This window comes from Roseibium sp. QJM3NY_11 (assembly GCF_056173175.1).
Genome location: NZ_CM149660.1, coordinates 4,026,866 through 4,084,536, shown reverse-complemented (window position 1 = coordinate 4,084,536; position 57,671 = coordinate 4,026,866). Strand labels below are relative to the sequence as shown.

The following is a 57,671-nucleotide window of genomic DNA, read 5'->3' as shown; positions in this document are numbered from 1 at the left end:
TACGGCGATCAGGAAACACCTTGCCTTTACAAGGATGTGCGGCCGGCCTGGTCCGATCCGAACCTGTTGCAGATTGCCCGGCACATCCGCTCGGGACACTTCCTGGCCCATGTCAGGGCGTGGACCGGGACCGCGACCACGCGCGACAACTGCCACCCGTTCACCCATCAGCGCTGGAGCTTCATGCACAACGGCCAGGTCGGCGGATACGACAAGCTGCGCAAACGTCTGGACAACATGATCCCCGACGACCTCTTTCACAACCGGACCGGCGGCACGGACAGCGAATGCCTGTTTCTTGTGGCGCTGGCCTATGGTCTGGATCGCCATCCGCGCGCGGCCATGGTTCGCGCGATCCTGGAGGCGGAGGCGTTGTCGCGCACCGCAGGGTCCGCGCCGCATATGCGCTTTGCGGCCGGGTGGTCGGACGGCAAGACACTTTACGCGGCCCGCTATGCCTCCGACAGGTTTGCGCCGACGCTCTACTATCGTGTCTATGACACCGGCGTGATGGTGGTCTCCGAACCTCTGGACGAGGCCCGCGACTGCTGGCGGGAAGTGCCGCAGGGCCACATGATCGAGGTGCGGGACGGCAAGGTCCGCCAGATGACGTTTCTCAGCGACGAAGAACCGGCGATCACGTGACGTCCCTTGGGGCAGCTCCCGATCCAGTGTCAGGCTGTCTCGATCCCGGCCTTGGCGACAAGTGCCGGTTCCTGGTCGAAATCCTGTCGGCATCGGCGACTGCAATTCCTTGGTGACAGCAGGTCCGGCTTCGCCAGGGCAGCACTCATGATTCGGCAAGGCTCCGGATCATTTCAAGGGTTTCTGCGTCCACCCGGTCGCGGATCTGACGCGTCAGGGGATGATAATCCGTGTGGTCCCGGCCGTAGGTCAGGTTGAACCTGTAAAAATCCGCGGACGGCGGCGGCATCAGGAGATGCTGGAAGATGGTTTCCAGCTTGTCGAAGGCCTTGGCGAATCGCGCTTCGACCGTCTCTGCCCTGGCATATTCGTCCCATATGGCAAGCAGGTCTTGCGAAAGGTCCGGGGGAAGCGGTGCGCAAAGGGTACAAAAATCGCGCCGTTCGCGCGCCTGCCGGTCGTCACCCGGCTTCTGCTCCGGGGCGGGGACGTCACCTGAGATCGCCTCGCCCAGATCGTGGACCAGGCACAGCTTCAAAAGCTTCGGAAAATCGATGCCCTTGAGCTCCTTTTCCAGAAGCAGGACCAGCAACGCGAGGCGCCAGCTGTGCTCGGCGGTGCTTTCCGGCCGGCCTTTGCGGGTGGTACCGGAGCGGATCGTGTCCTTCAACTGCTCTGCAGCCTGGAGAAAAGCCAGGATCCCGGACAGTCTGTCGGCGGCCATCGGAGTATCTGTATCGGGGACAGGGGATGAGGTAGGCGATGTCATATGTGTCATGTCCGCAAGCCTAGCGGCAGTGCGTCAGCCGGACGATGCCATGAATATTTTATGCGGCGGGTGAAGGCTCCTCGCGCACCAGCCGGGCAAAACTGCCGTCGGCAAGCGGCAGCCGGGATATCCTGATACGGCTTTCCGGGATGGTCATTTCGGGAAAATCGGCCCGTTCGGTCTGAAACAGGATGTCGGGACTGTCCGGCTCGTACCAGCCACGCTCTGCAAGACTTGCCTCCGCCGATCGAATGCCTTCGGACGCAAAACGCCACAACGGCCGGTTGAGAAATTCGCTGACCGGGGCACGCCACTCCCGTGTGCGGGCAGGGGATATCGCCAGCAGCCGGTGGGTAAGATCGCAGACCAGATGCACCGGGGTACCGGATCCGGCCACCAGATCGACGAGCGCTCTGTCGGCCGCCGTTTCGGGCCGCGCGCGGAGCATCCGGGTTATTTCCAGAAGGTGTTGCCCTGCGGGTGTTGCCTGTCCGCTTTCCCACCTGGAGACACGGGTCTGTGAAACCCCGAGTTCGTGCGCCAGCACGTCCTGCTTGACGCGGTTGAGCATCCGCCACCGGCGCAGTGACGGGCCAAGACTGTTCTGAAGGACGGCTGGTTCTGCGGACATGAGGTCAGTTTATCCGGTCCCGCTGAGAAAAGCAGCGCAAATCGACGCGAGACAGTGCGCCCGAAATAGACGTGTAATTGCAGGCTGAAGCCCAAGTCGGGTGGGTGGAAGTACTTCCCTGGAATCGGCGAACGTAATTTAATGTATAAATAATCGTATAGCTTAATATAAATTAAATTTATACTAAACTTCAAATATTTAATACTTGTTGTCAGTGTTGGCGGATTGGTGTCTTCTATTTTTGATTGAAAGCATAGCCGGGTATTCGTGAAGGGGTCACGGAGCTCAAGTAGGGAACATTTTTCGCAATCGAGGTGGCATACTTATGAGCATCAAGCGTCAGGCGGCAGACACCGCATTTCACAACAGGATATACGACAACGCAATGATGCAGCGGGTCCGGCAGACCCGCGCGGCCGGGCAGTATTGCTATCACATCGCCCAGTGCCCGGTGGGAACGGACGAGACCGAAATCGACGGCCGCAGGCTCATTCTTCTTGGCTCCACCAATTACCTGGGCCTCGCGCAGGACCCGCGGGTGGTCGAGGCGAGTGTCAGGGCGAGTGAAAAATACGGGACTTCCTGCACGTCGAGCCGCCTTCTCACGGGGACACGGCCCGTCCATGAGGAGCTTGAGGCCCGATTGGCGCGCTTCCTGGGCAAGGAAGCCGCTCTTGTCTTCACGACGGGCTACCTCGCCAACATTGGCGCCATTCCGGCATTGATCGGCCGTCACGACGGCGCCTATTTCGATGCCGAGGTTCATGCCTGCATCGTCGACGGGGTCATGCTCTCCGGCGCGGAGCGCTATCGCTTCCGCCACAACAATGTCGAGGACTTGCGCAGCCGGTTGGCGCATTCGGAACATGAGCGCAAACTGGTCCTGATCGACAGCATCTATTCCCTGGCCGGCGACCTCGCGCCGCTCGAGCAGATCGTCGATGTGGCCGACGAGCACGGCGCCTGGGTCATGCTGGACGACGCGCATGGCTGCGGTGTCATCGGTCCGGGAGGACGGGGTCTGGCCCATGCAACGGGCATGGCCGACCGGATTCCGGTCATCATGGGGGTTTTCAGCAAGTGTTTCGCCTCGACGGGCGGTTTCGTGGCGGGCTCGGCAGATCTCATCGATCACCTGCGGTTCAACGCCAGGTCGTTTCTGTTCAGCAATGCCCTGGCCCCGGGGCAGACGGCAGCGGCTCTTGCAGCCCTCGACATTCTGATCGCGGAGCCGGAAATCGCGGAACGGGCCTGCGCGCTCGGCGACAGGGCGCGACAGGCCCTGCGTGCCATGGGATGGCGCTGCGGCGGTGACGGAACCCAGATGGTTCCGGTTCTGCTCGGCAACGATGTTCTGGCCTTCAGGGTGACCAAGGCGCTTGCCGATGCCGGGGTTCTCGTGAGCCCGGCCGTTCAGCCGGGCGTGCCGAAGGGCAAGGATCTCCTGCGGATCACCTTCCCGCCGACGCTGAGCGAGGCCAGCTTCAGCCGGGTCCTTGACGCGTTCCAGGCCGTTGCCGGCCAGTTTCCCGAAGCGCTTTGCGGCGTCGAGGAACGCGCGATGAGCGACGCATGACGGTGTCAAAGCCGCAGCATGTGGCCATCTCCGGCGCCGGAGGGCAGCTCGGCCGCGCGTTGGTCAACGTCCTGTCGCCCGTGGCCACGCTCCTGTCGGTCTCCGATCGCGACATAAACGCCCTTGAGGGTCTTGCCCGGACAGGTCCGGAGGCCGAGCCGGAAGAGGCGCCGAAGGATGGACCGAAGGAGAGGGGAGCCAGCATCCACACGGCCCCGGTCGATGTCGGCGATGGTGACGCCTTGAGGCTCTGGCTCGCGGCCTGCCGCGAGCGCGGGCGGCTCGACTGGATGATCGTCAATGCGGGGCTGGGTGGACCGGCCCCAGAAGGGTCCCTCGGTGAGGACCCCTTGCGCACCGCCGCGCTGATCGATGTCAATTTGCGGGCGGCCATCGAACAGTGCCGCCTCGCCTCTGAGATGATGATTGCCGACGGCGGGGGACGAATCATCCTGATAAGTTCGCTGTCCGCGAAGATCGGCTATCCGCAGGCACCCGTTTATGCGGCGACGAAAGCGGGTCTGAGGGCGTATGGTCTGTCCATGGCAGCCCGCCTGGCCGGAACCGGCGTCGGTATCACCATCGCCCTGCCGGGCTTCCTGAGCCGGGGCATGGCGGAAAACAGCTCCTGGCGGCCGTTCAGCATGGCGCCGCGGCAGGCCGCGCGCAACATCGTCAGGGCGGCATCTTCGGGACGCACGGAAACAGCCTTCCCTGGATCCATGTCGGCAGCCGTCGGCGCGCTCGGCCTCCTGCCGGCCTCCCTGCGCGGCACGATCTATCGCCGTTGGTCCGGGCAGAGGCAGAGTGTTCACGGACGCCAGGGCATGTTGCGTTAGTTTGAATTCAGGATCTGGCCCGAACGCAATTGCATTGCAAACGCTGCCTTGGGTCTCGTCCTTTCCCCAGACAAACGAAACAGGCCATTGAGTGGTTTTTGAGCATATTGAGCCCTTTTTCCGGCCCATACGGATATCTTTTCAATTGCGTCCGCTTGCTTCGAGTGGCTTGAAAGCCCTGTCGGAAGCGTTGTGTCGCATGCTCGGCGCACCTTGCCGGGCAAGCCGTTCAAGGCCATCAGACAGGCCAGGAAAATCGGAAAGCGCTTAGCTGATACCCGGATCCCGAAAGGCCCGGCTGGACACTTGCAGGGAATTGCCGTCCGGGTCCTTGGCATTGGCGAATTGATATTCGTCCGCCTGATGAGGAGATCCAAAGACAAGTCCGTTGTTCTTGGCCGTTTCGCAGAAACCCGGAATATCCTCGATGTCAAAGACCAGCCTGACCAGAACTTGCCCCAGTTTCTGTGCTTTACCCGCCTTGTGCAAAAGAAGACGTGCTCCGCCGTCAGCGGGTATGAGTTCCGTGATCCTGTCCGAAGGCGATTGGAGAACGGAAAAACCAAAATGCAGCGCGTAGAACGCTGCGCTGCGGTCCATATCCTTGACGTAAAGAATTATGCGCGTAATCGACGCCATGAAGCCGACCTGGCCAGTTTGCGAAAGGGAGGGCGGACTTTGCCCGTGTGAACGAGGATAATTGTCCCGGGCAGATGGTCAAGCTGTCTCTCGCCGTCGACAGGTTACTCGGCCTCACTGTATTTTTCGATAAACGCATCTATGGACAGCAGTCGGAAATCCGGCAGCCGGGCCTTGAGCTGGAGGTGGTTCCAGTCCCACCAGGAAATGCCGAGCAGCGCCTCTTCCTGGGCTTCGGTGAACCGCCGCTTGATCGGTTTGGCGGCGACGCCACCGACAACCGTATAGGGCGCCACATCCTTGGACACCACGGCGCCCGCTGCGATAATCGCGCCCGTGCCGATGGTGACACCGGCAAGAACGGTCACATTGTGTCCGATCCAGACGTCGTGGCCGATGGTCACCCAGTCATCCTTGCGCCACTGAAAGAAGTCGGCATCGTCCTCGCCCAGGCCGTAGGCGGCGGCACGATAGGTGAAATGGTGCTGGGAGGCGCGCCATGTTGCGTGATTGCCCGGATTGAGGCGGACCCGGCGTGCGATGGAGCAGAACTTCCCGATCGTCGACCAGACCACGTCCCCGTCCTGGACGATATAGGAATAGTCTCCCATCCGGCTCTCCCGCATGTCCGTGCGCGCGCCCACCTCCGTCCATATGCCCAGGTCGCAGTCCAGCACACTGGCCTCGGGGTGAACATTCGGTGCTTCGGTCAGGGACGGTTTTCGGGAGGGCGCGGACATGGGAGCTCCATCTGCTGTCTTGGCTGTTGCAACGCCGTGTTCTAGCGGTGGCGGAAACGAAAATGGTGACAACCTGATGACAGATCAGTGACCGGCCGCGCTTTTTTCACAATTGGGAAACCGCGGGGAAAGTGGCCCGGCCGCGCAGAAGTGCTCCAGGCGCTGCGGGAATATTGGGCAAATCACCGCAATGGCGATCTTCAGGAAGATATTGCCCGAATTGCCGGATTTCGCCGCCCGCAGCCGGTTTGCATGGTTTCAGGGCAGGGGCGTCACTGAACTGTCATCAATTTTTGACGGTTTGGTCAAGTGACTGTCATTTTACTGCAATGGTCCGGTGGCTCTTGTCGCGCAGCAAGACGAACAAACACGGACAGGGCTGACGCGTGATTCACTTTCAGGAAGTCACCAAGAACTTCGGGTCTCGGACCGCGGTCGATAATGTGAGCTTTGAAATCGGCCAGCCGCAGATGGTCGGTATCATCGGCCGCTCCGGCGCCGGCAAATCGACGCTGCTTCGCATGATCAACAGGCTGACCCCGGCCAGCTCCGGAAAGATCCTGTTCGAGGGCCGGGACATTCTCAGCCTCAAGGGCGGCATGAAGCGCCGCTGGCAGCGCGACTGCGCCATGGTGTTCCAGCAATTCAACCTGGTCCCGCGCCTTGACGTGGTCACCAACGTGATGCTCGGCCGGCTCAATGGCCACGGCACCTTGAAAAGTCTCTGCAATATTTTCAGCGCCGAGGACGTCAACACCGCGCTCGCCGCCCTGGACCGGCTGGGGATTGTCCAGGAGGCGACCAAACGCGCCGAGGAACTGTCCGGCGGCCAGCAGCAGCGCGTGGCGATCGCGCGGGCGCTGATGCAGGATCCGCACATGATCCTGGCCGACGAGCCGATTGCCTCGCTCGACCCGATGAATGCCAAGATCGTCATGGACGCGCTGCGCGAGATCCACGAGCGCGACAACAAGGTCGTCATCTGCAATTTGCACACGCTCGACACGGCACGCAGCTATTGCGACCGCGTCATCGGTATGCGCGACGGCCTGATCGTATTCGACGGCAAACCGGACGAACTGACGACCGGTGCCGCCCGCGAGATCTACGGAGCCGACGAAAGCTTCAACGAGGCTGCGACCTCCACGTCCATCGATGCCGGCACTGCCGGCTCCAAAGAATCCGCCGGCGTGATGGCCCCGGCGGCAGCAGCGGTCTGATCCGGCTGCACACCCTTCAATGTCATCGCGATTGAGAACTCTCGGAGAGTGTCCCAAATGAAAATCCTTGTTAAAGCCGCCACACTTGCTGCGGTGAGCATGATCGCCCTGAATGCCTCTGTTGCAGGCGCGGAAGAAATCACCGAATTCCGCATCGGCATCCTGGGCGGCGAAAACGCCTCTGACCGTCTGCGCGCCTATGAGTGCCTCGAGCAGAAATCAGCCGACCTTCTCGGCGTTCCGGTCAAGCTGTTCGCTCCGGCCGACTACAACGGCGTCATCGAAGGCCTGCTCGGCGGCAATCTCGACCTGGCATGGCTGGGCGCTTCCGGCTACGCGAAGGTCTTCCTGACGGACCCGGAAGCCGTTGACCCGGTTCTGGTCAAGGTCAACGTTGACGGTGGCTACGGCTACTATTCCGTCGGTTTTGCCCGCGTCGACAACGAGATCAACTCGCTGGACGACATGAAGGGCAAGGTATTCGGCTTCGGTGATCCGAACTCCACATCCGGTTACCTGATCCCGTCCATCGCCATCCCGCAGGAAGGCTACTCCATGAAGCCGGGCGAATACTTCGGCGACGTGGTCTTCACCGGCGGTCACGAGCAGACCATCATTGCCGTTGCCAACGGTGACATCGACGCCGGCGTGACCTGGGCCGACGGCCTTGGCGAATGGGAAGACGGCTACAATTCCGGCGCCCTGCGCAAGGCATCCGATGCCGGCCTGGTCGACATGACCGAAATGCGTCAGATCTGGCAGTCTCCGGTGATCCCGGAAGGCCCGATCGTTCTGGCCAAGAACCTGCCGGAAGACGTCAAGCTGAAGATGACCGGCCTGATCGCTTCCATGAACTCGATCGACCCGGACTGCGCTTACAACATCGCGGCCGGTGAGACCAAGGGCTTCATGCCGATCACCCATGAAGCTTACGAGAACATCATCGCAGCCCGTAAGGCGAAAAACGCAAACTGATCGGTTCTCAGGAACCCGGACGCGGGCCGATCTCGGCCCGCGTTTTGCATCCTAACCTCTTCCAAATCCTGATTGTCCACAGACCCCAGAGATCACCGCCAAAGGAATCCGGTAATGGCCGTTGCCGCTCTCGAACAGGAAATCCTGACACTGCGCAAGCGCCGGCAGCTTTACTCCCTGATGGGCGTGTTGCTGGTTGTGGCCGTGGTCGTCTCCGGATATTCGAAATCCAATGAGATGAACTCCGGCGGTTTTCTGCAGGGACTGTCCAAGTTTTTCGACTATCCCGGCGAGATCGTCGTCGAGGCCTGGCAAGCCGGTCCGGCGTTCTTCGGGCTGATCATCCAATACATTCCGGCCATGCTGGAGACCCTGAACATTGCTGCTGTTGCCACACTGCTGGGCGGAGCGATCGCGGTGGTTTTCGCAATGGCGTCGACGCGCAACGTGGACAGTTGGGGACCGCTGATTCCGGTGGTCAGGCGCATGATGGACATCATGCGCGCGTTCCCGGAGCTGATCGTCGCGCTCTTCCTGATTTTTGTGCTCGGGTCCAGCCCGATCCCCGCCATGATCGCGGTGGCGTTTCACACAGCCGGCGCGCTGGGCAAGCTGTTCTCCGAGGTCAACGAGAACATCGACCGCAAGCCGATCGAGGGCCTGTCCGCCTGCGGCGCCAACTGGTTGCAACGGGTCCGGTACGCGGTCATGCCGCAGGTGGCGCCGAATTACCTGAGCTATTTTCTGCTCCGCCTGGAGATCAACGTGCGCGCATCCGCCATTCTCGGCTTCGTCGGTGCCGGCGGGATCGGCCAGGAGCTGCGCCGCACCATCGGCTGGGGGCAGGGCGCCGGGGATGAGACAGCGGCGATCTTCGTGCTTCTCTTCCTGACCATCATGCTCATCGACCAGACATCGTCCTACCTGCGCGGCAAGCTTGTCGGCGCCGGCCGGGCCCATTGAGGAGTTTCGAAATGGCTGTCGACACGCTCAATGAACCGGTCTTTGACCGCAGCGCCGTGTTCCAGATCGTGCGCCGCCGCGCCTGGGTCACCGTTGGCTTTCCCGTCGCGATCCTCATGTATCTTGCATACACCTGGTTTGCGTTCGGCGTGCCGGATCTGCTCGCCAAGGCCCGGCCGGAGCGGGCGGCGATCCTGGCAACGGACTCCGTCGCCTACAAGGTGCACGTCACCAAGTTGCTCCGCCGCGACCTCATGGAAGTGTCGGTCGAGGGCGAACGCAGGGCGACCTACGAAACAGATGACTTGCCGGACTGGGTCCAGGTGGATGGGACCGACGCACAGGTCGATCTCGGCCAGGGCTATACCGTCTCGATCACCGGCAAGGTGATGGAATTCAATGTTCCGGATTACGGCCTGATCAAGGTGACCGCGACCGATACCGGGGTGCGCACCCAACTGCCGCCGGGACCGGTGCCGGACTGGCTCACGGACAATCCGAAGAAGTTCGATGCCCGTCCGACGCTGGACCGGCGCGTCCAGGTCACCAGGACCAAGATCGAGGTGCACAACTTTTTCGGTGGCTGGGAGAATTTCTGGTTCCCGTTCCAGTCCGAACTGCACGGCATGCCGTTCAGCCAGCTCTGGGCGCTGGCCTTGTCCGGCGAGCGTATCGATCCCCTGCAATCCAACATGTCGCTGATCCTGCATGAATTTCTCGACAACCCGGACTGGCAGCATGGTGAAGTGTTCATGGCTCTGTTCGAGACCATCATGATGGCCGTTCTGGGCACGTTGACCGCCGCGTTCTTCGGTTTGCCTCTGGCATTTCTGGCAGCGCGCAATTTCACGCCGTCCAGGTTCCTGCGGTTCGGGACCCGCCGTCTGTTCGACTTCCTGCGCGGCATCGACATGCTGATCTGGTCCCTGATCTTCATCCGCGCCTTCGGCCTCGGGCCGCTGACCGGCGCCCTGGCGATCGCGTTCACCGACACCGGCTCGCTCGGCAAGCTGTTCTCCGAAGCGCTGGAGAACATCGACAACAGGCAGGTCGAGGGCGTTCGGGCGACCGGCGCCAACCAGATCCAGCGCTACCGGTTCGGGGTCATTCCGCAAATTCTGCCGGTCTTCGTGTCCCAGGTGCTCTATTATCTGGAATCGAATACCCGGTCTGCCACGGTCATCGGTGCGCTCGGTGCCGGCGGCATCGGGCTCATGCTGGTTGAAACCATGAAGACCTCGCGGGACTGGGAAAACACCAGCTACATCATCATCTTGACCATCGTGGTCGTGATCCTGATGGATCAGGCGTCCGGCTGGTTGCGCCGCAGGCTGATCGAGGGCAAATAGCCCGCTGCGCCCGTAGATGCGCCCGTACAAGGTGAAGACCCGGCCCGGAAACGGTGCCGGGTTTACCGCTTAGCGCTTGATAACCGCGCGATCCTTCTTCCTGCCCCATTTCCGTCGCGCTAGCGTGGCAGCGTTCAGGAATTGATTCAAAGCGGGAGGAGGGGCGCGTGCGTCAGCGGATCGGGAACAGACTTGCGGGATTGGTCCTTGGGGCCGGGGCCGTCCTTTTGGCGGCAACAGGTGCCGCGCAGGCGATAGAGAGCTGTGTCGCCGCGCTGAAGAAGCAGGCCATTGCCGCGGGGGTGCGCCCGGACGTCGCCGAGCGCATGCTTGCGGGGGCGGTCTTTGACGAGAAGGTCATCCGCTTTTCGACCTCCCAGCCTGAACACAAGACCGAGATCTGGGACTACATGGCCTTCCTGGTCGACGTGCAACGGATCGAGGACGGCAAGAAGTACCTCAAGCAGAACCGCCGGACCCTGACAGCGATCGAGAAACGCTATGGCGTTGACCGCCACGTGGTCCTCGCGGTCTGGGGCATCGAGAGCGATTTCGGAAACTACCGCGGCGACTTCTACACGCCGCATGCGCTGGCGAACCTGGCCTGCGCAGGAAAACGTCGCCAGAAATACTTCCGCGGCGAGCTCATGAAGACCCTGCAGATCGCCTCGCGCGGCGACGTTCCGGCCAAGGACTTTGTCGGTTCCTGGGCGGGCGCCTTCGGCCAGACCCAGTTCATGCCGAGCACTTACAACAGCCTCGCGGTCGACTACGACGGCGACGGGCGCAAGGACCTGGTCAATTCGGTGCCGGATGCGCTGGCCTCGACAGCCAATTTCCTGAAAAACGCCGGCTGGCGCGACAGCCGGCCCTGGGGCTTCGAGGTCAAGGTTCCCAAGGGATATTCCGGTCCGTCCGGCCGGAAGAAATACACTTCCCTGTCGACCTGGAACAAGCGCGGCCTCACCAGGATCGGCGGCGGCGCCCTGTCGGGCAAGCTGGAGGCGGCGCTGATCCGGCCTGCTGGAGCCAACGGGCCGGCCTTTCTGGTGACCCGGAACTTCCGGGCACTGCGGTCCTACAATGCCTCTACCTCCTATGGCCTCGCCATCGCGCTGTTGTCCGAACTCGTCGCCGGGCGCGAGCCCTTCAAGACACCCTGGCCGACCGACAATCCGGGCTTGTCCCGCGCGCAGCGCCTCGACCTGCAGAAGCTGCTGAACAGGAACGGCTTCGATGTCGGCAAGCCGGACGGCAAGGTTGGTCCGGCCACGCGCGCGGGCATTCGCAAGGCAGAGGCAAAACACGGCATGCCGGTGACCGGACGCCCGTCCTGGAATGTCTATTACGCCCTCGGCGGCCGGTGAGGCGATCCGGGTGGTAATTGCCCGGAGACTGCAATGTCCGCCTGGCCTCTGCGGGGAGCTGAAAAACCGTCGTCCGTATCCGGGCTCGTCTGACGATCGGATGCGGAATTTCCACCTGACAAGGAGATGGACTTGTTGCGCGGCGCAGTTTTGCGGCGCAATATGCCGCTGATGAGCTGGAGGATCGGATTTGTCCGGACGGATTTTAACTGTTGCACAGCAGAAGGGCGGATCAGGCAAGACAACCCTGGCGGTCCATCTTGCGGTTGCGCTTGCCCGTCACTCCGGAGAGCCGGTCGCCATACTCAACGTCGATCCGCAAGGGTCGCTCGGCACCTGGTACGAGGCGCGTGAGGACAGGCTGGGCGAAGACATGACAGGCCTGGAATTCCGGACCGCGTCGGGATGGGGCGCGCGCCGGGAGGCCAGGGCGCTCGCCAGATCACACGGATATGTTATCGTCGACACACCGCCCAAGACCAACGTCGATGCCAAGCCGGCCATTGACGCCGCCGATTTTGTCATCGTGCCGGTGCAGCCGACCCCCGTCGACCTGTGGGCGACATCGCAGACGATCGAACTGGCGGCCCGGGAGGACACGCCCGCGCTGCTCGTCCTCAACCGTGTGCCGCCACGGGCGTCCCTGACGGCGGAAATGGCCGGGGCCATCGACACTTCGGGGTACGACACGCTCACTGCCCGGCTCGGCAACCGGACTGTTTTCGCGGCAGCCATGGGGCGGGGCTCCACCGTCACGGAAGTCGCGCCGACGAGCAAGGCGGCACTGGAAGTCAACGCCCTTATCGACGAACTGGTCGGACGCGTCGGCTGACCACGCAAGGTGCGGCGCCGGCACGAGACCGCGCCAGTCGAGATTTGCCTTGTCCTTGTCATGATCCAGTGCCTTGATAGAACAAGGTATCGGCCCGGGAGGACTGGCCATGGTTGTTTTTTCGCCTGTTTTCAAACGTGTTCAATTGAATTTCGGATCAAAGATCATGCCCATATCGAAGAAACTGCGACGTGCATCGCTGGCAGCTTGTGCCGCGGTCCTTTTGACGCTGCCGGCAGCCGCCCAGGACAAGCGCATCGTGACCATCGACCAGGCCGACTTTTTCGGCGGTGACTACCGAACCGTGAAGGATGTCGATCTGGAGGCCTGCAAGTCCGCCTGCCTTGAGGACAACCAGTGCCGGGCCTTTACCTTCAACACCTCTGCGGGCTGGTGTTTCCTGAAATCCGACTTTGGAGAACTGCAAAGCTTCGCCGGCGCGATCGCCGGCCGTGTTGTCGAGGTCAAGGCGCCCAGGGCCGATCAGAGCGCGGACCGGAAAGCCGAGCTTGCCTTCGTTCCCGCAGCGCAGCTTGAAAGCGCTCAAACCTACAAGCTCGGCATCGGAAATTCCGTGCGGCCGGGCGGACAGAGCACCGATCAATTGCGCCGCAGCGGCCTTGCGGCGCTCGGCAATGGCAACGCAGCCCTGGCGGAAGCGGACTTTCTGCAACTGCTCCGGCTGGAACCCGGCGACTTCGATGCCTGGATGCGGCTCTCCACTGCCTTGCTCCAGCAGAACCCGGACGACTGGCAGCAGCGGGAAACCAAACGGAAAAACGGCGTCTTTGCCTCGATCAACGCATATCTGCAAGCGGTGAGCAGCCCGGAGCGTGCACAGGCCCTTGACCTGCTGGGCCGCTCTCTGGCGCTTCGAAATGAATTCAGGACCGCGATCAAGGTTCTGCGTGCCTCCCTTGCTCTTGAGGACAATCCGGGCGTCCGCCGGCGCTACGAGGATTTCGTCGCCAAGCACGGTTTTCGCATCGTCTCGCACGAGGTCGATTCCGACAGCGCATCGCCACGGGTGTGCCTGGTGTTCTCGCAGAAACTGCCGGTCGGCGAAGACATGAGCCCTTATGTCACTGTCAGTGGCGAGGGCACCTTCGCAATCGGAGCGGAGGAGAGCCAGATCTGTGCCGACGGCCTGAAGCACGGGGCCCGCTACCGGGTCACGGCCCGTAGCGGTCTTCCCGCCGCAGATGGCGAAAAGCTGGAAAAGTCCGCCGAATTGTCCATCTACGTGAAGGACCGGTCGCCGTCCGTGAATTTCCTGAGCCGGTCCTATGTGCTGCCTTCGGGAGGCAATCCGACCATTCCGATCGTGTCGGTGAACACCTCCGAAGTCGAAACCGCGATTTACCGGGTGGGCGACCGGACCGTTGCCGAAATTCTTCGGGACAACAGGTTCCTGCGCCAGCTAGACCCCTATCAGGCAGATCAGGTCGAGGACGAACTCGGTGAAAAGGTCTGGTCGGGGATCGTTGAGACCGGCAATGATCTCAATGTGGACATGACCACAGCCATTCCGGTGGCCGAAACGGGCATCGACCTGAAGCCCGGCGTCTATGCCATGACGGCCCGGTCCAGCCTGGACCAGAAGAACCGGTGGAGCGCGCTGGCGACCCAGTGGTTCCTCGTCTCCGATCTGGGGATCACGACCCTGTCCGGCGATGCCGGGATCGCGGCGAACATCCGCTCCCTGTCGACGGCGGCGGCGCTGGAGGGCGTGACCGTCCGGCTGCTTGCGGTCAACAACGAGATCCTCGGTGAAACGGCGACCAACGCGGACGGCTTTGCCGAATTCGCCGCGGGCCTGTCCCGTGGCCGCGGCGGTCTGGCTCCCGGCGTGTTGGTCGCCGAAACGGCTGACGGTGACTATTCGTTCCTGGACCTGCGCAAACCCGCATTCGACCTGTCCGACCGCGGCGTCGAGGGCCGGCCTGCGCCGGGACCGCTGGATGTCTTCGCCTGGACCGAACGCGGCATCTACAAGGCCGGCGAGACCGTTCATGCCCAGGCATTGCTGCGCAACGCGAGCGCCGTGGCACAGGAGGATTTCCCGCTTACCTTCATCTTTACCCGTCCGGACGGTGTCGAACATGCCCGCTACACGGTCGCCGACGGTGGTCTCGGCGGTCATCTTCAGGATCTGACCCTGGGCGCTTCCGCCCAGCAGGGCATCTGGTCCTGGCGGGTGTTCGCCGATCCCAAGGGACAGGCGCTGTCGCAGCAGACGTTCCTGGTGGAAGACTACCAGCCTGAGCGTGTCGATTTCGACCTCGAAACAGCGGCCACATCGTTCAGCAGGACAGCTCCGACCGACATGTCGCTCGAAGCCAGGTTCCTCTATGGCTCGCCCGCCGGCGGACAGACGCTTGAAGGGGATGTCATCGTCCGGCCGGTGCGCGCGCTGGAGGCGTTTCCGGGCTACCGCTTCGGCGTGGCCGATGCGGACGCATACGCGGAGCGCGGTTCCATCACGTCCGGCCTGAAGACGGATGCAGACGGCAAGCTCGATTTCGAGGTGGTCCTGCCGGAATTGCCCGAAACGACGATGCTCTATGACGCGCGGCTTGTGACCCGTCTGGTCGAAGCCGGCGGCCGTTACGTGGAACGGGACCTGGATCTGCCGGTGGCCCTGGACAGCGCCCGCATCGGCGTCAAGCCGGCGTTTGACGGCGGTGTCGACGAAGGTGGCCCGGCGGCGTTTTCCGTGATCGTGGTCGGCGCGAACGGCGAGGAAACCGACGCTTCGGGCCTAGGCTGGAGCCTTTCGAAGGTCGACCGCCGGTATCAGTGGTACCGGTATGACGGCCGCTGGTCGTATGAACCGATCACCACGACGCGCAGGATTGCCTCCGGAGAACTCGAGACAACCGCCGGACAGCCGGGGCAATTGTCACTCCCGGTCGAATGGGGCGAATACCGGCTTGATGTCGAGGGCAGCGGCGCGCTGCAGACCATGACGCGCGTGACCTTCAATGCCGGCTGGTACACAGCCGACGCAACTTCGGAGACGCCGGACTATCTCGATGTCGGCCTGGACAAGACCAGCTACCGGCCCGGCAACGTCGCCAGATTGCGCCTGAAACCGCAAATGGCGGGCATTGCCGTGGTCAATGTCGTCTCAGGTGGTCTGCTGGCCAGCAGGACGGTGGAAGTCTCCGGAGAGGAAACCGAGGTCGAGATCCCTGTCAGCGACGACTGGGGGGCCGGTGCCTATATCACGGCCAGCCTCTACCGCCCCATGGATCTGGACCAGAAACGCATGCCGTCCCGGGCGATGGGCCTGTCCTGGCTGCAGGTCGATCCCGGTGCGCGGGCGCTTGCTGTCGAATTGACGCCGCCGGCCCGCATTCTGCCGGAAACCACGCTGGAGGTTCCTGTCAAGCTTGCCAATCTTGAACCCGGCACGCAGGCCTATGTCACCGTGGCGGCGGTCGATGTCGGTATCCTCAATCTGACCGCATATGAAACCCCCGACCCGGAAGGCTGGTATTTCGGCCAGCGCAGGCTCGGCACCGACGTTCGCGATCTTTACGGTCAGCTGATCGACCGGATGGCGGGCACGCCCGGGCGCGTGCGGTCCGGCGGAGATGCCGCCGGGATGCGGCTGGACGCGCCGCCGCCGGACGAGGAACCGGTCGCGCTGTTTTCCGGCCTGGTGGCACTGGACGCCGATGGCGAGGCCATGGTGTCTTTCGACATTCCCGCCTTTAACGGAGCCCTCAAACTGATGGCGGTCGCCTGGACCGGGCAGGGCGTCGGCCACGCGGACAAGGAAGTGGAAGTCCGCTCACCGGTGGTGATGACCGCAAGCACACCGGCGTTCCTTGCGCCGGGAGACAGGTCGCGCCTTGCGCTCGAGATCGACAATGTCGACGGCGCCCCGGGCGCCTACGCGCTGGAAGTGTCGGTTGATGGCGGTCTGAGCCTTGAGGGCGGCAGCGCCAGCCAGACCCGGACACTGGAGCTGGAGAGCGGCGGCAAGTCGCTCGTGCTCATGACCATTGCCGCGGGGGACATCCGGACCACGTCCGAGGTGGTCGCGTCCCTGACGGGCCCCGAGGGCAAGACCTACGTCAAGCGCTTTGGTCTCGAGATCAGGGACACCCAGCCGGAAGTGGTGCGCAGGTCCGCATTCACGCTTGCGTCCGGAGACACCCTGTCGCTGACGGCGGACAGTTTCGACGGCCTGCGGGCGGACACGGTCGACATTACATTGACCGCGGGCGGCGCCGCGAGCGTCGATGTCGCGGGCTTGCTGGCGGCTCTGGACCGGTATCCCTATGGCTGCACCGAGCAGACCACCAGCCGCGCGCTGCCGCTGCTTTATCTGGGTGAGGTCGCCGAGGCGGCGGGTCTTGGCGGCGACAGCGCCATCCGCGAACGGGTGGTCAAGGCGGTGGCCCGCGTTCTGGCGAACCAGTCCTCCTCCGGGGATTTCGGTCTCTGGTCGAGTTATGGCGACGGTGACACATGGCTCGATGCCTATGTGACGGACTTTCTGACCCGCGCACGGGAAAAAGGTTACCTTGTGCCCGATCTGGCCTTCACCACGGCGCTGGACAATCTGGAGAACAGGCTTGCCTATGCCTCCGATTTCCAGGATGGCGGCGAAGGTGTCGCCTATGCGCTTTATGTGCTGGCCCGCAACGGGCGCGCCTCCATGGGGGACCTGCGCTACTATCTCGACGCCAAGCTGCAGAGTTTTGCCACGCCGCTGGCAAAGGCGCAGGTGGCGGCGGGCCTGGCTCTCTACGGGGAGCGGGAGCGCGCGGCCACCGGCTTCCAGGCGGCGCTTGCCGCATTGCCGTCCGACCGGGCGCAATCCTACCGCAGCGATTATGGCTCAAAGCTGCGCGACAGCGCCGGTGTGACCGACTATGTCGCGTCGGCCTCGATGGGGGACAGCCTCAGGAACGAGGCGGTCGATCTCCTCAAGGCCGCCCAGAGCGGGACGCCGAACCGGTCGACCCAGGACATGGCGTGGTTGCTGCTGGCGGCGAACGCGCTCAACGAATCTGCGGCCGAGGCGCGCCTTTCGGTGCGCGGCGAAGAGACACCCGGCCGTCTGGCCTGGTCGCTCGCGGGCAGCGAGGTCGGCGATTTCCCGGCCGAGGTGAAGAACAACGGCGGCATGGCCACCGAGCTTCTGGTGTCTGTTGCCGGTCAGCCGCTGGTTCCCGAACCGGCAAGCGGCAAGGACTATGCCCTGGAGCGGACCGTCTATGACCTCGATGGCAATCCGGTGGATCCGTCCGCCGTGCCGGTGAACACGCGGCTCGCGGTTGTCGTCACCGTCCGGGCCTTGAGCGACCAGCCGGGCCGGTTGATGGTGGTCGACAGGCTGCCGGCAGGCATTGTCATCGACAATCCCCGCCTTGTGCGCTCGGGCGATCTGGGCGGGCTGTCATTCCTCGACACCGTGGATCAGCCCGAGCATTCGGCGTTCTATACCGACAGGTTCGAGGTCGCGGTCGACCAGACCCGCTGGAGCGGCAAGGAATTGACGTTCGCCTATCTCGCCCGTGCCGCCACGCCCGGCAGCTACGCCCATCCGCCGGCATCCGTTGAGGACATGTACCGTCCCGACAGGCGGGCCGTCACCGCGACCGGAAGGTTTGTGGTGCTCGGACCGACCAGATAAAGCGGCGAGATGCGGCTCATGCGTATCGCGAGGCCGGCGGATTGGCACATGGCCCGGCGCTGGGGAGCCGCCGCCGGGCTGGCGCTCGCGGCGCTGGCGCTGTGCGGCCAGGCCAAGCTGCGCCACGACTACGCCGCGCTGCCGGCGCCGCCGCGCGTCGCCGACCTGCCGCTTTCGTCGGTCGTGCTTGACCGGGAGGACCGGCTGCTGCGTGCCTTCACCAGCTCGGACGACAAGTGGCGGCTGCCGGTTGAACCCGATACGATCGATCCGCTCTATTTCAGACTGCTGCTCGCCTTCGAGGACAAGCGGTTCTTCGACCATGGCGGATACGATCTGCGCGCGCTTGTCCGCTCCGCCCTGCAGAGCCTGCGTTCCGGGCGCATCGTTTCCGGTGGCTCTACACTGACCATGCAGGTTGCCCGCCTTCTGGACGAGCGACCGACCAGATCGCTTCAGCGCAAATACGAACAGCTCCTGCGCGCGGTGAAACTGGAAAACACCTTCTCGAAGGAAGACATCCTGCGGCTCTATGCGCTGCGCGCGCCGTTCGGCGGCAACCTTGAAGGCGTGCGGGCGGCGAGCCTGACCTGGTTCGGCAAGGAACCGCGTCGGCTGACACCGGCCGAAGCAGCGCTTCTGGTCGCCCTGCCGCAGAGCCCGGAAGCCAGGCGCCCCGACCGGTATCCCGGGCAGGCAATCAAGGCTCGCAACCGGGTGCTGCGCCGGGCCGTGCAAGCCGGCATCCTGAGCGCAGAGGAGGCAGGGTCCGCGGCGGGGGAGCCTCTCGGGGCGAGGCGGCATGCCATGCCGCTGTTCGCACCGCATGAAAGCCGCAGGGCACGGCAGCGCGCGCCGCGACGGCAGGTGCACCGGCTGACCATCGATCGGGACCTGCAGTCCGGGCTTGAAGCCCTGATGCGGCGCAAGGCAGGGGCCCTGCCGCGTCCGGTGTCACTGGCACTGCTGGTCGCCGACCACCGCAGCGGAGAAATCCTGGCCAGCATCGGCGCCCCGGATCTTCTGGACAGCGCGCGCGAAGGCCATGTCGACATGACCCGCGCGATCCGCTCGCCCGGCTCAACGCTCAAGCCATTCATATACGGGTTGGCCTTCGAAGAGGGAATCGGGCTTCCCGAAAGCTACATCGAGGACCGTGCGACGGACATTGCCGGTTACCAGCCGACGAATTTCGACCAGGGCTATCAGGGGACGGTGACGTTGCGCGAAGCGTTGCAGCTTTCCCTGAACACGCCCGCGGTCAAGCTGCTGGAAGCGGTGGGTCCGGCGCGGCTGATCGCGCGGCTGAAACGTGCGGGCGCTGCGCCGGTCCTGGAAAAAGGGGTTTCCCCGGGGCTGGCGATCAGTCTCGGCGGGGTTGGCCTGTCGCTGAAGGACCTGGCACAGGCCTATGCCGCGTTGGGACGGGGCGGCAAAGCCGTGGCGCTGTCGGTCTGCCGCGAAACCTGCGAACCCCTCCAGGCCGGATCGGCGGCGCCGGTCTTGAGCGGAAAGGCCGCGTGGCAGGTGAGCGATGTTCTGGCGGGGCTGCCCCAAGTTCAAAGTGCCGAGACCTTCCATGTCGCCTACAAGACCGGCACATCCTATGGCTACCGCGATGCCTGGGCTGTCGGCTATGACGGCCGCCATGTCATCGCGGTCTGGTCGGGCCGTCCGGACGGAACTCCGGTTCCGGGTGCCACCGGCATGAAGGTTGCCGTGCCGGTTCTGTTCGAGGCCTTCCAGGCGCTCGGGTCCAGGCGTGTGCCGTTTCCGGCGAGACCGCCGATTGCCTGGCCGCAAGTTGCCGGCGAAGTGCCCGTGCCCCTTCGTTTCGCCAGGTTGCCGGATCGGGTCGCCAACATGGCGGCCGGGGATCCGGTCCGCATTTTCTATCCGCCCGATGGCGCGGAACTGGATCTGGGACTCGGCGGGACGGACGGCGGCGGGAAAACCGCGCAACCTCTTGTCGTCAAGTTCAAGGGCGGCAAGGGGCCCTTCTCCTATCTGGTCAACGACCGCCCTCTGCCGGGAGGCAGCAGGGAACGGCAACTTGTGTGGCAGCCCGGGCAAGCCGGGTTCGCCGAAGTGACCATCCTCGATTCGTCGGGAAAGAGTGCAGGGGTCACTGTTCGTCTCCGGTAAAGAGCAGCGCGGCCTAACCGATGACGGGAATCGCCCTTCTGATCCGGCCTCCGCTTGCGCGGAGCCTGTCGGCGAATCCGACCCGGCAACGAAAGACGGCAAAGAGATTCGGTTCTCCTGCCAAAAACAGCCGATCGAGCAGGCGCAATCACGGGGGCGGAAGCCTGATAACGGGCGTGACCTGTCGCCAAATCCCTTAGAATCCTAACGAATTCTAAATTTCCGACCCGATTTTGTGACATTCGCGCAACACCGGTTTTTGAAAGCAGCCTGCAGGGGAGGTGGGAACTGCATTCAGTGTTGAACCGTGAAGCCGGATGCGTATGGTCACTCATGCGAGCGGCTTCGGGCCGCACTGGTTTGATTACTTCGGACGTCCAACCTCCGGTCGGTAACAAACACAGAATTCATTCGCGGGGACAAAGGTACCGTTTGTTGGTGCCAATTGAATTGACTGATTTGGAGGTCAGATTATGAAACTCAAGAGCTTGATGCTCGGCGCAGCAGCCGTTGCTACCGCCACCACCGCACAGGCAGCCGATCTTCCGGTTGCTCCGGAGCCGGTTGACTACGTTCGCGTTTGCGATGCCTACGGTTCGAAATTCTACTACATCCCGGGCACCGAGACTTGCCTGCGTGTTGGTGGCCGCGTTCGTACGCAGATCACCATCAACAACTTCGCTTCCGACGTGGAAGACGGTTGGGGCGCACGTGGCGACAACGGCTACGACTGGGACACCGAAGGTTACCTGTACCTCGACGCACGCACAGCCACCGAATTCGGCACGCTGCGCGCATTCGTGACCCTCGAAGGCCAGGTCACCACCGGTGGCGCCGAGTCCTTCGACTTCGGCAGCACCTACATCCAGTGGGGCGGCCTGACCATGGGTTACCTCGGTTCGAACTTCGACATCTTCACTGGTCAGGTTTGGTCCGGTCCGATCACTCGTAACTGGTCTGATAACACCATCCAGCAGCTGGCTTACACCGCTGCCTTCGGCAACGGCTTCTCCTTCACGGCCGCTATCGAAGACGGTGCTGACCGCGCAACCGGTGCTTATGGCGGCACACGTATGCCTGACTTCGTCGCCGCTCTCGGCGTGTCGCAGGGCTGGGGTTCCGCACAGCTGTCCGGTGCTCTGCACCACGTTCGTCCGGCTGCTGTAGGCACCGACGAGCACCTCGGCTGGGCAATCGGCGCTGGCGTTGCAATCAACCTGGACATGCTGTCCTCCGGTTCCAACGTCTTCTTCCAGGCACAGTATGCTGACGGCGCACTGAGCTACATCGGCCAGAGCGGCGTGACCATCAACGGCGTGACGTCCACCAACAGCGACTATGTTGGCAACGACACTTCGACCGGTTACTCCCTCAGCGGTGGTATCTACTACCAGGCGACTTCCACGGTCGGCCTCGCACTCGATGGTTCCTACATGGACATCGACTACGGTGCGAACCCGGATCACGAGCGTTACGCAATCGACGGTTCCGTTCAGTGGTCCCCGGTTTCCGGCTTCACCATTGGTGGCGATCTGGGCTACAGCCACAACGACCTGTCCGGTGTTGGCGACTTCGACAACCTCGTCGCTCGTCTCCGCGTACAGCGCGACTTCTAATCAACCCTCACTCGAGGTTTGATGGGAAAACCCGGCGGAAACGCCGGGTTTTCTTTTTGTCTGGTGCCGGGAAAGAACCGGCATGAAGAAGGTCGTTTCCGGGCCGAAGCGCGTCCTGCAGTTTCGTCCGCGTCAAATGTCTTTCAGGAAAGAAGCGACCCGTTCGCAGGTCGCCCGATCCCAGAGAACAGGGGCATGTCCCTGTCCGGGGACCGTTTCGAGCTCCGCCTTCGGGTGTGAAGCCACCATGCGTTTGCAGGTTTCGGCGCTGAGCAGATCGGAATGCTCCCCATGCAGAATGAGAACGGGCCGGTCGGTCAGGTTTTCATAAAGATGCCAGAGGTCGGCGACCGGAGCGGCATCGTCGATGCTTGCCAGTTGATGCGCCAGCGCGGGATCGTAGTCCATGATCGCCTGTCCGTTCTGCTCGGTGGCGAGCTGGCCCGCGAGTTTCAGCCAGTCGGCGGCATGAAACGCGGGAAACTGGTTGCCGATGGTCCGTTCCAGATTGCCCGCGACAGCCACCAGGGAGTCTGCCTTCATGTTCCGGCCGAGTGTCGCCGCGATCCGGTGGATCGCCCGCATTTCGATATGCGGACCGACATCGTTGAGGATGACGGCGGCCATGCGCGAAGCAGGGTAGTGGCCGCCCATCACAAGCGCATGCAGTCCCCCCCTAGAAGTGCCGAGAAGGGCAAAACGGTCAAGCGCCAGATGCTCGATCGCGGCGTCGATGTCCTTTTCCTCTATCGGCAGGGCGTAGTTGCGCCAATCCGGATCCCAGTCACTGAGACCTCTGCCACGATAATCCAGTGCGATAACACGGTGTCCCCTGGATTGAAGAAGTCGGGCTATATCATTGAAATCACGAGTGTTACGTGAGAGTCCCGGCAAGCATAGAACCGGAATGCCAGGATGGGCCCGTCCGTCTTGAGGCACCTGCGCAGGCCATTCCCGACCGGTGAGGGCCAGGCCGTCCGGGCTCTGCCAGGTGAAGCAGAAATCGTTCGAAGATGAAGCGAGGTGGTCTTCGTCGAGCGGTTTTTGGGTCGCGGAAGTCATGGCTGTCTCCTGGAACGTTTCCATCCGATTGCTGTTTTCCTGCAAGATAGAGTTGTTGACGAAGGTCTGCCAATAGGAACTTCCCTTACGAATACCGGTCGATTTGCTCCGTTCCCCGAACATTGGTGCGACACCTTGAAGAAAAGTCCCAAAAGCAGGTCCGTAAATCCGCCGCAAGCATTGCTCCGGGTCGAGCAGATGAGTATGTTGCGCCTCCGTTGACGTTCACACTCCTTTCGCGCGCCGAAAGATCCAGATCCACCAAAAGGAAACCGAGATGTTCAAAGGCTCCATTCCAGCGCTGATTACCCCGTTCAAGGACGGAGCGCTTGAAGAGAAACGGTTTCAGGAGTTTGTGGACTGGCAGATTTCGGAAGGATCCAGTGGACTTGTGCCTGTCGGAACCACCGGAGAAAGCCCGACGCTGACCCATGCCGAACACAAGCGTGTCATTGAGCTTTGCATCGAAGCGGCCGCCGGACGGGTTCCGGTGATTGCGGGCGCCGGCTCCAACAACACGATCGAGGCGGTCGATTTTGCCCGTCATGCGGAAATGGCCGGCGCGGAAGCCCTCCTCTTGGTTACGCCCTATTACAACAAGCCGAACCAGGCCGGCCTCAAGGCGCATTTCAAGGCGGTCAACGATGCGGTCGGTATTCCGATTCTCATCTACAATATTCCGGGCCGGTCGATCATCGACATGACCCCGGAGACGATGGCCGAGCTTTTCGAAACATGCGCCAATATCAAGGGCGTCAAGGATGCGACCGCTGACATGGCAAAGGCGAGCCGTCAGCGGGAATTGTGCGGTCCGGATTTCCTCCAGTTGTCGGGTGAAGATATCTCCGCGCTCGCGTTCAATGCGCATGGGGGCGTCGGGTGTATTTCCGTCACGGCCAACGTCGCGCCGCGTCTGTGTGCGGAATTTCAGGCCGCGACACTGGCCGGAGATTTTACCAAGGCTCTGGACTATCAGGACCGGCTGGCGCCGCTTCATCGTGCATTGTTCCTTGAACCGAGCCCTGGCGGGGCCAAATATGCATTGTCCCTGCTGGGCAAGTGCGAGGAAGACCTGCGCCTGCCGCTGGTACCCGTCACCGAAGGGGCACGGGATGAAATCCGCGCCGCGATGGCCCATGCCGGTTTGATGAACTGACAACAAGAACATCTGGTGCGTGTGTCCGTGAGACAAGGCACCAGAAAGGAAAAACATGGCTCCGAAAAAAGGGGGCGATCCGGGACGGAAGATCATCTCCGACAACCGGAAGGCCCGGTTCAATTACGAGATCGAGGATACTCTTGAGGCCGGAATCGAGCTGAAGGGTACGGAAGTCAAGTCGCTCCGGACAGGCAAGGCGAACATCGCTGAATCCTATGCGGCCGAGCGCAATGGCGAGATCTGGATCTACAACGTCTATATCCCGGAGTACCTGCAGGCCAACCGCTTCAACCATGAACCGCGCCGGCCCCGCAAGTTGCTGCTGAACAAACGTGAAATCGGCAAGTTCGCCAGTGCCGTCCAGAAGGACGGCAAGACGATTGTCCCGCTCAAGCTGTATTTCAATGACAAGGGCCGCGCCAAGATGGAACTGGCTCTGGCCCGCGGGAAAAAGCTGCACGACAAGCGCGAAACCGAGAAAAAGCGCGACTGGCAGCGGGAGAAATCCCGTCTCATGAAGAACATGAGCTGAAACTCTTCGAGGTGAGGGGGCCGCGCAGCCCCGCATGTGGAGAACCTGTGCCCAACGTGTGTGCAGGTTGTGGATAAGGTGTGTAAAACCTGTGCGGGCGCATGCGCCGTCACGGCGGAACATCCTGTGCATGGCTTGTGAATACGCCTTAGCCGTGAAAGGAACTGGCCGTCAGTCCGGCCAGAATGAGGCGCTTGTGCTCGGGGATGGGCACGGGGCGACGGGTATCGCGGTCGACGTGGACATGGACGAAGCGGCCGTGGGCGGCGGTTTCGACCGCGTCGCCGGCAAACAATCCGACCTCGAAAATCACAGAGCTGGAGCCGAGTTTCCCGATCTTCAACCCGGCATGAACCTCTCCGGGAAACGTCAGTTCGGAGAAATAGGTGCAGCCGGTCTCAACCACCAGAAAGATCTCCGGGCTGTTGACCGGGTCCAGCAGGCCGTTTTCGACGTACCAGCTGTTCACGGCGGTGTCGAAGAAGCTCAAATACTGAACATTGTTGACGTGTCCATAGACATCCACATCCATCCACCGTGTGGGGATAACCTGAAACGTCGAGAATTCAGTCCGTTTTCCGGGAAGTGGGCGCGTGGCCTGTGGAATGTGTGTGGATTTCATAAGGCCGCCGTGTAGATTTCAAAGGCGTCCGCTTCGGTAATTTCTTTCGGGTTGTTGACCAGCAGCCGGGTCTGTTTCATCGCGTCGCTGGCCAGCTTCGGCAGATCCTTTTTGCCGATACCGACATCGCGCAAGCGGGTGTGGAGACCAAGGTTCCGCGACAGATCGGTCAGCATGGCGGCGAACACTTCGGCCCTGTCGGACCCGTCCGCGATGTTGGTGAGTTGCGGAAACACGGCAGGCGCGATCTCGGCGTATGTCGCGGCGGCCACGCTGTTGTTGAATGTGAGCACATGCGGCAGCACAAGGGCATTGGACAGGCCGTGAGGCACATGAAACGTGCCGCCGATCGGATACGCCAGTGCGTGGACGGCGGCCACCGGGGAATTGGCGAAAGCCATGCCGGCGAGCAGGGATCCGAGCAGCATGGCGCCTCTTGCGTCCGCGTCCCCGGGCGTGAAAACCGCTTTTTCGATATTGGCGCCCAGAAGGCGCAGCGCTTCCACCGCCAGGGTTCTGGAGACAGGATTGTTGTTGGCCGATCTGGATGCAAAGGCCTCGATGGCATGCACCATCGCGTCTATGCCCGTTGCTGCCGTGACCGGGGCCGGAAGGCCAAGGGTCAGCAAGGGATCGAGAACCGCAATATCCGGCAGCAGGAGCGGAGACACCACTCCGCGCTTTTCCTCTTCTCCCACGGTGATGATCGAAATCGGAGTGACTTCGGAACCGGTACCTGCCGTCGTCGGCACGAGGATCAGCGGCAGGCGCGGACCTTTTGCGTTACCGATCCCCCAGGCGTCGTCGAGGTCTTCACCGCTGCCCAGAACAAGGGCGACCAGTTTTGCGACGTCGAGCGACGAACCGCCGCCGAAGCCGATAACCGACGTTGCCCCGTGTTGGCGCGCGGCGTCCACGGCCGCATCGACCAATGCCCGGGGCGGGTCGGCCGCGACGTCGGCAAACCGGGACAGCAGGTGTCCTGCCTGTCGAAGTGCCGCTTCGCACGGCCCCTGCAGATCAAGCCCGATAATCCCCGGGTCGGTGACGAGAAAGGGGCGGGGGCCGAGAAAGGAGGCCGCATGTGCGTCGAGTTTTGCCGCCGATCCGGTCTCGAAAACAATTCGCTGGCTTGTGTTGAAGGTGAAAGCTCCGATCATCCGTCCCCCCGGGTGCTGATATCCTCGCAGAGTGCACTCTCAACGGCATCGCGTCGAGAGCCAGGTGATCGGTTTGGCTCTGTTTCCCCGAAGCCCTGCTGAAGCCGGTTCCCGGCTCGCCCGGGAACCCGTTTGCTGGGGGGATGCTAGAGCTTGCGCGAACCGAACTTGTTCGACCTCGGGAAGCCTGTCGGCGGCAGGCGTCCGGCATTGCCGCGTTCGCCGCACCATTCGGCCATGTCTGCCATCGTGCGGGTGAAGCTGCGTCCGGAGCTGTCGCTCCAGGTCAGTCCATCCTCGCCCTTGAAGACACGCAGGTCGGAAATCAATCCGTCCCGGTAGCGTTGCAGCCGGACGCCGCGTCCGCGGCCCATCTGCGGGACTTGCGCCAGCGGGAAAATCAGGAGCTTGCGATTCTCGCCGATGATGGCCACCTGGTCTCCGGCAGCCTCGACGCAGAGCGCAGCTTCCGACGGGGCGGCCAGGTTGAGGACCTGCTTGCCTTTTCGGGTGTTGGCGATGACATCGTCTTCGGACACCACAAACCCGCGCGCCTCCGTGCTGGCCAGAAGCAGCGTGCGGCCCGGCTTGTGGACGAAGGCGCTGACCACGTCCTGTGCCTCGTCCATTTCCACCATCAGGCGGATCGGTTCGCCGTGTCCCCGGCCGCCCGGCAGCCGATCGGCGCCAAGAGTGAAAAACTTGCCGCCCGAGGAAAACAGCAGGATCTTGTCGGTCGTTTCCGCAGTGAAGGCCAGTTTCAGCTTGTCGCCCTGCTTGAAGGACTGTCCGGAAAGATCGCTCTGGTGTCCCTTCAAGGCCCGGATCCAGCCTTTCTCGGAGATGATGACGGTGATCGGTTCCCGCTCGATCATGGCCTGCTGAATATCTATCAGATCGGCTTCGGGTGCTTCCGACTTGTCGGTCCGGCGGCGGCCGATATCGGTCTCCGGACCGTAGACCTTGCAGATTTCGGCGATTTCCTTGGAAATCACGGTCCATTGGCGGGTGTCCGAATCGAGCAGCTTGATCAGCCCGTCTTTTTCCAGCGAGAGTTTCTCGTGCTCCTTGCGGATTTCCATCTCTTCAAGCTTGCGCAGGGACCGCAGGCGCATGTTCAAGATGGCCTCCGCCTGCACGTCGGTCAGTTCGAATGTCCTGATCAGGGACGCCTTGGCATCGTCCTCTTCGCGGATGATGCGGATGACCTCATCCAGGTTCAGATAGGCGACTAGATAGCCTGCCAGAACCTCGAGCCGGTGGTTGATCTGGCCCAGCCGGTATTCGGACCGGCGGATCAGCACGTCCTTGCGGTGGTCGAGCCACTCGCGCAGCACCTGCTTGAGACCCATGACCATCGGCACCTTGCCCATGGACAGGACATTCATGTTCAGTGAGAACCGGTTTTCCAGATCCGTCAGCTTGAACAGGGATTCCATCAGCAGATTGGCGTCGACATTGCGCGAGCGCGGAACCAGAACGACACGGATGTCTTCGGCCGATTCATCGCGGATGTCGTCGAGCAGGGGCAGTTTGCGGGCCGTCAGGAGTTCGGCGATCTTTTCGATCAGGCGCGACTTCTGGACCTGATACGGGATTTCGGTGACGACGATGGCCCATTGGCCGCGGCCGAGATCCTCGACTTCCCAGCGCGCGCGGACGCGGAAGCTGCCCCGACCCGTGGCATAGGCTTCGCGGATCGACCCCTGGTCGGACACCAGCAGACCGCCGGTCGGAAAATCCGGCCCCTTGATGTAGTCCAGAAGTTCGTCGACTTCCGCATTCGGATTCTTGATCAGGTGCAGGCTGGCCTGGCACAGCTCATAGGCATTGTGCGGCGGAATGGATGTCGCCATGCCGACGGCAATGCCCGACGAACCGTTGCCCAGCAGATTGGGAAACCCGCCCGGCAGGACGATCGGTTCCTTGTCCTCGCCGTCATAGGTTTCCCGGAAGTCGACCGCGTTTTCGTCCAGACCGTCCAGCAGCCGCTTGGCGGTGTCGGTCATGCGCGCTTCGGTGTAGCGCATGGCCGCCGCGTTATCGCCGTCGACATTGCCGAAATTGCCCTGGCCGTCGATGAGCGGATAGCGCTGCGCGAAACTCTGGGCAAGACGGACCAGAGCATCGTAGACGGCCTGGTCGCCATGGGGATGGTATTTACCGATGACGTCGCCGACGACACGCGCACATTTCTTGAACCCGGAACCGGGATCGAGCTTGAGCAGGCGCATGGCGTAAAGCAGGCGGCGGTGAACCGGTTTCAGCCCGTCGCGCACATCCGGCAGGGCCCGGTGCATGATCGTCGACAGGGCATAGGCCAGATAGCGCTCTTCAAGCGCTTCCTTCAGGTTGATGGCTTCTGCGCCGCCTGGCGGTGGTGTCGTCTCTTTTCCCATATTTGCTTGCTAGCCGTTTCGGGGACCCGGCGCAATTCACCAGGTCCGGTTCATGGCGGCAATTGGCGGATTTTCAACGGAAATCGCCGCCACTGTGGGCGAATTTCCCGTGCCGATGCATGAAGGACAGGGCGATCCGGCTAAATCACGTCCATTCCGGCCGTCTGTCCCGAGTGGAGAATGGCCTGAAGCGGGGCGGCCAGATCGCCCATCAGCTCCGCCCAATGGCCGAAACGCCCGGTCTGCAGGACGCGAGCCGAAGGGTACCAGGTTGCCGCGCCGTTGCTTGAGTGCCAGTACCAGGGAGGAGCCGGCTGCGTCAGAAGGGCGGTGGGTCGGCCCATGGCCCCGGCGACATGGGTGGGCAGACCATCCGGTCCAACCAGCAGGTCGACCTCGGCGAGCAGGGCGGTCAGGTCGCCCAGTGACTTGAAATGCGTGCCCGCGTCGATGATGGACGGCCAGTCTGAAAGCTGATGGCGGGACTCGTCCCACATGGCACTGACAAGAGTTCCTTTGAAGCCATTTTCCTGTGCAATTACGGTCCTGTAGTCGTCCAGAAGGAGACCGGGACGGTTGGCGTTCCAGGACAGCGCGACAAGAGGGCGGGGCAGTTCTTTCAGCGCCTCGCGCCAAGTCCGTCGGCTGTCGGCATTTGCCCCGATGTAAGGGCACCATTGTCGCATCGTGCGGAATGTTTCCGGAGCAAGGGCGAGAGACGCCGTCAGCTGAACCGGAGGTTCGGAAGCGGCCAGCGCCTCGCGCCCGGCAACACTGTCGATCTCAACAAAGGAGAATTCGCCGGCGAGATCGGCAACTGGAGCCAGATGGGCGGCGCCAAAAATTCTCCGTTGCAACGACCCGGGCCGCTGCCCGCGCGCGAACCGCATCAACACCAGCACGTCCAGACTGGACAGCGTCGGATCGAGAAGAACATCGTGTTGCCCAAGCGCCTCCAGAAGGAGATCTGTATCAGCCGATTTCGCAGCGTCTTCCGGGGCATGGAGGCGTTGGATCATCTCGGACACGGGAAGGGTTCGCGCGAGATCCTCAAGCTGATCCGACGCCAGTAGGCAGTCGCGCAGAACATTCAGCGCATGGTGCCGGTCGGGGGCATTGAACGGTGCGGTTTCATCCAGAAACGGACGGAGCAGTTCGCGCGCTTTGACCAGATGGCCGAGACTGCGATACGTGATGGCGAGGGAAATCACCGCAGCCGTCTTGTCCGGGTGTTTCCTGATCTGTTGCAGGTAATCGGAAAGCACCTGAGTGGTGTCGCCGCGCAAGGCCTCAATACCGATGAGGAGGCGCCAACCTTCGAGAAGGCCGGGAAAGCGGACCGTCAGTCGTTTTGCCAGCACCCGGGCTTCTCTAGCAAGGCCGAGGGCCACCTGGGTTTCGGCAAGAAACAGCAGGATCAGCGGATCGGTCGGCAAGCGCAAATGCGCGGCCTCCAGATGAGGCAGCGCTTTTTCGTGGTCTCCCAGTTGCGCGAGTATACGCCCCAGCCTGGCCTGGAACCGGGCATTGCCCGGCTCCTGGGCGAGCGCGTCCTGTGCCAGTTGCAAGGCTGCCCGGCTTTGGCTCAGGGTCGTGAAAAGACCTGCCAGAGCCGACAGGAGCGCCGGATCGCCGGGGTTGCATTCCAGCGCCGCGCGCAACACCCGCTCAGCCTGTCCAGGGGCGTCTTCCCGCATCAGAAGTTCTGCGCGCAACACGCAAGACTGGACGTCGCCTGGTGCCAGCTCAAGGGTTTCTACGACGAGATCCCGCGCCTGATCGACCCTGTCTCGGGCCAGAAACACGCTTGCAAGCAGGTTGCGCGCCGAGATGTCGGCCCTGTCGCGCTCGAGCACTTCCGTCAGAAGCTTTATCGCCTGATCGGGCGCGCCTTCCTCCAGCCGGATTTCGGCCAGCGCGGTGAGCGCTCGCCCGTGTCCGGGCGCGATGTCCAGGATACCTTCCAGAAGGGCGGTCGCGCTCGCCCGGTCGCCGGATACCTTGTGTTGCGCTGCCGCCTCCAGGCGGTCTTTTACGGACATCATGTGGTGGTTTATCCAGTTCGGCGAAAGTGGTTTTGAGACGGCGTCCGGTTAACCGATGCTCACCCTTTCGCCATCCAGACGCACATCCTGCTTGGCGTTGATGAGGGAAATCTCGCTGTTTTGAAGCGAGACACCGTCTGTCTTGTGAACGAGCGTACCTGCGGTTACGGATTCGGTCTTCTCGATCCTGGCCGAGCGGGTCTCGGCTCTCAGGGTCACGCTGCGCACGGAACTGAACTTGTCGACGATTGCCTCCACAACCTGCTTGGCGTGCAGGGTGACGGAGCCGGCGGACTGAACGATGGTCTTCGCCAGAATGCCGAGGCTGGTGGCCTTGAAATTCAGTTCGTTCGCTGACAATTCAAGTCCGTCTTCAGCAGACAGGCGCAGCGACGTGGCATCCGGAACGCCGAGTTCGGGAATGCGGCTCTCGTCACCGCGCACCAGCACGGCCAGAACGAACGCTTCGGTGCCTGCACTATAAACCAGGACCCGGTCGCCCACGGCGGGCGCCAGCAGGCAGCTTCCGGCCTGGCGCGCGAACAGGTCCTGGCCGTCTTGCGTCCTGAGCGACAGGTCCGTCTTCGACAGCATCAGCGACACGGTGGCCGTTACCAGACTGCCACCGTCGGGGGCGCCCTGCTTCTGCTTGCTGTATACCTGCTCCCGTTTCGTTTCCTTGGTCATTTGTTGTGATCCTCAATGGGGTCATTCTGTCAATCAGGTGAAAACGGCCAAATTGCCCATGTTGACCAGAACGTTGCTGTTCCGCAGGTCGATCGTGTTCCTTATCAAGACGGTGTTGTTGTTGGTGACCTGGACAGGCCGGTTTTCCAGTGCGGTCACCGAATTATCGAGTTCAACCTGCTTGCTGCCCACGGCCATGAGTTTGGAGCTGATTTCGGCCAGGGAGTTTTCTATCGTCATATCCTTTGCCTTCAGATCGGTAACTGTTTTTGAGAATCCGAACTGGGTCACGCCGACGGACAGGAGCGTGTAGGAAAACGCGGCCGAAAGATTGGCCGTGAAATAAATGCCGACACTGACAGTCACCCCGCCCGACAGGTTGCCGGCAAAGACGCCACCGACACTGACGGACTGCTGGCTCCCCAGAGTGATGAATGTTTTCGTGCCGTAGGTAATGGCAACCGTGTCGCCGTGATTGATTGTGAAGCTGTCCTTGGAGGTTTCCGTGAAATCGTTTCCTAGGAGGTTGGTCGTTCTCTGCTTGGCAGTTTCATTGATCTCACCTTCCGTGCCGGCATCAATGTTGATGTCGTTTCCGGCCTTCCCGCCGGATTTTATCGTCACCGCATCGCCGCTTTCAACATGGAGTGCGCCGCCACAGTTGACGTACATTTCCTTGCCGGCCTTGACCAGCGCGACGCCGTCACAGGCCAGCAGGATGCCGCCAAGAACATTTCCCGAGCCGTCCTTGCCGGACGCCAGCGTGTAGATCGTCGCGATATTGGCTGTATTGTCTGCGACGAATTGTGACGGATAGAACAACTTTGCAGTGGCGTCGTCGTCGGCAGCTGTCTCATTGTCGCAATAGCTGCCAAGCCGCAGCATCGCGCCGGGGGTGCTGCTTGAACCACCCACTGTCGGCACGAACAGGTACGCGCTGTTGTCAGTCGTATCGAGATCCACGTCGCTATTTGTAGCCATTTCAACAGTCCCTTTTTCCAGACTTCGCCCTGTATCCCACCGTAATTGCCCGCCCTAGTCCTTCCGGTCTCCTGCCCTAGGGGCTTGGGTTCAACATCCGGATCTGGGAAGGCACGACCGTGTTTCCGACGGAATTCGGCACGTTGCCGTTCTGGCCCGTCGGATCCATCAGGGCACGTGTTGCCGGAGCCACCTGAAGGATGAGTTTCGTCGAGCCTTTGAGGCTCCTGGAGGAGGAGCAGACCTGGCCCGAAACAGCGCCCGGACCGGGCCCGCTGATGGTGACGGGGGTCTGGTCCATCACGGTATGCGGCGGCATGCATTGCACCAGCACGCGTGTGCACTTTGGTATTTCCGTCGCACGCATTCCGGTGCTCAGGAGGGGAACGGGAACAGGACCGGCCGGTGTCGTCTGCAGATAGACGTCCGGGACGGCGAGATCCATTCCCGGCAGAGGGCCCTGGGAATTCACGAAAGGCATGATCTGTCCTCTTCTTGATGACCGGGCATCGCAGTCGTCGACGTGATGCGTTGCAGGACCGGGTGTGAAGATCCGGCTGTAAGAGTATGGGTACGTGTCACTTTTGCCATATCCTCTATCCCGAAATTCCGCCTCAAGGCGCATTCTGTCTGCCGTCTTCGTCGTCCAGCAGCACCTGTCGGGGCGCATAGGCTTCCGCAACCAGCAAATTCTCGTCGGTGCCCAGTATGCTGCCGTACGTGCCGCTGAGGAGCGCAGCATCGGTTTTGGCGGCATGCATCTTGGTGTTTGCAAACACGGCCGCTCCAAGATTGGCGGCCGCCAGGTTGGCGTGGGAAAAGTCCGCCTGGCGCAGATCGCTGTGTTCAAAGCGGGCGGCACGGCAATCCGTGTCCTGAAGCACTGCCGACCACATGTGCGAACCGGTGAAATCGGCCCCCGTCATGCTGGATCCCGAAAAGCCGGCCATGACAAGGTTGCTGCCACTGAAATTGGTGCCGTCGAGGGCGCAGCCGTTGAAGGCAGCCAACTTCGCTCCGCTTCTTGACAGGTCGGCCTTGGTCAGATCGCAGGCGATGAACATGGATTGCTGCAGCACGGATCCGCTGAGATTGGCGCCTGCGAACTGGCCCTTGTTGAAGGTGCATCGCTGAAATGTCTGGCCGGAAAGGTCCTTGCCGGACAGATCCGCATCCGCAAACACGGCGGTGTCGATTGTTGCATTTGTCAGATTGACTTCCCGCAGATCCGCTCCGGTCATGATGAAATTGGTCAAGGTCGCGTTTTCAATCGAGATCCCACCGATGCCGCAATCCAGAACGGCGCAACGGTCCGCCGTGGCCGCACCCAGGTCCGCACCGGAGAGGTCGGATTGCGCCATGCCCGTCTGGTTGAGAGACGCCCCGCGCAAGCCGAGCTTGTCCGTCTTGCACTCGATGAATTGCGCATTGTCCAGAGCGCAGCCGTCAAAACGAGCGGAACTCAGCACGCATCTGATGAATTGCGTCGAGATGAGCTGCGCGGAGGAAAACGTGCAGCCGGACAGGTCGCAGGACACGAACTGGGCGTTCAAGAGGCAGCTGTTTGAAAAGTCGGATCCCGACAGATCGCACTCAATCCAGATGGCTCCGGTAAAATCCTGTCCGGTCAGCGTTTCCCTTTGCGCGTGCTTCAGAAGCACAGGCTGGGAATGCGCGAAATGGTCCATCATGTCCGCAACGGAAATGAATTGGGTCTCCCGTTTCTCTGCGCTCAAACTCATCTCCTTTCTCTTTGGACCGTTCTTCGTTGGTCCATTGTGCCGGTCTGCTACTGCGCGGCCACTTGCACTGCCTGGTTCATGGCGGTCCCGCCCAGATTCGCATGCGACAGGTCGCAACTGGCCAGCCTGGAATCCATCAGGTCGGCACCGAACAGGCTGGCGTGCCGCATCGATGCCTGTCGCAGATCCGACTGGCTGAGCGACGCGGCGAAGAAATCCGCGGCGCAGAAGTCGCTGTACCTGAGGTCCGATTGCATGAACCGGGCTTTCCTGAACGACGCAGTGCGTCCATCCACCGACTGCATGTTACACCCGATAAACAGGCAGGACTGGCAGCTCGCCTTCAGATAAAGGCTCTCCTCCAGTTTCGCGCCGTTCCAGCAGGTGTCGGTGGCCGTAACAGCCTCGAACCGGGCACGAGAGAGATCGCAGCCGCCCTGGAAGCCGGTCTCGTGAAGCTCGGCGGAGGTGAAATTGGAGTCGGCTGCCGAGACGTTCGTGAAGGCCGCCCGGTTGAACCGGCTCCCGGTAAAAACCGATCGGGTCATCGGCACGTCGATGAAAACGACCGTATCGAGGGTCGACCCCGACAGATCCAGCCCGACCGCGGATCCCTGGGCTACCTTTACCTGTTCCAGCCGGCTTTCCTTCAGGATGGTGCCGTCCAGCGTGCACTCCAGGAAGGTGACATCGATGAGCCTTGCGTTGTCTGCGACCATGCCGCTGAGGTCGGCCCCGATCAGCAGGCAATTGGACAACGCAGCATCGCCCAGATTTGCATGCGTCAGCTTTGCTGCGCTGAAGTTGGAGCCACCAAGGTTGCTCGACCTGAAATCGGCACCTTCCAGATTGGCGGAGGTGAACACCGCACCGTCCAGGCGGCAACCTTTGAAGCATGCGCCGGTCAGATCGGCCTGTTCGAAAAACGTTCCGGACAGGTCACGGTTGGAGAAATCAAGTCCGCGCAGACTGAGGCCGGCAAGGTCGGCGCCCTTGAAATCATGCCCCTCGGCCAGTTTCTCCGCGACCAGTTTGCCAGCTGAAAGCGCGACGGCGGGCAACATTGCTTCCTGCGGAAACATCGCCTGTGGCGACATCTGCCGTCCTGTGGTCAGTGTTTCAGCGAGTCTCGGCTCAAGCTCGTCGAGCGTGGATTTCATCTCCTCGTTGACCTGTTCGAAACGGTCGCCAATCGGCATGTGGGCGTCTTCCACTTCAGGAAGATCCATAGCCTCCAGTTTGCTCATCACGCCAGCCAGAGGCTGGTCTTCCATGCCAGGCTCGATCAGATGAGGGAACTGCGCGCGAAGAAGGGCCTCTGTCGGACCAAGCGCTTGCGCGAGCTCGTCCGCGGCAGCTTCTGTCCCGAGTTTGGATGACTGCCCGGCTTTTGAAAGGGCTGCGAAAAAATCAACTTTCTCCGGGTCTTCCAAGCCGGGGGATCCATCTGGCAAGGGCGCAAGATTCAGTTCATTCCGTGTGTCACCGGACAAGGCGGACATCGGATCAAGCAACGAAGAGGGCACGGCCTGCGTGTCCAGCTCGAGTTCGCCCAGCTGCCGGCGTATCGGATAAAGCAGTGAGCCTTCCGGACGCCGCAGAGCGCGGGCGCAGGCGAGCTCGTGCTGTTCGGTCTCGTCAGCCTGACCGTGCTGCGCAAGGTTGTCGATCTTGTCGAGCGCTTCCTGAAGTTTTGCCTGTGCCTCGGCTGAGCGGTCGTTGACCTTCTCCGGGTCGATATTGTCGGCAAAGGTCTGCTTCAGGGAGACAGGCATGTCGGCCAGCGCATTCAACCCCGGCTCCAGAGCTGGATCTGCGGAAACATTCGCGGCGGCGATCTGTTCGTCGCTGGCAAAAGGGCGCCCGTCCATCAGGTCCCGGATCTCCAGGGGCGCAGCAGCAACGGCGTCACGCCGCAACAGCTCTGCACGCGCCATCTCCTGATCCGCCTTGAGGGTCAATTCCTTTTCCAGTCGTTCGACATCCTCGATCATCTCGGCAATATCGAAATCCCCGCTGGCGAACTCCTCCGGTGTCGGCAATCCGATCATGGGAATGTCCGCTCCGCGATCCGGATCGGCGGGAGGCAGGATGTCGGTGGGCACGCCGGCCTCGTCCAGCTTCTTCCGGACCATCCAGTCGGAATCCGCCAGGAACTTGCGCCGCTCCTGGATGGCGCGGTCCATGCGTTCCTGCCGTTTGCCGACCAGGATCGCGGGGTCGGTCTCCGGCATCAGCTGGTGGTCGGACAGGGCATGCTTGTAGGCCTGTTCGGGGTCCGTGCGCAGCTGGAACACATGCTGGTAATAGTCGGCGGGACGCGGTGCCGCATCGCTGTGTTCGACAGCAAAAAGCACGGCGCCGATGTCCTCGCCGAGCCGGTCGGTGCTTTTCACAAGTCCGCGAAAGGCCATCACGGCCTTGCCGACATTCGGAAAAACGGTTGCGGTGTCGCAGACCATGCTGGTCTCGGTCAGGCTGCCATCGGTCTTGCGCTGGATGAAGGCACGCACGCGAAAACCCGGCAGGACGCCTCCGACCGGCTGACCGGACCGGCACATGCCGGTGACGGAAAAGGTTTCTCCCCCCTTCAGGAAACCGTCGAAACGCTGATCGGCAGGGGCGTCGCAGTTGAACAGGGGATTGAAGTCATCCGGCCTGAGCGGCGACACATGGTCGACCCAGTGCTTGTCGAAGGTGCCCGCAAGCTTGAGCCTGTCCGGATTGTCAGGCCCGATCGGACCGAAATGGGCCGGATGGGGTGTGTCGCCGGGCGACAGGATCAGCGCAGCGCCGTTCTCGATGTTGGGCAACGGCGCGTCAATGCCCGCCTCGACCAGTTTAAGCGCTCCGAACCCCTTGCCCTTCGGGTTCATCGGGAAGCCTTCGCCGCCGAATGCATGGATTTCGCTGATGGGCATCTTGTCAAAGGGCTCGGGACCGACGATCTCGATGCCCTGGTCGGTGAGACGCCAGAAACGGTCGCCGAACACTGCCAGACGCTTGACCTTGTCCCCGAGCCTTGCGGTGACCTTCAGACCCGTGACCGGCTGATGATGGGGCGCGAGCGCGTGACCGGCGACAATCATCTCCGCCCTTGGCTTGAGCTGGCCCTTGTCGAAGATACCGCCATCGGGCATCTGTTCGACCACCATCGGCCAGAGCGCCTGTTCCGTGTACAACTCAAAAGGACGGGCAACATCGAAGAGCAGGAATGCCGAGGCTGTCAGGACGCTTCCGCCTTCGACAACCTGGGTGTGCAACGATGAGGAGATCCTGGACGGTTTGATGATTGCAGGCACTTTCACTCCCGTCCCGGTATTCTGATGCGCTTGAGCTGATTGAAATCAGTACCGCAACATCAGCTGCGTCTAAGACAGTTTATCTTCTTGAATTCGCCGTCGAATTGAACCTGACAAAATATGACATGACGACCCGGTGACGGTGAATGTAGGATTGCAGACCGTCCGGTGCAATACAAGAAGTGGCGGATTCAGATGGTCGTCCCTGAAAATGGGGCGCGTCCTTGGCGATATCGGCCCGCCGGGGAAAACCAGACCGCAGTGAAAATAATCTACTGTATTCATTAATGCGAAAAACGGGCCGTTTCTGGCGACACCGCAAGGCCCCCGCGCGCGCCCTTCCATCGAAGTCCGGATCGCCGGCGAGCTGAAAAAATGGGCCGCCGATGACCTGACCGTGCGGTGTCTTCCTCGAAACAGGGGTGACTTCCGTCAAGGCGGAAACCGCTTGGCTCAAAAGTTCCACGGATAGTCCGAGCGGTAGCGTTTCTCCAGGGCATTGAGAAACTGGGCGCGCGTACCGCCGTCCTGCAGCCCGTGATCGGACAGGTGCCGGTCAATGAAGAAGCTGGTGAGCTCGAAGCCCTGGGTCACATCGCTCCAGGTGAGTTCACTGCCTGGCTGGCGCTGGCCGTCGAGCAGGAACGAAGGCAGGGGGAGCAGCTTGTCATGATAGGGCAGGCCGGCCTCCCGGCTGACGGCGCGGGCGGACCTGGGCGACACATAAGCCAGATCATCCCGTCCGCCGGTTGCCGCGCAGGCGGACAAGTCGAGACCGGCGCCGAGTTCACGCAGAACCTGGAGTTCGAACAGGATGAACAGGGCACCGGCCGTGTCGGCGGCTTCCAGATGTTCCAGAAGCACGTTCATGGCCTCGAAAAGCCCGGGGTAGGGGTGGCGTTCGGGCAACAGGCGCAGCAGGAAGGCCAGGTGCTGCAGCCCGGTGAGGCCGACTGCGTTGGTCATCAGGTCTCCGGCCCGCAGGGTTTCCGGTTCGATCCGGAATTGCCCGAGCTGGTCCGAAAGGCGCGCCTTCCAGGTGAGCAGCAGACTGTTGCCCGGTTGCAGCGATGGACGCAGCCGTTTCGACCGGCCGCCGCGGACGAGCCCGAGGTGGCGGCCGTGATCCAGTGTCATGGCCTCCAGAATGACGTTGTTCTCGCCGTGTTTGCGGGTGGTCAGAACCACGCCGCGTCCGCTCCATTCCAAGGGCGTCTTCCCGTGTCGATACCGATCCAGCAAAGGACGGGCGGAGATCGGCCCGCCGCATGTGTCAGGCGCTGCCTCTTATTTCGGAAACTCCAGCCCCATTTCCCGGTAGCGCTCCGGATCGTCGGCCCAGTTTTCGCGCACCTTGACGAACAGGAACAGATGCACTGGAGCGTCGATGATCTCGGACAACTCCTCGCGCGCAGTCTGCGAAATCGCCTTGATCGTCTGACCGCGCTTGCCCAGCACGATGCTCTTCTGGCTGTCGCGTTCCACATAGATGGTCTGTTCGATACGAGCCGACCCGTCCTTGCGGGTCTCCCATCGTTCGGTCTCGACCGTGGAAATATAGGGCAGCTCCTGGTGCAGGCGCTCGAACAGTTTCTCGCGGGTGATCTCCGCGGCGAGGATGCGCAGCGGAAGATCGGAGGGCTGATCCTCCGGATACAGCCAGGGGCCTTCGGGAACCTTGGACGCGAAATGGTCCAGAATGGTCTCGGTTCCGTCGCCGGTCAGCGCGGACACCATGAATGTTTCCTCGAAGGTGAGGTATTCGTTCGCCTTTTGCGCAATCAGAAGCAGCTTCTCGCGTTTGGCGATGTCGGTCTTGTTCAGGATCAGCACTTTGGGAGCGCTCTGGTTCTGAAGCCGCTTGAGGATGTTTTCCACTTCCTCGTCGATGCCCTTGCGCGCATCGATCAAGAGGGCGATCAGATCCGCGTCGCGCGCGCCGCCCCAGGCGGTGTCGACCATGGCCCGGTCCAGCCGGCGCTTCGGCTTGAAGATGCCCGGTGTGTCGATGAAGACGAGCTGCGCGGTGCCGTGCATGGCCACACCGCGCACGATGGTGCGCGTCGTCTGCACCTTGTGGGTGACGATGGACACCTTTGTGCCGACAAGCTGGTTGATCAGGGTCGACTTGCCGGCATTGGGCGCGCCGATCAGGGCAACGAACCCTGCGCGCGTTCCCTCCGGCATGGCCGCCAGCGGTTCGGGCAACGGCATGTCGAAACGGGCCTTGGGCGCGACGAAACCGTCGTCTTCGTCCGTCGGTCCGCTGCTGTTGTTGTCGTCGCTCACTCTGTTTCTATTCCTTCCAGACGCCTTCCCGGCGCAGCACGACCTCGGCCGCGCTTTGTTCAGCAATCCGCTTCGAGCCGCCCTTGCCCTCGCCGGGCGGCAGACCCTGTACCGTCACCGCGACGGTGAAGTTCGGGGCATGGTCCGGACCTTCCCGTCCGGTGACGTTGTAACGCGGGGTGGGCAGGCTCTGGGACTGGGCCCATTCCTGCAATGTCGTCTTGGCGTCTCGCAGCGGTCCGGACCAGGATAGCATACGCGGCTCCCAGAGACGCCCGACAAAGCTTTCCGCGGCATCGAAACCGCCATCGAGATAGATCGCCGCGATCAACGATTCGCAGATATCGGCGAGCAGCGCGGTCTTTTTCCGCCCGCCCGTTTGCGCTTCCGCCAGGCCGATCCGCATGGCGTCGCCGACACCCAGTTCCTGTGCGATCTCCGCGCAGGTCTCGCGCTTGACCATGTGGTTGAACCGCCGCGCCAGTTCACCCTCGTCGGCTTTGGGAAAATGCTTGTGCAGCATGGTTGCGATTGCCAGGCCGAGTACCCTGTCGCCAAGAAACTCAAGGCGCTGGTAGCTGCCGGACACCGTCTCCGACGGTGCCAGCGCGCTTGCATGCGTCAGCGCCACCCGCAACAGGTCCAGATCCTTGAACTCATATTGCAGCGCCTCTATCAGCGCCGAGATCGGGTTCGTCTGATTTGGTCTGGTCATGCGGCGGATCCGCGTTTCGGAGCAGGGGTTGCGACCGTGCCGGTCACAGCCCCCGGCCGATACGATCCCAGCGCACGCTCCAGGGCCAGGTCCAGATCTGCCATGCCGGGGTTTCGTCCTTGATGGAGAAGAACAGGATCTCCGCGCGGCCCATGAAGTTGTCATAGGGCACAAAGCCGACGCGGGTCTGGTAGCGGCTGTCGATGGAATTGTCGCGATTGTCACCCATCATGAAATAATGGCCTTCGGGAACCTTGTATTCCCGCGTGTTGTCCATCTGTCCATTGGGGGTCAGATCCAGCGTGTCGAAGGAAACGCCGTTCGGCAGGGTCTCGCGGAACCGGGGGACGCGCCGGACCAGGCCTGCCGGGGATTGCTCGATGTAATCGTCGATGCGCTCCCTCTTGACCGGGTCTCCGTTGATATGGACGACGCCGTCGATCACCTGAATGGTGTCTCCCGGCAGTCCCATCACCCGTTTGATGTAGTCGATCGAGGTATCGGTCGGAAGCTTGAACACCGCGACATCGCCGCGCTCGGGCGGCGTGGCCCAGACCCGGCCGGAAAACGGTGCCAGACCGAACGGGAAGGAATACCGGGAATAGCCGTAGCTGTATTTGGAAACGAACAGATAGTCGCCGATCAGCAGCGTATCCTTCATGGATCCGGAAGGAATGTTGAAGGGCTGAAACAGAAAGGTCCGCACGATCAGGGCAAGCAGCAGCGCCTGGACAATGACCTTGACGGTTTCACCGACACCGCCGCTGTCCTTTTCTTTCTTGTTTTCCGTCACGCTCATAATATCCCTTGAATCAAGTTGTCGGCGGGCCCGGTTTCCGGCGGCGCTTCACAGCGCGACTCTTAGCCGGTCCAATGCCCGGAAGCAATGCGGCGACCGTGTCCCGGTTACGCCTTTGAGGTGGAATCCACCAGGTGCGGCTCAGGCCAGTCGGCGGGCCAGGCCGAGATGACCACAAAAGCCTGGGCCAGCGGAAAATCGTCCGTGATCGTCAGGTCGATGGTTGCCTTGAAACCATCGGGTGTCATCGCGGCAAGCCGTTCCGCCGCGCCTCCGGCCAGGGCAATCGTGGGTTTTCCGGACGGCAGGTTGACGACTCCCATTTCCCGCCAGGCCACACCCATGCGAATGCCGCTGCCAAGCGCCTTGGAACAGGCCTCCTTGGCGGCGAACCGCTTGGCATAGGACGCCGCGCGCTCGGCACGCCGGTCCGACTTGGTCCGCTCGATTTCCGTAAAGACCCGGTTGGTGAACCGATCGCCGAACCGGGCAAGCGTCTTCTCGATCCGGCGAATGTCGATCAGGTCGCTGCCAATCCCTAAGATCATGTGTCTGCCTTCGAATATACGCACGATACCCGGAGGAACGTGCGGGGCCGGAAATCAGGAGCCGCGGTCTTCTTCCATGTTCGGGCCCGGTGCGGGAAACAGCCGGTCGCCCCTGGCGGCGATCTTGTTGCGGCGGCGTCGCTGATAGACCTCGACGCTCTTGTAGACGATCACATAGGACACGCTGGCCACGATCAGGCCGAGGGGCACGGCACCGATGAACATCGGCTTGAGCATTGGCCAGAGCGCATCAAACGACTTTTCGAACAGGCCGTGCTGGAACTGCTGATGCACATGGTGAGGGTCTGCCCTTGGGGGCGGGCGGCCATGCAGGATCCATTGCCCTATCTTGAACGTGAGTGCCCAGATGAAGGGAAACGTCAGGGGATTGCCGATCGAGGTGCCGAGTGCGGCGGCGATCAGGTTGCCGCGCACCAGGAAGGCGAGGCCGAATGCTGTCAGGAAGTGGAAGCCGATCAACGGTGTGAACGAAGCGAACGCCCCCGCCGCGAAGCCGAGCGCGACGGCATTCGGTGTGGCCGTAAGCCGCAGCACTCTCTTGCCGAAATAGCGGGTCGACCGGGCCCAGCTGTGTCGGGGCCAGACGGCAACGCGCATGCGTTCGATCCTGGAAGGCCTATGTCTGCGGCGGAACAGCATGATGAAAGAGGTGTATCCGTTCTTGTTGCGCTCAGCTCAATCCGCGGCTGCCGGGCTTGATCGCCGGCAGGGCGGCCAGTTCCGGCGGAAGATTGTCGGGCTCATAGGCGGGCACCTTGTATTCGGCCAGCGCGACCAGTGGAACGGAGACATCGGCGTCGCCACCGGACCGGTCGATCAGACAGGCGACGGCGAGGACTTCAGCACCAAGAGCTTTCAACGAGGTTACCGTTTCGCGGCTCGACAGGCCGGTCGTGACGATATCCTCAACGATAATGACACGCGCTCCCTCGGGCAGCTCGAACCGGCGGAGCCGGAATTCGCCATCTTCGCGTTCCACCCACATCGACGGCACGCCCAGATGACGGGCGGTCTCATATCCGGGAATGAGGCCGCCGAGAGCAGGCGACACGATATAGTCGATCTTGCCGAGATCCGCGGCGCGAATCTTGTCCGCCAGCGCCTTGCACAGCTTTTCGGTCATGTCCGGATACATGAACACCCGGGCCTTTTGCAGGAAGACCGGACTGCGCAGTCCCGAGGTCAGAATGAAATGGCCTTCCAGGATGGCACCGGCCTCACGGAACAGGGACAGCACTTCGTCACGCGTCATTACAAGAAATCCCCTGATATCGTCGGAGCTGCTAGCCGTTCACCCGGCTGACGCTCGACACATTCGGTTTGGTTCGCAATTGATTGATGATCCGGTTGAGGTGCTTCAGATCCCAGACCTCCAGGTCGATGACCATCTGGTGGAAGTCCGGCGCCCTCTGGAGCATTTTTACATTGTCGATGTTACCACTGTTTTCGCCGATGACCTGGGCGATTGTTGCCAGTGAGCCTGGTTCATTGGCGGCGGATATGTTCAGCCGGGCCGGAAAGCGCTCCGGATTGTCGACATCGATGTCCCAGCGCACATCGACCCAGCGTTCGGTCTGGTCATCGTACTCCTTGAGAGACGGAGACTGTATCGGATAGATGGTCAGTCCTTCGGACGGGGTCAAGATGCCGACGATACGGTCGCCCGGCACGGCGCCGCCGTCGGGGGCGAAGGTGACCGGAATGTCGCCGGACAGCCCGCGGATCGGCAGGGCAGGGCCTTCGCCGGCATCCTGTCCGTCGGCGCCGGTTGCGCTGTCTGCTTCCAGTCCGCTGGGAGGAATTCGGAACTTGAGACCATGCCCCTGCTTCAGACCGAACCAGCCTTCTTCCAGGGGAGGGGCTGACATGGCCACGCGCTGGTCCTGATAGTCCGGATGCGCGGATTTCAGAACGACCTGGGCGCTGAGGTCGCCGCGTCCGACCGCGGCCAGAAGATCCGCGACACTCGCCTGGTGATGCTGGTCGAGAATTCCTTCGAGAAGATCTTCGGAATAGGCCTTGTCCGCGCGCGCGAATGCGCGTTCGAGGATATGTTCGCCGAGCGCGCCATATTGTTTGCGCACGGATTCCCGCGTTGCCCGGCGGATGGCCGCCCGGGCCTTCCCGGTGATCGCGATCGCCTCCCAGGCGGGGGGCGGGGATTGCGCGGGTGATCGGATGATCTCGACTTCGTCGCCGTTGTGAAGCTCCGTCACCAGGGGCATGATCTTGCCGTTTATCTTGCAGCCGACGCAGGTGTTGCCAACGTCCGTGTGCACCGCATAGGCGAAGTCGATCGGCGTGGCGCCGCGCGGCAGGGCGATCAGGCGGCCCTTGGGAGAGAAACAGAACACCTGGTCATGGAACAGCTCCAGCTTGGTGTTTTCCAGGAACTCCTCGGGCGTGTCCCCCTGGGCGAGCAGTTCCGTGGTCCGGCGCAGCCACTCGAAGGCGCGGCAGTCTTCGGAATGGCGGGTGATGTCGCGGCCGCCGAACTCGCCATCCTTGTAGAGCGCATGGGCCGCGATACCGTATTCGGCGACCCGGTCCATGGAAATGGTGCGGATCTGCAGTTCCACGCGCTGACGTGACGGACCGACAATGGTCGTGTGGATCGACTTGTAGTCGTTCTGCTTGGGGGTCGAGATATAATCCTTGAACCGGCCCGGCACGGTGGGCCAGGTCGTGTGGATGACCCCGAGCACGCGGTAACAGGCTTCAATGGTGCCGACGGTCACGCGGAACCCGTAGATATCGGAAAGCTGTTCGAAGCCGATCGCCTTGCGCTGCATCTTTCGAAAGATCGAATAGGGACGTTTTTCCCGCCCCTTGACGAGCGCCGCCATGCCGCGTTCGCTCAGGCGTTCGGTCAAGGTGGTTTCGATGTCCAGAATCAGGTCCCGGTTGCGCTCGCGCAGATCGGCCAGCCGGTCCGTGATGGTTTCATAGGCTTCCGGGTTGAGCGTGCGGAAGGAGAGATCCTCCAGCTCCTCGCGCATGTCATGCATGCCCATGCGGCCGGCCAGCGGCGCATAGATCTCCATGGTTTCTTCGGCGATGCGGCCGCGCTTCTGCTCCGGCATGTGACCGAGCGTGCGCATGTTGTGCAGCCGGTCCGCCAGCTTGACCAGAAGCACGCGGACATCGTCGGCGATGGCAAGCAGGAGCTTGCGGAAATTCTCCGCCTGTTTGGCTTTCTGGGAAACCAGGTCCAGCCGCTTGATCTTGGTAAGACCTTCGACCAGCTTGCCGATTCCCTCACCGAACAGACTGTCGATTTCCGACCGTGTCGCGTCCGTGTCCTCGATCGTGTCATGCAGCAGCGCGACGGCAATGGTCGCGTCATCCAGACGCAGGTCGGTCAGGATCGCGGCGACTTCGAGAGGGTGGGAAAAATAGGGATCGCCTGATGCGCGCATCTGGGAGCCATGCTTCTGCATGGCGTAGACATAGGCCTTGTTGAGCAAGGCTTCGTCAGCTTCCGGATTGTACCGAGTAACCCGTTCTACGAGTTCGTATTGACGCATCATGGCCGCAACCGACCCTGGCAACCGGCTGAGGTTTCAGCGGGACAGACAAAAATGTCCGAAGCGCCCATGCCTTTTCGGCCGCGCTTCAGACGAGCTTTGTGACAAAAAATCAGACGTCGTCAGTCCGTTCCGGCGGAACGAGCCCTTCCAGACCGCGCAGAAGGTCTTCCTCGGACATCCGGTCGAATTCGACCGCGCCGTCGTCGACGGCATTGACCTGCGTCACGTTCTGCTGGCCGGGGGATGGCATCAGCGGCACGGCTTCGGCTTCCGGCTCGTCCACTTCGACGAACTTCTGCAGCGAATGGATCAGGTCTTCCTTCATGTCTTCCGGGCTGACGGTCTGCTCGGCGATTTCACGAAGGGCGACAACAGGGTTCTTGTCGTTGTCGCGTTCGATGGTCAGCGGAGAACCGCTGGAAATCATGCGTGCGCGATGCGCAGCAATCAGCACCAGCTCAAACCGGTTTTCGACCTTGTCGATGCAGTCCTCGACGGTCACGCGCGCCATTCGACGTCTCCATAGCTTTAAGGAACTTGAAGAACCAGCGTATAGTGTTCGCGATTCAAAAAAGCAACCCCTAGTCAGAATTGAAGGGTGGCCGGGGATTTTGCCGGGCAAGTCAGGTGGAAATCAACGGAAATTTTGCCCGGTTTTTTTAAGGTTTTTTTTAAGGAAACCGCTCGCTTTTGCATTGCGGGAGTCCAATATAATGGTATACGCCACAGGCAATGGCCCCTCGCGGAATCAGAAGGGCGTTGGAAAGAAAACAATAAGTCGTCAGAAGCTGCGGGATGCGCAGTATTCTTTCGACACTATGTGCGTTGACAGCAGAGATCGGACACGTCGGACCCCGCCGCGGGAGGCTGAGTTCAGACCGGACGAATAACAAAGCGCTGCGCATATAACTGGGAAAGGTTTCAAATAAGATGTTTGACGCTCGAGAAAAAGTTGCTTTGTTCATTGATGGGGCCAACTTGTACTCAACCGCAAAGGCCATCGGTTTTGACATTGACTACAAGCGGCTTCTGAAGGAATTTCAGGGTCATGCCTATATGCTGCGCGCGTATTACTATACCGCTCTGATCGAAGATCAGGAGTATTCCTCGATACGTCCGCTGATCGACTGGCTGGACTATAATGGCTACAAGGTCATTACCAAGCCCGTGAAGGAATTTGTGGACAGTGCCGGACGCCGCAAGGTGAAAGGCAACATGGATATCGAGCTTGCCGTTGACGCCATGGAACTGGTCGAAACCGTCGACCACATCGTTCTGTTCTCCGGCGATGGCGACTTCCGCTCTCTGGTGGAGGCCCTGCAGCGCAAGGGCCGCAAGGTCAGCGTTGTCTCGACCTTGAAAACCCAGCCGCCGATGATCGCCGACGATCTGCGCCGGCAGGCGGATCATTTCATCGATCTGGCAAGCCTGGCCAACAAGATCGGCCGCGACCCGTCCGAACGGCCCATGCGCCCGCAGACGCCGGCTCATGTGGAAGACGACGACGAGGACGACGACTACTAGGTTTCGGCCATGTCCGCGTTGAACAGTCACAAAGTGCCGGTCGATCCGCCCCTGGATTGTCCGGCCTGTCCCCGGCTCGTCGCGTTGCGCGAGGAGCTCAAGGCAGCGCATCCCGATTGGCACAATGCCCCCGTACCGTCCTTCGGCGCGGCTGCACCGACGCTGCTGGTCATCGGTCTGGCGCCCGGCATGAAGGGGGCGAACTGCACCGGCCGCCCGTTCACGGGGGACTATGCCGGCGATCTTCTCTACCGGACCATGATCGATTTCGGCTTCGCCTCCGGCACATATCAGGCGCGGCCCGATGACGGGCTGACGCTCAAGGACGCGCTGATCACCAACGCGGTCCGCTGTCTGCCGCCGCAGAACAAGCCGACCGGGGAGGAAATCAGGACCTGCCGGCCGTATCTCCTGTCGACTCTCGCGGCCAATCCGTCGATCAACGCAGTGCTGGCGCTCGGCCGGATCGCCCACGAGACGTTCCTGACCGCGCTCGGTCAGCGCCGCGCGGCGTTTCCCTTTGCACATTGCGCGGAACACGCGCTGCCGGGCACCGGGCTGACCCTCTTCGACAGCTATCACTGCTCAAGGTACAACACCAATACGGGCCGCCTGACGGAAGAGATGTTTCGCGCCGTTTTCGTGAAGATTCGCGCGCATGTTTCCTGACAAAAGCCGAAACTGCGCCGTTCCTCATCCGCCGGAAGGGGGCTCCGTGCGATACTCCTTCTCGTCGGCAACGGCCCAGCCGTTGGGACCGAGATGTTCCTGCGGCTTGAAGCGGGCCTTGTAGTCCATTTTCCGCGAGCCATCGACCCAGTAGCCGAGATAGACGTAGGGCAGGTTCATCTTTCTGGCGCGCACGATGTGATCCAGGATCATATAGGTGCCGAGCGCGGTGTTCGGATAGTCGGGCGTGTAGAAGGAATAGACCATCGACAGGCCGTCCGAGAGCTGGTCCGTGAGGGCAACGCCCAGAAGAGGGCCCTCACCGGTGCCGGTCAGGAAACTGTTCGGACCGCGGCGGCGGTATTCCAGGACCAGGGTCTCCACATGGGTGTCCTCGACCATCATGGCGTAGTCGAGCACGCTCATTTCGGTCATGCCGCCGTTTTCGTGCCGTGCCTCCAGATAGTCCCGGAAAAGATCGTATTGTTCGGCCGAAGGGCTGGGCGGCAACCGGGCGCCGACAATGTCCCCGCCGGACTTCCACACCCGTTTAAACGATTTGGTCCATTGAAATTCGTCCACGCGCACACGGATCGAGACGCAGGCCTGGCAGCGTTCGCAGGCGGGCCGATAGGCGATGTTCTGGCTGCGCCGGAAGCCGCCCTGTGTCAGAACCTCGTTGAGCGCCGGGGCATTGTGGCCGACCAGGTGGGTGAACACCTTGCGCTCCTGCTTGCCCTCCAGATAGGGGCAGGGCGCGGGCGCCGTCAGATAGAACTGCGGATGATCTGTGGGGTGCCGTGTCACCGTGTTGTCCCGCGTATCTTCATGTCTCCAGTTGCGAACGCCTCACGCCCGGTTCTGGTTTCACAGGCCGTAATACCATGGAGCGACCAGTGAGAAGGTCAACCATAAAACAAGAGCAAGCGGGGTGCCAGCCCGTACGAAATCATTGAACTTGTAGTGCCCGGGGCCCATGACGATCAGGTTGGTCTGATACCCGATCGGCGTCGCGAAAGACGAATTCGCCGCGATGATCAGGCAGACCACGAAAGCTTCCGGCTCCGCGCCGATCTGCTGCGCCAGATTGATGGCGATCGGCGTGAACAGGACGGCGGCAGCGTTGTTCGACAGGAAATTCGTCAGCACCATGACGATGAAGAACAGCGCGGACAGCATCACCGGGGCGGATGCACCGTCCAGCACGGTGACAAGGGCGGTGGCAATCGCGGTGGCGCCGCCTGTGCCTTCCAGCGCGACCGCGCCGGCAAGCGAGGCCCCGACAAGCATGAAGATCCGGCTGTCGATGGCGCGCATGGCCTGACGGATGTTGAGGCAGCCCGAAGCGATCATGGCGAATGTGCCGGCCACCGCCGTCGATACGATCGGCACCAGCCCGCTCGCGGCCAGAGCCACGACACAGGCGAAGATCACCAGGGCGCGCGGCGCGTAGCGGCGCCGGGGGACTTCCGCCATGGACCAGTCGAGCAGCAACACGTCGCGATTGCCGCGCAGGCGCGCGATTTCCTCTTCGCTGCCGGATACGAGCAGCACATCGCCCGCTTCCAGCCGGATGTCGTTCATGGCCATGCGCGGCATGCGGCTGCGCCGCTGGATACCCATCACCAGGCAGCCGGTGTCCGAATAGAACCCGGACTGCGGCAGGGTCCGGCCCATCAGGCGCGAGGCGGGCGCGACCACGACTTCGGCCAGGCTGATGGAGCCCGGTTGCGCGGCCTGGATTTCGCGGCCCGGATTGCCGGTGTCGCCTTCGGCTTCCATGAGCGGCTGGCGGCGGGAGAGCGCATTGGCGAGTGCGGTGCGGGTTGCCGCCACGATGACCATGTCGCCGGGCGCCAGCACCACGTTTTCGAAGGGCGGCAGGATCGGCTTCTGGCCGCGCTGGACCAGGCGAACGGTCATGTCTTTCAGTTTCGGGAACATGCCGGAGACCGACTCGACCCCGATCAGGGGATGTCCGTAGGTGATCTCGATCTGGGCGATGAACTGCTTGCCGGAGGTGGCCTGAAACTCCTCCGCCATGGTCTTGCGAGCCTTCAGCAGGCGCGGCATGACAAACAGCACGTAGACGGCGCCGACGCTGGCCACGATCAGGCCGATCCCGGTGAAACTGAAAAAGGTCAGTTTCAGATCGGAGGTCTGGGCGGCGTAGTTGGCGACCAGAAGGTTTGTCGACGACCCGATCAGCGTGGTCATGCCGCCGAGAATGGCCAGGAAGGACAGCGGCATCAGCACGCGGGCGGGGGACTGGCCAACGGTCGCGGCGACGGCTGTCAGGATCGGCAGGAACATCACCACGACGGGGGTGTTGTTCAGAAAGGCGCTCAGGATGGCGACCGCCAGCAGCACCGGAATGGCGGCATGGAGCGAGCGTCCGCGGGTCATGCGCACGATGGCTTTTGCCGGGGCCTCCAGCGCATCCGTCTGGAACAGGCCCTGGCCGATGATCAGAAGGCAGATGACGGTGATCAGGGCCGGGTTGGCGAAACCGGCGAGAAAATCGCCGGTGGTGATCACCGCGCCGTCGGGCGCTGTCACTGGGATGACGGAAAAGATGACGATGAAGGCGGAAATGGACCCCAGGGCGACGATCTCGATCGCGTAGCGCTCCATGGCGTAAAGTACGACAGTTGACGCGATCACCACGAAGGTCAGCGCCATTGCAATATCAACTGAGTGCATTCATGAGCCTAAAGCCGCCAGGGAGGTTTCCACGGGATGCCAGTTTAAATCAGCAGGTCCCGGGATTGGAAGAGGCAAGTCGCAAGATTGTCATTGAGAGGTCCGTTAAGGCATGATGCCGGGAACCACAAGGGGGGCCATGCGTTGACACCATCATGAAGACTTTCCCCGATCCCGCCTTCTTCCAGCGCCATCCGCGTGTCCTGTTGGCCCTGTTCCTCATCGCCGTCGTCGGCACCGGCGTCCTGATCGGAGCCCTGTCCGCTCCCGGCCCCTGGTATCAGGCTTTGCGCAAGCCGCCTTTCAATCCGCCGGACTGGGTGTTCGCACCGGCCTGGACGGTGCTTTACATCCTGATCGCAATTGCGGGATGGCGCAGCTTTCTCAGAGCGCCGCGCAGCCGTATGATGGGGATATGGGCCGGGCAGATGCTGCTCAACTGGTGCTGGATGCCGCTGTTTTTCGGCTTGCACCAGATCTGGGCGGCTTTCGCCGTCGTGGTGCTGCTGTTCGTCCTGATCATGACTTACATCGCGGCAAACTGGAAAGGCGACACGACGGCCGCGCTGCTGTTCCTGCCCTATGCCGCCTGGGTTGCCTTCGCTGGACTGTTGAACGTGTCCATCGCGTTGCTGAATTGACGGCGGATCCCTAACATACAGCGCGATTGTCCGGTGCGCGTGTCCGCACGGGGATCCGGTGGTGGAAAATCCCTGCCGCCGAATGCAAGGGGCGGCAGGGATCTGTGGTCGAACCCTTCTGAATGAAGAGGCGATGGGGCCTGTTCTTCGACCGGTCGTGAACCGTGGCCTTCCCGAGCGTGACCGCTTTCTGTCGGAAGGCTTCCGGTTCTCTCGTTCGGCGGGCCCATTCAGGTCCGACCGGGAGAGATATGTTCGTGTCTCGTCTGCTTCCGCTCACCCGGCTTCGGCAATCCGATGTTTCGGGTGATCTCGCCGGCGTGCATCCGGAAACGTCCGCGATCCCGCGCGTCATTCACCCGCGTGCTTTGGGACTGCGGCCAGGTAACGGACCAGCTCGCGTTGCAGCGCTGCGACCGTTTCCTCCAGATCCGCCGCGTCTGCTTTGCGGCTTCTTGCCAACTCCCCCAGCATGATTTCGTAGTCGCGGCAGATTTCATCAAAAACCCGGTCGTTACGCCGAAGGTCGAGAACCGCTGTACTCTCGAGCCCCAACTTGTCGTCCCAGCCTTCCATGCGGCGCCTTTCTTGCCGAATCCCCGATGCACTCCGCAGTTGATCTGGTTGCAGGATCTCCTAGTATTGCCTGAATGTAGAGTTTAACACCGTGACTTTCCCGTGTTTTACGGGTTTAAGTATCTGATTATCATGGTGTTTGATGGATCGAATCCGGAATGGGCAGCCTTATGGAATCAAGCGACGCGAAGGCGCCCGATGAGGAGATCGTCCTGGAGTCCCTTGAGAAAATTTGCAAGAGTCAGGAGATTTCAGGGTCGCAGAGGTTGCAGGATTTTCTGACTTATGTCGTGACCGAAACCCTGGAAGGCCGCGGCGGGCAGATCTTCGGCAAGACGATCGCCGAAGACGTCTACAAGCGTCCGCCTTCCTCCGGTGCCGACAGTTCGAACCTTGTGCGCGTGGATGCCGGACGCCTGAGACGCGCCCTGGAAGCCTATTATAACGGTGACGGTGCGACGGATAGGATCCGGTTCGTCATCGATCCGGGGCAATATGCGGTTCGGTTCGAGACCCCTCCGGAACGAACCGGAAATCGCCGCACCTTCCTGATCGGGGCTCTTGTCTGTCTCGTCCTGCTGGTCGGAGGTGTGCTCGGGTATGTCCTGCTCCAGATTTCCGGATTGCAGGAGGCCCGAAATCCCGCCCCTGCGAAAGGTCTGAGCAGCGTGCAGCGCGAGGTCCTGCTGAACCGGTCGCCGGCCACGCTCGAAGCCGTGGACCTGGCGACCCAGGCGCGCAGTCTCATCTTTCCGGCGAGCAATCCCGCGCGTCTGACCGCGACGCGGGGGATGTTCGAGCGGGCGATCGAACTCGACCCGAACTATTCTGGTGGTCATGCGGGCCTGGCGCAGATCGTCGGCCTGCAATCGTTTCTCGTGCCCGCCGGCGACGAACGCGATGTCCTGATCGGCCTGGGTTTCCGTCATGCCCAGAAGGCCCTGGATCTGAGCCCGGCATCGCCATGGACACACTCCGCTCTCGGTTGGATGGAATTCGTACGCGGCAACATCGACGCGGCCCGGGCCTATTCGCTGCACGCGGTCGAAATCGATCCGGACGACCTCGATGTCCTCAACTTCGATTCCCTGATCGGCATCTTCAGCGGGGACTTCGACCATGTCGTCAAATCGGCCAATCCTGCAAACTTCCTGGGCCGGGATCTCAGCCGGCATGTGTTCACGGTTGCCTATGCCGTCGCGAAATTCCACCTGGGCGACTATCAGGCGGCGGTGGAGGCGCTCAATCAGGCCGCGTCGCTGGGCGGTCCGTCCAGCTCGATCAGCTTCGCCTACCTGATTGCCGCGCACTACAAATCCGGCAACGAGGCCATGGCCGGCAAGCTGCTCGGGGACTTCGTGGCCTCCCGGCCGAACAGCCGGGTGGAAATCGTGCTGCGCCGCCTGTTCGCCCATTCCGACGACGCCGATACGCTGTTCGACGCGCTCGCGGAAGCCGGTTGGCAATCCTCCGAACAATGAGCGGCTCCCCGGCGGGGTTCTGAGCGACAGCGCTGAAAGACGAGCTGGCCAGAACACAATTGGTCCGCGCGTCCTGGTCCTTCAATCGACACTTCCGGCATAATCGGCGGCCGGTTCTTGCCTCCAGGTGACGTCCATGTCGACCTTGGCGGCGGCGAACAGGTTCATGACCGGGCAGCGGAACTCGACGTTCTTGCACAGCTTGCGGAACCGGTCCTCCGGTTCGTCCGAATAGACCGTGATGGTGAGCTTGCCGCTTTCGAAATAGGGCCGGATGCCGGGCACGCCCTTGGGGCCGCGCACGTCGATCTGGCTCTCGCAGGCAAAATCCACCCCCGTGTAAGCAAAGTTCATGGCTGTCGCGACCCCGTTGATGATCACGCCGTCGCAGCCGACCAGGGCGATCAGAACGGTTTCCAGCGGGCTGGGCGCGGAATTGGTGCCCCCCAGCGACGCCGGTTCGTCGGTGTAGGCGGGGGCGAAGTCGCGCACCTGAACCTTGGTGCGCGTGCCAGCGGCATTGGTCGCCTTGACGTGGCGCACCCCGATCTTGCGGGTTTCGGGGTCGATGCTCGGTTCGATGATGTCTTGATCGATCATGTCCGACATGGAAGTTCCTTGCCTTAACTGAGAGGAATGAGGGCTCCGACGGGCGCATCGCCCCGCAGGAGGTCGAAAAGCAACCGCACCACCACAAAGACGGCGGCGCCGTAGATCAGGCCGGTCCACAGCCGCATGCGCGCCTTCACCAGCAGCATCCAGGCGATCAGGACGACCGTGGGCAGGCTGACGCCGATGGCCCACACCGCGATGGCGTAGGCGACAAGCACGACCAGGACCCGGAGCTCGTTCGCGTCCCGGGCAAAGTCGTTGTCATAGTCCCGTACGCCGCGCGCCAGCAGGTAGAGCGCGAGCGGCAGGCCGGGCACGATCGCCAGCGCCGGCATCAGCCGCGAGGAGGGATTGAAGGAGAACATGTCCAGAAGCGCATAGCTGAACATCAGCGCTGCGAGAGCGGCGAGCACGAGCGATATGCCCCGGCTCGGCAGCGCCACGGGGATGTCCTCGTTTTCGGTTGCTGCCGCCAACCCGGACGCAGGGGCAGGGGCGGGAGCCGCGACTGCCGCGTGCCTGCGCGCGCGCAGCCAGCGTACAACAGACAGCAGCACCGGTATGGCGATCACCGATCCGATCAGGAGAACGCCGGGACGGGCCAGCCAGGACCAGCCGTGGATCTGGTTGGCGAGCCAGAAATACTGTTCCATCGGACCGGACAGCACGAAACCGACCAGCGCCGGCGCGCGCGGCCAGCCGCCATGTTTCATCAGCCAGCCGAGCGCGCCGAGCACGAACAGCATGAAGATGTCGCCCATGGTCGAGGTCGACTGATAGGCGCCGATCACCATGATGAGGATCAAAGGCGCGGCAATGATCGCGAAGGGAATGCGCGTCAGGCGCGCCAGCGCGGGGGTGATCGCAAAGCACAGCGCGGCGCCCACGACCGAGGTCAGCGCCACCGACCAGACGATCAGGAACATCAGGTCCGGGTTCTGGGTGATCATCCGGGGGCCGGGATAATAGCCGAAGGAAAACAGCGCGCCGAGGAAGATCGCCGCCGCCGGTCCGCCCGGAACGCTGAACAGAAGCGTCGGCACCAGGTCGGAAATCACCGTGGCGTTGTTGGCGCCCTCGGAGGCGGCGATGCCGCGGATCTCGCCGCGGCCGAAGCGCGACTTGTCCTTGGTCGAGCGCATGGCGTGGCCATAGGCCACCCAGGTCGAGGCGGAGGCACCGACAGCCGGCACGAACCCGCCGAAGACGCCGATCACGGCGGCGCGCAGGATCAGCCAGCGCGCGCGCCAGAAATCCCGGAAACCTTCGCCCCAGTGGTCGACCTTGACCCGTTCGTGGCTGATGCCACCGCCGGCCGCGAGCATGGAGATCACCTCGGCCACACCAAACAGGCCAAGCGCGACGATGGTCAGCGAGAACCCGTCGAGAAGATAGACCTGGTCGAACGTGTAGCGGAAATCGGCGGCCGCCTGAGCCGGGCCGACAACGCCCAGAAGCACGCCGAGGCAGGCGGCGGCCAGCCCCTTTGCCAGGTCCTTGCCGATCATGGAAGCGGCAAAGAACAGGCCGACCAGCGCGAACATGAACAGTTCCGGCGTCGACAGCAGAAGAACGATCGGCCCGGCAACCGGAATGGCCACGAACAGGATCGCCGCGCCGGTCAGCCCGCCGACCATGGACGCCAGAAAGCCGACGCCGAGCGCACGCGCCGCCTGGCCCTTTTTCGCCAGCGCATGGCCTTCGATGGCCGTCGGCGCCGAGGCGGGCGAGCCGGGCGCACCGATCAGCACCGAGGTGATCGTGTCGGACGTATAGACGACCGAGACCGCGCCCAGAAGCATGGCAAGGCCTGAATAGGCGTCCATGTAGTAGATGAAGGGCAGCAGGATCGACACCGCCGCGACACCGCCAAGGCCCGGCAGCATGCCGAAAACCATGCCGACGAACATGCCGGCGAACAAAGCCGCAAGGCGCATGGGGTCGAAAAGCGCATCGAGCGCGGTGAGCGCGTGTTCAAACATGAAAGGTCCCGAGGAAAGGAAGGGTGCGCCCGGGTCGTGGCTGCGTGACCCGGGCGGAGGCGAGGATCAGAATGTCACGCCGTATTTCTCCGACAGGAGAGTGCGCAGGTAGTCCTTGACCTCGGCGCTGGGTGCCAGGGCCGACTTGACGGCTGCTTCCGTGTCCGGCCCGGCATTGAGCCGCGCGCCATTGGTGACCTTCAGGCTTTCGGCCTGGAACTCCGGATCGGCATTGATCGCTGCAACGGCGTCCGCGAAGGCGTCGAGCACGTCCTGCGGCGTGTCCGGGTGCATGTAGCCGGTCAGGCCATAGGCATAGGTCACCGAGGCGATGCCCTGGAACGCGTCCCATTCGATCCCCGAGGGCGCCTTGCCGTTGAGTTCCTCGTAGACCTCGTAGACGGACGGCAGTTCAGGGGCGATCGGGTCGCGCGCCTTCAGGACGCCGTTGTCCATCGCGCCACCGGTCCAAAGCGGCACCGCGCGGCCTTCGGCAACGGAAGGCACCACCTGGGTCAGGTAGACCGGGGTGAACTGATAGTCGAGGTTCAGTTCGCCCTGTTCGAAGGCAAGACGGACCGGGCCGCGGCCGTTGAAGCCCAGCACGGCCTTGACGTCGATATCGAGCACTTCGAAGGAGAGCAACCCGGGCAGGTCGGATGCGGCGGCGGCGATGCCGCCATAGATCAGCGGCTTCTGTGAATCCTTGATCCCGGCCGCGCTGGTAATGCCGGTGTCGGGCGCCACATAGGCGACCGCGCTGAACGGATGGCTGTAGGCGACGCGATAGTCGGCGAGTTTGTATTCGACGCCCTTCTGGCCAAGAACAAAGGGGTTCGCGGTCGACGAGGTCGTGAACAGAATCGTCGAACCGTCGGGTCTGGCGTTCTGCTGGAACCAGTTGGCGCCAAGGATCGAGCCGCCACCGGGCCGCGAGACGACGTCCAGGTCGGGATTTCCGGGCAGGTGCTTCTCAAAATAGGGTTCCAGGAACTTGGCCGACACGAAGGTCGCGCCGCCTTCGCCGAAGGGCACCACCACCTCGATGGTCTTGCCGGCGAACAGTCCCTCCTGGGCCGCCGCTCCCAGCGTGCCCCCCAGAACAAGAGTGCTCCCCAGGACCAGGGCGGCGGTCGCCGTGAGTTTTTCAGTATGCATGATGTCATTCCTCCCTTCGACAGATGCGGGTCAGGCTCAGCCGATCTTGTTCTCGAGCGTTCCGAGCCCCGTGATGCTGACGCGCATCGTGTCGCCAGCCTTCAGGTATTTTGGCGGGTCGAAGCCTATGCCGACGCCCACGGGCGTGCCGGTGGCAATAATGTCGCCCGGCAGCAGCGTCATGGTGCGCGTCATGGTTTCGATCAGGGTCGGGATGTCGAAGATCAGGTCGGCGACCTTCGCCCGCTGGCGTTCCTCACCGTTGATGTCCGTCATCACTTCCAGCGCGCGCACGTCGCCGATCTCGTCGGCGGTGGCGATCCACGGCCCCATCGGGCAGAAGGTGTCGATGCCCTTGCCGATGACCCACTGGTTATGTTGCTTCTGCAGGACGCGCGATGTGACGTTGTTGACCGCCACATAGCCGAACACGTGGTCGAGCGCATCCGCCTTCGAGACCTGAAAACCGCGCTTGCCGATGACGACGCCGAGTTCGCCCTCGTAGTCGGTGCTGTTCGTATGGTCGAGCGAGCCGCGCACCACATCGCCCGGACCGCACACGCTGGTCGTCGCCTTGGTGAAGATCACCGGATGCGACGGCACGGCCTCCTTGGCGCTGGAATCGAAGCCGCTGGAATGAAACTCCGCCGCATGGGCGTAGTAGTTCTTGCCGACGCAGAAGATGTCCCGCAAGGGCTCGGGCACCGGTGCGCACAGCCGCACATCGGCGAGCGGCACGCGCCGCCCGCCGGCGTTCCGCCACACGGCAAGCG

At 62.3% G+C, this 57,671-nt stretch carries 48 protein-coding genes (2 of these 48 running past the window's edge); 18 read left to right on the top strand and 30 right to left on the bottom strand.

What is annotated here, in order from left to right; genetic code table 11:
* Positions 1 to 645, top strand: partial view of a class II glutamine amidotransferase gene (locus tag AC0VX3_RS18715; protein WP_475521775.1) — the 3' portion only. 144 nt of this gene lie to the left of the window's left edge; only the last 645 of its 789 coding nucleotides appear in the window; its start codon lies beyond the left edge, outside the window; its stop codon occupies positions 643 to 645.
* A 145-nt stretch (positions 646 to 790) separates the two neighbouring features.
* On the opposite strand, the gene AC0VX3_RS18710 is transcribed toward AC0VX3_RS18715, so the two are convergent.
* Together AC0VX3_RS18710 and AC0VX3_RS18705 are read right to left on the bottom strand one after the other, a co-directional pair.
* Positions 791 to 1,369 (bottom strand): HD domain-containing protein, encoded by a 579-nt coding sequence (locus AC0VX3_RS18710; protein ID WP_475521774.1) that lies wholly within the window; start codon positions 1,367 to 1,369, stop codon positions 791 to 793.
* A 103-nt stretch (positions 1,370 to 1,472) separates the two neighbouring features.
* On the bottom strand, positions 1,473 to 2,045 hold the full coding sequence (locus AC0VX3_RS18705; protein ID WP_475521773.1) for a helix-turn-helix domain-containing protein: 573 nt from the start codon (positions 2,043 to 2,045) through the stop codon (positions 1,473 to 1,475).
* A 325-nt stretch (positions 2,046 to 2,370) separates the two neighbouring features.
* Here AC0VX3_RS18705 and AC0VX3_RS18700 point away from each other — a divergent pair, with 325 nt between their 5' ends.
* Together AC0VX3_RS18700 and AC0VX3_RS18695 are read left to right on the top strand one after the other, a co-directional pair.
* Positions 2,371 to 3,621, top strand: coding sequence for an aminotransferase class I/II-fold pyridoxal phosphate-dependent enzyme (locus tag AC0VX3_RS18700; RefSeq protein ID WP_475521772.1), 1,251 nt, complete (start codon positions 2,371 to 2,373; stop codon positions 3,619 to 3,621).
* Entirely contained in the window at positions 3,618 to 4,460 is an 843-nt protein-coding gene (locus AC0VX3_RS18695) for an SDR family NAD(P)-dependent oxidoreductase (RefSeq protein WP_475521771.1), read from the top strand. The genes AC0VX3_RS18700 and AC0VX3_RS18695 overlap by 4 nt, the downstream gene beginning before the upstream one ends.
* 267 nt (positions 4,461 to 4,727) lie before the next feature.
* Here the strand turns inward: AC0VX3_RS18695 and AC0VX3_RS18690 are convergent, their stop codons facing one another.
* Together AC0VX3_RS18690 and AC0VX3_RS18685 are read right to left on the bottom strand one after the other, a co-directional pair.
* Positions 4,728 to 5,099 carry a VOC family protein gene (locus tag AC0VX3_RS18690; protein ID WP_475521770.1) on the bottom strand — a complete coding sequence of 124 codons (372 nt, stop codon included), beginning with the start codon at positions 5,097 to 5,099 and terminating at the stop codon, positions 4,728 to 4,730.
* Positions 5,100 to 5,203: 104 nt separating this feature from the next.
* Positions 5,204 to 5,839, bottom strand: a complete 636-nt coding sequence (locus tag AC0VX3_RS18685; RefSeq protein ID WP_475521769.1) for a DapH/DapD/GlmU-related protein — start codon at positions 5,837 to 5,839, stop codon at positions 5,204 to 5,206.
* A gap of 386 nt (positions 5,840 to 6,225) precedes the next feature.
* Here AC0VX3_RS18685 and phnC point away from each other — a divergent pair, with 386 nt between their 5' ends.
* From phnC to AC0VX3_RS18640, 9 genes are all read left to right on the top strand, one after another.
* Positions 6,226 to 7,059, top strand: a complete 834-nt coding sequence (phnC, locus tag AC0VX3_RS18680; RefSeq protein WP_475521768.1) for a phosphonate ABC transporter ATP-binding protein — start codon at positions 6,226 to 6,228, stop codon at positions 7,057 to 7,059.
* 57 nt (positions 7,060 to 7,116) lie between these two features.
* Complete coding sequence (gene phnD / locus AC0VX3_RS18675; RefSeq protein ID WP_342894020.1) at positions 7,117 to 8,034, top strand: phosphonate ABC transporter substrate-binding protein; 918 nt, start codon at positions 7,117 to 7,119, stop codon at positions 8,032 to 8,034.
* Positions 8,035 to 8,148: 114 nt separating this feature from the next.
* Positions 8,149 to 8,997 carry a phosphonate ABC transporter, permease protein PhnE gene (gene phnE / locus AC0VX3_RS18670; protein ID WP_342894021.1) on the top strand — a complete coding sequence of 283 codons (849 nt, stop codon included), beginning with the start codon at positions 8,149 to 8,151 and terminating at the stop codon, positions 8,995 to 8,997.
* An 11-nt stretch (positions 8,998 to 9,008) separates the two neighbouring features.
* The gene (gene phnE, locus AC0VX3_RS18665; RefSeq protein WP_475521767.1) at positions 9,009 to 10,346 is read left to right on the top strand and encodes a phosphonate ABC transporter, permease protein PhnE; all 1,338 of its coding nucleotides are present in this window, start codon (positions 9,009 to 9,011) and stop codon (positions 10,344 to 10,346) included.
* Between the two features lie 167 nt (positions 10,347 to 10,513).
* Positions 10,514 to 11,713 carry a lytic murein transglycosylase gene (locus tag AC0VX3_RS18660; RefSeq protein ID WP_475521766.1) on the top strand — a complete coding sequence of 400 codons (1,200 nt, stop codon included), beginning with the start codon at positions 10,514 to 10,516 and terminating at the stop codon, positions 11,711 to 11,713.
* 190 nt (positions 11,714 to 11,903) lie between these two features.
* The gene (gene parA / locus AC0VX3_RS18655; RefSeq protein ID WP_475521765.1) at positions 11,904 to 12,545 is read left to right on the top strand and encodes a ParA family partition ATPase; all 642 of its coding nucleotides are present in this window, start codon (positions 11,904 to 11,906) and stop codon (positions 12,543 to 12,545) included.
* 166 nt (positions 12,546 to 12,711) lie between these two features.
* Positions 12,712 to 18,198 (top strand): alpha-2-macroglobulin family protein, encoded by a 5,487-nt coding sequence (locus tag AC0VX3_RS18650; RefSeq protein ID WP_475521764.1) that lies wholly within the window; start codon positions 12,712 to 12,714, stop codon positions 18,196 to 18,198.
* A gap of 18 nt (positions 18,199 to 18,216) precedes the next feature.
* Positions 18,217 to 20,343 carry a penicillin-binding protein 1C gene (gene pbpC, locus AC0VX3_RS18645; RefSeq protein ID WP_475521763.1) on the top strand — a complete coding sequence of 709 codons (2,127 nt, stop codon included), beginning with the start codon at positions 18,217 to 18,219 and terminating at the stop codon, positions 20,341 to 20,343.
* Between the two features lie 473 nt (positions 20,344 to 20,816).
* Positions 20,817 to 21,959 carry a porin gene (locus tag AC0VX3_RS18640; protein ID WP_475521762.1) on the top strand — a complete coding sequence of 381 codons (1,143 nt, stop codon included), beginning with the start codon at positions 20,817 to 20,819 and terminating at the stop codon, positions 21,957 to 21,959.
* Positions 21,960 to 22,091: 132 nt separating this feature from the next.
* Here AC0VX3_RS18640 and AC0VX3_RS18635 read toward each other — a convergent pair whose 3' ends face one another.
* The gene (locus tag AC0VX3_RS18635; protein WP_475521761.1) at positions 22,092 to 23,021 is read right to left on the bottom strand and encodes an alpha/beta fold hydrolase; all 930 of its coding nucleotides are present in this window, start codon (positions 23,019 to 23,021) and stop codon (positions 22,092 to 22,094) included.
* Positions 23,022 to 23,298: 277 nt separating this feature from the next.
* On the opposite strand from AC0VX3_RS18635, the gene dapA reads away from it, so the two are divergent.
* The gene (gene dapA / locus AC0VX3_RS18630; protein ID WP_475521760.1) at positions 23,299 to 24,177 is read left to right on the top strand and encodes a 4-hydroxy-tetrahydrodipicolinate synthase; all 879 of its coding nucleotides are present in this window, start codon (positions 23,299 to 23,301) and stop codon (positions 24,175 to 24,177) included.
* A 55-nt stretch (positions 24,178 to 24,232) separates the two neighbouring features.
* Positions 24,233 to 24,712, top strand: coding sequence for an SsrA-binding protein SmpB (gene smpB, locus AC0VX3_RS18625; protein WP_342894029.1), 480 nt, complete (start codon positions 24,233 to 24,235; stop codon positions 24,710 to 24,712).
* 148 nt (positions 24,713 to 24,860) lie between these two features.
* Here the strand turns inward: smpB and AC0VX3_RS18620 are convergent, their stop codons facing one another.
* The 18 genes from AC0VX3_RS18620 to rpoZ all read right to left on the bottom strand — a co-directional run bounded on the left by AC0VX3_RS18620 (position 24,861) and on the right by rpoZ (position 46,063).
* Positions 24,861 to 25,334: an acyl-CoA thioesterase gene (locus AC0VX3_RS18620; RefSeq protein WP_475521759.1), complete on the bottom strand. Its 474-nt coding sequence runs from the start codon at positions 25,332 to 25,334 to the stop codon at positions 24,861 to 24,863.
* Positions 25,331 to 26,494, bottom strand: coding sequence for an iron-containing alcohol dehydrogenase (locus tag AC0VX3_RS18615; RefSeq protein ID WP_475521758.1), 1,164 nt, complete (start codon positions 26,492 to 26,494; stop codon positions 25,331 to 25,333). Before AC0VX3_RS18615 ends, AC0VX3_RS18620 begins: the two co-directional genes overlap by 4 nt.
* Positions 26,495 to 26,640: 146 nt before the next feature.
* Positions 26,641 to 28,893 (bottom strand): DNA topoisomerase IV subunit A, encoded by a 2,253-nt coding sequence (gene parC / locus AC0VX3_RS18610; RefSeq protein ID WP_475521757.1) that lies wholly within the window; start codon positions 28,891 to 28,893, stop codon positions 26,641 to 26,643.
* 140 nt (positions 28,894 to 29,033) lie between these two features.
* Positions 29,034 to 30,938 (bottom strand): tetratricopeptide repeat protein, encoded by a 1,905-nt coding sequence (locus tag AC0VX3_RS18605; protein WP_475521756.1) that lies wholly within the window; start codon positions 30,936 to 30,938, stop codon positions 29,034 to 29,036.
* A 48-nt stretch (positions 30,939 to 30,986) separates the two neighbouring features.
* Positions 30,987 to 31,625 carry a DUF3540 domain-containing protein gene (locus tag AC0VX3_RS18600; RefSeq protein WP_475521755.1) on the bottom strand — a complete coding sequence of 213 codons (639 nt, stop codon included), beginning with the start codon at positions 31,623 to 31,625 and terminating at the stop codon, positions 30,987 to 30,989.
* Between the two features lie 33 nt (positions 31,626 to 31,658).
* On the bottom strand, positions 31,659 to 32,606 hold the full coding sequence (locus tag AC0VX3_RS18595; protein ID WP_475521754.1) for a hypothetical protein: 948 nt from the start codon (positions 32,604 to 32,606) through the stop codon (positions 31,659 to 31,661).
* A 76-nt stretch (positions 32,607 to 32,682) separates the two neighbouring features.
* Positions 32,683 to 33,087 (bottom strand): PAAR-like domain-containing protein, encoded by a 405-nt coding sequence (locus AC0VX3_RS18590; protein ID WP_475521753.1) that lies wholly within the window; start codon positions 33,085 to 33,087, stop codon positions 32,683 to 32,685.
* 133 nt (positions 33,088 to 33,220) lie between these two features.
* Positions 33,221 to 34,348, bottom strand: coding sequence for a pentapeptide repeat-containing protein (locus AC0VX3_RS18585; RefSeq protein WP_475521752.1), 1,128 nt, complete (start codon positions 34,346 to 34,348; stop codon positions 33,221 to 33,223).
* A gap of 47 nt (positions 34,349 to 34,395) precedes the next feature.
* Positions 34,396 to 37,650: a DUF2169 family type VI secretion system accessory protein gene (locus AC0VX3_RS18580; protein ID WP_475521751.1), complete on the bottom strand. Its 3,255-nt coding sequence runs from the start codon at positions 37,648 to 37,650 to the stop codon at positions 34,396 to 34,398.
* Between the two features lie 453 nt (positions 37,651 to 38,103).
* Positions 38,104 to 38,859, bottom strand: a complete 756-nt coding sequence (gene recO, locus AC0VX3_RS18575) for a DNA repair protein RecO (RefSeq protein WP_475521750.1) — start codon at positions 38,857 to 38,859, stop codon at positions 38,104 to 38,106.
* Between the two features lie 78 nt (positions 38,860 to 38,937).
* Entirely contained in the window at positions 38,938 to 39,864 is a 927-nt protein-coding gene (era, locus tag AC0VX3_RS18570; RefSeq protein ID WP_342894368.1) for a GTPase Era, read from the bottom strand.
* Between the two features lie 82 nt (positions 39,865 to 39,946).
* Positions 39,947 to 40,654 (bottom strand): ribonuclease III, encoded by a 708-nt coding sequence (gene rnc, locus AC0VX3_RS18565; RefSeq protein ID WP_475521749.1) that lies wholly within the window; start codon positions 40,652 to 40,654, stop codon positions 39,947 to 39,949.
* 43 nt (positions 40,655 to 40,697) lie between these two features.
* Entirely contained in the window at positions 40,698 to 41,453 is a 756-nt protein-coding gene (lepB, locus tag AC0VX3_RS18560; RefSeq protein WP_342894041.1) for a signal peptidase I, read from the bottom strand.
* Positions 41,454 to 41,560: 107 nt separating this feature from the next.
* Positions 41,561 to 42,001: a holo-ACP synthase gene (gene acpS, locus AC0VX3_RS18555; RefSeq protein ID WP_475521748.1), complete on the bottom strand. Its 441-nt coding sequence runs from the start codon at positions 41,999 to 42,001 to the stop codon at positions 41,561 to 41,563.
* Between the two features lie 54 nt (positions 42,002 to 42,055).
* A complete protein-coding gene (locus AC0VX3_RS18550) occupies positions 42,056 to 42,619 on the bottom strand; it encodes a DUF2062 domain-containing protein (protein WP_475521747.1) in 564 nt (187 codons plus the stop codon).
* Positions 42,620 to 42,692: 73 nt separating this feature from the next.
* The gene (pyrE, locus tag AC0VX3_RS18545) at positions 42,693 to 43,274 is read right to left on the bottom strand and encodes an orotate phosphoribosyltransferase (RefSeq protein WP_342894044.1); all 582 of its coding nucleotides are present in this window, start codon (positions 43,272 to 43,274) and stop codon (positions 42,693 to 42,695) included.
* A 31-nt stretch (positions 43,275 to 43,305) separates the two neighbouring features.
* On the bottom strand, positions 43,306 to 45,552 hold the full coding sequence (locus AC0VX3_RS18540) for a RelA/SpoT family protein (protein ID WP_475521746.1): 2,247 nt from the start codon (positions 45,550 to 45,552) through the stop codon (positions 43,306 to 43,308).
* A gap of 109 nt (positions 45,553 to 45,661) precedes the next feature.
* Complete coding sequence (rpoZ, locus tag AC0VX3_RS18535) at positions 45,662 to 46,063, bottom strand: DNA-directed RNA polymerase subunit omega (RefSeq protein WP_342894046.1); 402 nt, start codon at positions 46,061 to 46,063, stop codon at positions 45,662 to 45,664.
* Between the two features lie 419 nt (positions 46,064 to 46,482).
* Here rpoZ and AC0VX3_RS18530 point away from each other — a divergent pair, with 419 nt between their 5' ends.
* Positions 46,483 to 47,076 (top strand): LabA-like NYN domain-containing protein, encoded by a 594-nt coding sequence (locus tag AC0VX3_RS18530; protein ID WP_342894047.1) that lies wholly within the window; start codon positions 46,483 to 46,485, stop codon positions 47,074 to 47,076.
* Positions 47,077 to 47,085: 9 nt separating this feature from the next.
* On the top strand, positions 47,086 to 47,745 hold the full coding sequence (locus AC0VX3_RS18525) for a uracil-DNA glycosylase (RefSeq protein ID WP_475521745.1): 660 nt from the start codon (positions 47,086 to 47,088) through the stop codon (positions 47,743 to 47,745).
* A gap of 24 nt (positions 47,746 to 47,769) precedes the next feature.
* Here the strand turns inward: AC0VX3_RS18525 and AC0VX3_RS18520 are convergent, their stop codons facing one another.
* Both AC0VX3_RS18520 and AC0VX3_RS18515 read right to left on the bottom strand, forming a co-directional pair.
* Entirely contained in the window at positions 47,770 to 48,552 is a 783-nt protein-coding gene (locus AC0VX3_RS18520) for an arginyltransferase (RefSeq protein WP_342894049.1), read from the bottom strand.
* Positions 48,553 to 48,612: 60 nt separating this feature from the next.
* On the bottom strand, positions 48,613 to 50,448 hold the full coding sequence (locus AC0VX3_RS18515; RefSeq protein ID WP_475521744.1) for an SLC13 family permease: 1,836 nt from the start codon (positions 50,446 to 50,448) through the stop codon (positions 48,613 to 48,615).
* 155 nt (positions 50,449 to 50,603) lie between these two features.
* Here AC0VX3_RS18515 and AC0VX3_RS18510 point away from each other — a divergent pair, with 155 nt between their 5' ends.
* Positions 50,604 to 51,089: a TspO/MBR family protein gene (locus tag AC0VX3_RS18510; protein ID WP_475521743.1), complete on the top strand. Its 486-nt coding sequence runs from the start codon at positions 50,604 to 50,606 to the stop codon at positions 51,087 to 51,089.
* A 351-nt stretch (positions 51,090 to 51,440) separates the two neighbouring features.
* On the opposite strand, the gene AC0VX3_RS18505 is transcribed toward AC0VX3_RS18510, so the two are convergent.
* A complete protein-coding gene (locus AC0VX3_RS18505) occupies positions 51,441 to 51,665 on the bottom strand; it encodes a hypothetical protein (protein WP_475521742.1) in 225 nt (74 codons plus the stop codon).
* A 170-nt stretch (positions 51,666 to 51,835) separates the two neighbouring features.
* Between AC0VX3_RS18505 and AC0VX3_RS18500 the strand changes: the two genes are divergently transcribed.
* Positions 51,836 to 53,146 (top strand): tetratricopeptide repeat protein, encoded by a 1,311-nt coding sequence (locus AC0VX3_RS18500; protein WP_475521741.1) that lies wholly within the window; start codon positions 51,836 to 51,838, stop codon positions 53,144 to 53,146.
* A gap of 81 nt (positions 53,147 to 53,227) precedes the next feature.
* Here AC0VX3_RS18500 and AC0VX3_RS18495 read toward each other — a convergent pair whose 3' ends face one another.
* From AC0VX3_RS18495 to AC0VX3_RS18480, 4 genes are all read right to left on the bottom strand, one after another.
* A complete protein-coding gene (locus AC0VX3_RS18495) occupies positions 53,228 to 53,755 on the bottom strand; it encodes an OsmC family protein (protein WP_475521740.1) in 528 nt (175 codons plus the stop codon).
* A gap of 14 nt (positions 53,756 to 53,769) precedes the next feature.
* The gene (locus tag AC0VX3_RS18490) at positions 53,770 to 55,740 is read right to left on the bottom strand and encodes a tripartite tricarboxylate transporter permease (RefSeq protein ID WP_475521739.1); all 1,971 of its coding nucleotides are present in this window, start codon (positions 55,738 to 55,740) and stop codon (positions 53,770 to 53,772) included.
* A gap of 66 nt (positions 55,741 to 55,806) precedes the next feature.
* Positions 55,807 to 56,898: a hypothetical protein gene (locus AC0VX3_RS18485; RefSeq protein ID WP_475521738.1), complete on the bottom strand. Its 1,092-nt coding sequence runs from the start codon at positions 56,896 to 56,898 to the stop codon at positions 55,807 to 55,809.
* 36 nt (positions 56,899 to 56,934) lie between these two features.
* A protein-coding gene (locus AC0VX3_RS18480; protein ID WP_475521737.1) for a fumarylacetoacetate hydrolase family protein crosses the window boundary here: on the bottom strand, positions 56,935 to 57,671 show its 3' portion. 133 nt of this gene lie beyond the right edge of the window; 737 of the gene's 870 nt are visible here — the last part of the coding sequence; the start codon falls outside the window, past its right edge; it ends in the stop codon at positions 56,935 to 56,937.

Coding starts and splice junctions, on each gene's coding strand:
- AC0VX3_RS18495 (WP_475521740.1), bottom strand. CDS start 53,755: ATGTCGGACATGATCGATCAAGACATCATCGAACCGAGCATCGACCCC.
- AC0VX3_RS18525 (WP_475521745.1), top strand. CDS start 47,086: ATGTCCGCGTTGAACAGTCACAAAGTGCCGGTCGATCCGCCCCTGGAT.
- AC0VX3_RS18685 (WP_475521769.1), bottom strand. CDS start 5,839: ATGTCCGCGCCCTCCCGAAAACCGTCCCTGACCGAAGCACCGAATGTT.
- pbpC (WP_475521763.1), top strand. CDS start 18,217: ATGCGTATCGCGAGGCCGGCGGATTGGCACATGGCCCGGCGCTGGGGA.
- AC0VX3_RS18500 (WP_475521741.1), top strand. CDS start 51,836: ATGGAATCAAGCGACGCGAAGGCGCCCGATGAGGAGATCGTCCTGGAG.
- phnE (WP_342894021.1), top strand. CDS start 8,149: ATGGCCGTTGCCGCTCTCGAACAGGAAATCCTGACACTGCGCAAGCGC.
- smpB (WP_342894029.1), top strand. CDS start 24,233: ATGGCTCCGAAAAAAGGGGGCGATCCGGGACGGAAGATCATCTCCGAC.
- lepB (WP_342894041.1), bottom strand. CDS start 41,453: ATGAGCGTGACGGAAAACAAGAAAGAAAAGGACAGCGGCGGTGTCGGT.
- AC0VX3_RS18710 (WP_475521774.1), bottom strand. CDS start 1,369: ATGGCCGCCGACAGACTGTCCGGGATCCTGGCTTTTCTCCAGGCTGCA.
- parC (WP_475521757.1), bottom strand. CDS start 28,893: ATGGGAAAAGAGACGACACCACCGCCAGGCGGCGCAGAAGCCATCAAC.
- AC0VX3_RS18615 (WP_475521758.1), bottom strand. CDS start 26,494: ATGATCGGAGCTTTCACCTTCAACACAAGCCAGCGAATTGTTTTCGAG.
- AC0VX3_RS18540 (WP_475521746.1), bottom strand. CDS start 45,552: ATGATGCGTCAATACGAACTCGTAGAACGGGTTACTCGGTACAATCCG.
- AC0VX3_RS18590 (WP_475521753.1), bottom strand. CDS start 33,087: ATGCCTTTCGTGAATTCCCAGGGCCCTCTGCCGGGAATGGATCTCGCC.
- AC0VX3_RS18595 (WP_475521754.1), bottom strand. CDS start 32,606: ATGGCTACAAATAGCGACGTGGATCTCGATACGACTGACAACAGCGCG.
- AC0VX3_RS18705 (WP_475521773.1), bottom strand. CDS start 2,045: ATGTCCGCAGAACCAGCCGTCCTTCAGAACAGTCTTGGCCCGTCACTG.
- phnD (WP_342894020.1), top strand. CDS start 7,117: ATGAAAATCCTTGTTAAAGCCGCCACACTTGCTGCGGTGAGCATGATC.
- AC0VX3_RS18640 (WP_475521762.1), top strand. CDS start 20,817: ATGAAACTCAAGAGCTTGATGCTCGGCGCAGCAGCCGTTGCTACCGCC.
- AC0VX3_RS18605 (WP_475521756.1), bottom strand. CDS start 30,938: ATGATGTCCGTAAAAGACCGCCTGGAGGCGGCAGCGCAACACAAGGTA.
- rnc (WP_475521749.1), bottom strand. CDS start 40,654: ATGACCAGACCAAATCAGACGAACCCGATCTCGGCGCTGATAGAGGCG.
- AC0VX3_RS18600 (WP_475521755.1), bottom strand. CDS start 31,625: ATGACCAAGGAAACGAAACGGGAGCAGGTATACAGCAAGCAGAAGCAG.
- dapA (WP_475521760.1), top strand. CDS start 23,299: ATGTTCAAAGGCTCCATTCCAGCGCTGATTACCCCGTTCAAGGACGGA.
- AC0VX3_RS18635 (WP_475521761.1), bottom strand. CDS start 23,021: ATGACTTCCGCGACCCAAAAACCGCTCGACGAAGACCACCTCGCTTCA.
- AC0VX3_RS18700 (WP_475521772.1), top strand. CDS start 2,371: ATGAGCATCAAGCGTCAGGCGGCAGACACCGCATTTCACAACAGGATA.
- acpS (WP_475521748.1), bottom strand. CDS start 42,001: ATGATCTTAGGGATTGGCAGCGACCTGATCGACATTCGCCGGATCGAG.
- AC0VX3_RS18505 (WP_475521742.1), bottom strand. CDS start 51,665: ATGGAAGGCTGGGACGACAAGTTGGGGCTCGAGAGTACAGCGGTTCTC.
- era (WP_342894368.1), bottom strand. CDS start 39,864: ATGCCGTTGCCCGAACCGCTGGCGGCCATGCCGGAGGGAACGCGCGCA.
- AC0VX3_RS18485 (WP_475521738.1), bottom strand. CDS start 56,898: ATGCATACTGAAAAACTCACGGCGACCGCCGCCCTGGTCCTGGGGAGC.
- AC0VX3_RS18490 (WP_475521739.1), bottom strand. CDS start 55,740: ATGTTTGAACACGCGCTCACCGCGCTCGATGCGCTTTTCGACCCCATG.
- AC0VX3_RS18510 (WP_475521743.1), top strand. CDS start 50,604: ATGAAGACTTTCCCCGATCCCGCCTTCTTCCAGCGCCATCCGCGTGTC.
- AC0VX3_RS18530 (WP_342894047.1), top strand. CDS start 46,483: ATGTTTGACGCTCGAGAAAAAGTTGCTTTGTTCATTGATGGGGCCAAC.
- AC0VX3_RS18550 (WP_475521747.1), bottom strand. CDS start 42,619: ATGCGCGTTGCCGTCTGGCCCCGACACAGCTGGGCCCGGTCGACCCGC.
- AC0VX3_RS18585 (WP_475521752.1), bottom strand. CDS start 34,348: ATGAGTTTGAGCGCAGAGAAACGGGAGACCCAATTCATTTCCGTTGCG.
- AC0VX3_RS18695 (WP_475521771.1), top strand. CDS start 3,618: ATGACGGTGTCAAAGCCGCAGCATGTGGCCATCTCCGGCGCCGGAGGG.
- AC0VX3_RS18650 (WP_475521764.1), top strand. CDS start 12,712: ATGCCCATATCGAAGAAACTGCGACGTGCATCGCTGGCAGCTTGTGCC.
- phnE (WP_475521767.1), top strand. CDS start 9,009: ATGGCTGTCGACACGCTCAATGAACCGGTCTTTGACCGCAGCGCCGTG.
- AC0VX3_RS18690 (WP_475521770.1), bottom strand. CDS start 5,099: ATGGCGTCGATTACGCGCATAATTCTTTACGTCAAGGATATGGACCGC.
- pyrE (WP_342894044.1), bottom strand. CDS start 43,274: ATGACGCGTGACGAAGTGCTGTCCCTGTTCCGTGAGGCCGGTGCCATC.
- AC0VX3_RS18620 (WP_475521759.1), bottom strand. CDS start 25,334: ATGAAATCCACACACATTCCACAGGCCACGCGCCCACTTCCCGGAAAA.
- AC0VX3_RS18515 (WP_475521744.1), bottom strand. CDS start 50,448: ATGCACTCAGTTGATATTGCAATGGCGCTGACCTTCGTGGTGATCGCG.
- rpoZ (WP_342894046.1), bottom strand. CDS start 46,063: ATGGCGCGCGTGACCGTCGAGGACTGCATCGACAAGGTCGAAAACCGG.